Here is a 53,807-nt window from a genome sequence, read left to right as displayed (position 1 = left end):
AAGATGCTGCATCTCAAGGGCATCTATGGCCGCGAAATGTTCGAGACCTGGTACAAGATGATCGCGCTGGTGCAGGGGCCGCTCGATGTCAGTGGGCTGATCACCCACCGCATCGGCGTGGACGACTTCCAGACCGGCTTCGAGGCGATGAAGAGCGGCAATTCCGGCAAGGTGGTGATGGACTGGTGAGTGTTGGCCGGGTGCCGTTCCGGAAACGTTGGAGGGGTGGGAAGGATCGCTGCGTAGCAGTTTCATAGCTGCGTCGTTGATCTATCCAATGCCCCCTTAAGTGCCGCCATTCCTTCCGTGACCGCCGCTCGCTCGCTCGCGTTCAGCCTTCCCAGCAAGTCCCGCTCGAACGCTTTTGCCAACGGCACCATCTCGCGATAGGCGGCTAGGCCCGCGTTGGTCAGCGTCAGGTGCTCGACACGGCGGTCTTTTTCATCAGGTTTTCGCGTCAGCCAGCGGCGCCGTTCGAGCTCGGCGACGGCGCGCGAAACCTTGGTCTTGTGCATGGCCGATTGTTCGCCGAGCGCTGTTGCCGTCATCGTGCCGTGCTGGCCGAGACCGGCCAGCGTGCGCCATTCGGGCCGCGTCAGGCCGTGGCGGTCCTTGTAAACCCTGGAAAATTCGCGGCTGACAGCATCGGCAAGGCGATAGAGCCGGTAGGGCAGGAAGCTTTCAAGTTCGAGGGTGTCAGCCTCCATGGTCTGCTCCATCACGATTGATAGTTACATTTTCGATGGTTACAAATGAAACCAATTTGGTCAATCCAGGGAGGATGCCATGGCCTTTTCCTACATGCCGGGGTTCGGCAACGACTTCGAAACCGAGACTTTGCCCGGTTCGCTGCCGCAAGGGCGGAATTCGCCGCAGCGGCCGGCCTACGGCCTTTATGCCGAGCAGCTTTCGGGCTCGCCCTTCACCGCGCCACGCGGCACCAATGAGCGTTCCTGGCTTTATCGCATCAGGCCGAGCGTCAGGCACACCGGCCGCTTCAAGGTGGCGGATTATCCGCTGTGGAAAAGCGCGCCGAATGTCGGCGATCACGAACTGGCGCTTGGCCAGTACCGCTGGAACCCGGTGCCGATGCCGAAGGAACCCACCGACTTCATTGCCGGCATGCGCTCGATCACCACCGCCGGCGACGTGCTCGGCCAGACCGGCATGGCCGCCCATGTCTATGTCGCCAACCGATCGATGGCCGACGACCATTTCTTCAACGCCGACGGCGAGTTGCTTATCGTGCCGCAAGTGGGCGCGCTGCGCTTCGTCACCGAGATGGGCGTCATCGAATTGCGACCGGGCGAGATCGCCGTGCTGCCGCGCGGCCTCGTGTTCAAGGTCGAACTGGTCGATGAAACAGTGCGCGGCTATGTCTGCGAGAACTACGGCGCCAAGCTGACGCTGCCGGATCGTGGCCCGATCGGCGCCAATTGCCTGGCCAATCCGCGCGATTTCAAGACGCCTTGCGCCTGGTTCGAGGACAAGGAGACGCCGTGCCGGCTGATCGTGAAATGGTGCGGCCAGTTTCATGTCACCGAACTCGATCATTCGCCGCTGGATGTGGTGGCGTGGCACGGCAACTACTCGCCCTACAAATATGATCTGGCAACGTTTTCGCCGGTCGGCGCCATCCTGTTCGACCATCCCGATCCGTCGATCTTCACGGTGCTGACCGCGCCGAGCGGCGAAGAGGGCACCGCCAACATCGACTTCGTCATCTTCCCGCCGCGCTGGCTGGTGGCCGAAAACACGTTTCGCCCGCCCTGGTATCACCGCAACATCATGAGCGAGTTCATGGGCCTGATCCACGGCCAGTACGACGCCAAGGAAGAGGGTTTCGTTCCCGGTGGCATCAGCCTGCACAATCTGATGCTGGCCCACGGGCCTGACGCAACAGGTTTTGAAAAAGCCTTCCACGCGGATCTGAAACCGGTCAAGCTCGACAACACCATGGCCTTCATGTTCGAGACGCGATTCCCACAGATGCTGACCCGCTACGCCGCCGAGGTTGAAACCCGGCAGGACAATTACATCGACTGCTGGGCCGATCTGAAGAAGCGCTTCAACGGCACGCCCGAGGGCGACTGGTCTTGAGCGCTGATCCAATGCGGGATCGGCTGGTGCTGCTGGGCTCGAAGGGCGGCCCGGCGCTCCGGCCGGGCGGTCGGTGGCCGAGTTCGTCGCTGCTGATATTCGGCGGACGTACCATTGTCGTGGATTGCGGGCTTGGCGTGACGCACGGGCTGGCCGAGACCGGCATCAGCCTGAAGTCGCTCGACCTGGTCTTCATCACGCATCTGCATTCCGACCATGTGCTGGAACTCGGTCCGCTGATCCACACCGCCTGGACGGCGGGTCTGGCGACACCGGTCACCGTGTTCGGCCCGCCCGGCACCGGCCATTACTGGCAGCGCTTTTGCCAGGCGATGGAATTCGACATCGAGATACGCATAGTCGACGAAGGCCGGCCTGATATCGCAGATTTGGTTTCGATCATCGAGTTCGGCGAAGGCCGGGTGATGGAGGAGCGCGGCCTGAAGGTTTTGGCGCTACGCGTCGACCATCCGCCGGTGAACGACTGCTTTGCGCTGCGCTTCGAGCATGCCGGACAGAGCGTGGTGTTTTCCGCCGATACGGCGTTCTTTCCGCCATTGGCGGATTTCGCCAAAGGCGCCGACATTCTCGTCCATGAAGCCATGCTGGAAGACGGCATCGAGCGGCTCGTCGCGAAAACCGGCAATGGCGCGCGGCTGAGGGAGCATCTGCTCGCCAGCCATAGTTTTGCTGAGGAAGCGGGGCGCATCGCCAGTGACGCAGGAGCCAAAAGACTGGTGCTCAACCACCTCATCCCGGCCGATGATCCCGAGATCGGCGAGGCCGACTGGATCGCCGCCGTCAGGAAAACATGGGCCGGAGACTTGACGATTGCCCACGACGGCCTTGTTGTGGGACTGGAGCATGATCCCGAACCGAAGGACCGCGTTAGCGAAAAGTGAGAACCGGTTTTCGGAAGAGATCATAAGAACAAAATTCAAAGCGGCACCAAAGCCGCATCAGGAGAGGAAACCGCATGAAGCTTGCCACATTGAAGGACGGGACGCGCGACGGAAAGCTGGTCGTCGTCTCGCGCGACCTGACGCGGTTCACCGATGCCTCGTTTCTGGTGCCGACGCTGCAGTCGGCGCTCGACGACTGGAACCGGATCGCGCCGCATCTGGCGACAATAGCGGAATCGCTGGAGAACAATGCGGTGCCGTCAGCGCGCTTTCACGAGCATGATGCCCATTCGCCGTTGCCGCGCGCCTACCAGTGGGCCGATGGCTCTGCCTATGTGAATCATGTCGAACTGGTGCGGAAGGCGCGCGGCGCCGAGATGCCGGCAAGCTTCTGGACCGATCCGCTGATCTACCAGGGTGGTTCGGACAGTTTCATCGCGCCGCGTGATCCGATCCGCACGGTCGACGAGGCTCTTGGCGTCGACATGGAAGGGGAAGTCGCTGTCGTCGTCGACGATGTGCCGATAGGCGCAAGCCTCGATGCGGCAAGAGCCGCGATCCGGCTGGTCATGCTGGTCAATGACGTCACGCTGCGCTCCCTCACCGCGCCAGAGCTTGCCAAGGGCTTCGGCTTCTTCCAATCAAAGCCGTCCTCGGCGTTTTCGCCCGTCGCGGTGACGCCGGACGAACTTGGCGAGGCCTGGGATGGCGGCAAGGTCAACCTGCCGCTGCTGGTCGATCTCAACGGCAAGCCGTTCGGCCGCGCCAACGCCGGCGTGGACATGACATTCGATTTTCCGGCGCTGATTGTGCATGCCGCGAAAACCCGGCCGCTGGCCGCCGGCACCATCATCGGTTCGGGCACGGTCTCCAACAAGCTCGACGGCGGGCCTGGCAAGCCTGCCTCGGCGGGCGGCGCCGGCTATTCCTGCATAGCCGAGTTGCGCATGATCGAGACCATCGAGGCTGGCGAACCGACAACCCCGTTCCTGGGCCTTGGCGACATTGTGCGCATCGAGATGAAGGACAGGATCGGACATTCGATTTTTGGTGCGATCGAGCAGAAGGTCGAGAAATACATCAGGTAAGATTGCACTGGGAGGACGTCTGAAACGATGAACCTGCTGGACCATTTCAGCCGCATGGCGCGCAACAATCTCTGGTCGAACGACCGGCTCTATCGCGCCGTGCTGCAGCTTGAGCCCGGCGAATTCGAAGCCGAGCGAACCAGCTTCTTCCCGTCGATCATGGCAACGCTCAACCACATCCTGGCGGTCGATCATCTCTATCTCGATTTTCTCGAAGAGGGCGACCTTGGCGCCGCGGCCCATGACGATTTCGTGCCGTTCGATGAACCACAAGCGCTGTTTGACGCCCAGGGCGCATCCGACCGGCGACTGATCGCCTTTTGCGATCATTTGTCGGCGGCCGATCTCGACCGCCGTGTCATCACCGACCGGCGCGAGGACGGAAAAATACCGGAGCGCATCAGCGGTCTGCTCGCCCACCTCTTCATCCACGACATCCATCATCGCGGCCAGGTGCACGCCATGCTGTCCGGCACCTCGGTAAAGCCGCCGCAGCTCGACGAATTCTTCCTCGACTATGATCTGAAGCTGAGGAGAGCGGAGGTCGAGCGGTTGGCGATTGATGGCGGCAATTAATTGTAGTTACGAAAATTCTTGACTTAATTATTGTAGGTACATAAATTTCGGATGAAGATCGTCTGGGACGAACCGAAACGGTTGGCCAACATCGAAAAGCACGGGTTGGATTTTGCCACACTGGATGAGGAATTTTTCCTTACGTCAACGATCCGTGCGGCCAAAGCTGATCGTCTCATGGCAATTGGTCGGATGATTGACGGGATCGTTGCCGTGATCTTTGCCCGGCTCGGCTCCGAGGGCATCTCGATCATTTCGATGCGCCCGGCCAACCCGGCTGAAAGAAGATTGTACAATGACAAAACCTAAGCTGCAGACAAAATTCGAACCGGGGCGCGGCTACAGCAAGGAAGATTGGGATGCCGTTTCGGACAATCCGGAATGGACAGAGGAGGATTTTCGAAACGCTCGTCCCTTCGCTGAAGTATTTCCGGACCTCGCCGAAAGCATTCGCCGTTCGCGCGGGCGGCCGGCGCTCGACAATCCCAAGAAACAGGTGACGCTGCGCCTCGACAGCGATGTGGTCGCTCGCTTTCGCGCCGGCGGTCCCGGCTGGCAGAGCCGGATTAACGACATTCTGCGCAAGGCCGCCGGCTTGCCCAAATAGGCGTCGCCTCACTCCGCCGCCTGCACCTTCAGCACGCCGCGCTTGATCTGGTCCTGCTCGATCGATTCGAACAGCGCGCGGAAATTGCCCTCGCCAAAACCCTCGTCGCCCTTCCTCTGGATGAATTCGAAGAAGATCGGCCCGATTACGGTTTTCGAGAAGATCTGCAGCAGGATCTTGGTCGTGCCGCCGTCAACCACGCCTTCGCCGTCGATCAGGATGCCGTGCTTTTTCATCCGCTCGATCGGCTCATCATGGCCGTGCACGCGGGCATGAGACATCTCGTAATAGGTTTCCGGCGGACCGGGCATGAACTTCAGCCCGTTGGCTGCCAGCCTGTCGGTGGCGCCGTAGATCTCGTCCGTGCCGACAGCGATGTGCTGGATGCCTTCGCCATTATACTTCTTCAGATATTCGGCTATCTGGCTGGTGTCGTCCTTGGACTCGTTGAGCGGGATGCGGATCTTGCCGCAGGGCGAGGTGATCGCGCGGCTGACCAGGCCGGTGATCTTGCCGTCGATGTCGAAGAAATGGATCTGCTTGAAGCCGAACAGGTCACGATAGAAATCCCACCATTTGTCCATATTGCCGCGATAGACATTGTGGGTGAGGTGGTCGAGATAATAGAAGCCGACGCCTTCCGGCTTCGGGTCGGGCTCGCCCAGCCAGTCGAATTCGGCTTCGTAGGCCGAGCCTTTGTCGCCGTAGACCTCGATGAAATAAAGCAGCGAGCCGCCAATGCCTGATATCGCCGGCACATCGAGCGCCTTGTCGGCGCCTTCATAGGGTGTGGCGCCTTTGGCGACAGCATGGTCGAACGCGTGCTTGGCATCGACCACCCGCCAGGCCATCGAGGAAGCGCAGGGGCCGTGCTTGTCGACGAATTTCATCGCATGCGAGCCGGGTTCGGCATTGACGACATAGTTGATGTCGCCCTGCCGCCAGACGGTGATGTTCTTGGTGCGGTGCTTGGCTACCGGTACATAGCCCATGCGGGTAAAAAGCTCGGCGAGCTTTTCCGGTTCGGGATGCGCGAACTCGACGAATTCGAAGCCGTCGGTGCCGGCGGGATTGGCCTTGCTGATCGTTGCGGGCGGTGCATCGTGCGGGAAGGGACCCATGGTGTTGTCCTCCTAAGCTGCTTGGCCGCAAAGGGCCATTTTGACGCTACTATAGCGCGGAGCAGGCGCATGGTGCTTGCATTCAAACGCTTTAAACGAATAAATCATGCGGGAATTGTGCATGGTGGATGAAAAAATCATGGATGAGGCGCGCATAGACCAGTTTGACCGCAAGATAATGGCTCTCTTGCAGGGCGACGCACGGCTGACCAACAACGATTTGTCGGAACGGGTGAACCTGTCGGCGTCGCAATGTTCGCGCCGCCGCCAGAGGCTGGAGGAGGACGGCTATATCAGGGGCTATCGCGCGGTGCTCGACCGCGACAAGCTCGGCTTCTCACTGGTCAACGTCATCTCGGTGACGCTCGCCACCCACAACCGTGACAATGCGCGGCGCTTCGGCGAGTTGGTGGCGCGGTTGCCGCAGGTGCAGGAGGCGCACGCGCTGACCGGCGAGATGGATTACATCCTGAAAGTGGTGACGCCCGACCTGAAATCGCTGTCGGAATTCGTCAACGGCGTGCTCCTGCCGCACGAATCCGTGCAGCATGTGAAGACGGCGATCGTGCTGGAAACGCTGAAGGAAACCGGCGCGCTGCCGATTTAGCCCTTCGACTGCTGGATCAGCCCAAAAAGGTTGGTGCAGCGTGCGCCGGAACGGCAATAAGCGAACACCGGGCCTTCGAGCTCATCGAGCGCCTCAGCCTGGTCCTCGACATTTTGGGCGGTGATCTGGCCGCTGACGACCGGGATGTAGCGAAAGGTAAGCCCGGCGGCTTCGACTGCCGCTTTGACGGTGTCCGCCGAAGGCTGGCCGGGCTGCTCGTCATCAGGCCGGTTGCAGATGACGCTCTTGAAGCCGGCGGCCTTGATGGCGGCGACTTCTTCGGGCTGGATCTGGCCGGAGACCGAATAGTCCTCGGTGATCTGACGATATTCCATATTTCCTCGCAAAACTGGTTTGGCCGCAGTCTTTAAGACTCCCCGACGAGATCGGCAATCCGCGCAGAATGAAATCCCACTGCGCAGATAGTTATTTTCGACGGAGAATCCAACAGAGCCGGCGCGGCCCGGCTGGCCAGGAAGGCATCAGCTTCCGAGGATCGCGCCTTTGATCTGGGCGATGTTGTTGTGCATCAGGTCGATATAGGTCGATGCCGGGCCGTCGGGTTGCGACAGCGCATCCGAATAAAGCGTGCCGCCAACCTTGGTGCCGGTCTCGCTGGCGATCTGCTCGATCAGCCGCGCGTTGGTGATGTTCTCGATGAAGACCGCCGCCGCCTTGTCCTGCTTCACCTGGCTGACCAGCTTGGCGACGTCGGCAGCGGACGGCTCCGACTCGGTCGACACCCCTTCGGGCGCCAGGAAGGTGAGGCCATAGGCCTTCTCGAAATAGCCGAAGGCGTCATGCGAGGTGATGACGACGCGCTTCTCTTCCGGGATCGACTGGATCGCCGCCTGCACTTCGCCCTCAAGCACGTCGAGTTTCTCGGTATAGGCGGCGGCATTGGCCTTGTAGCTGTCGCAACCCCCAGCGTCGGCGGTGCAGAAGGCATCGGCGATGTTCTTCACATAGATCTTGGCGTTGGCGATCGACTGGAAGGCATGCGGATCGGTCTCGCCATTAGTATGGGCGCCTTCAGCGGCGTCGGCATCGGCGAATTCGGGTTTGAAGTTGATCGGCGTGACGCCCCTGGTCAAAACGGCGATCGTCGCCTTGGAGGCACTGGCGTCGACCAGGCGCTGCAAAAAGCCTTCGAAATGCAGGCCGTTGACCAGCACCACATCCGCACCCGCCATCGCCACCGCGTCAGCCGGGCTCGGCTCGTAGACATGGGCATCGCCATCCGGCCCGACGATGGTGGTCAGATTGATCCGGTCGCCGCCGACATTTTTGGCGAAATCGGCAATGATCGTGAAGCTGGCGACCACTTTCAACGGCTCCGCGAGGGCCGACGACGCGCCAAAGGCTGACAATGTCATAACGCCCACTGCCAGGGCGGCGCGGATCGATTTCAGCATGGACAGCACTCCTTTGGGATCAGGCGGTTCTGTGGCGGTGATGGATAATGCGGGCGCGCAGGATGCCGCGCGTGCCGAACAGGATCGAGGCAAAATAGACAACGCCGGCCGACAGGATGATGGCCGGGCCGGAAGGCAGCGACACGTGGTAGGACAAAAGCAGCCCGGCGACGCAAGAGGCAAAGCCGATCAGCACCGCCAGCACGCACATCGGCTCGACGCGCATGGTCCAGAAGCGGGCGGCAGCCGCAGGCAGCATCATCAGCCCGACCGATAGCAGCGTGCCGAGCGCCTGGAAGCCGCCGACCAGGTTGAGCACAACGAGGCCGAGGAAGATGAAATGCACCGGGCTGCCCAGCCGGCTGACCGAACGCAGGAACAGCGGGTCGAGACATTCGGCGACGAGCGCCCGCCAGAAGATGGCGAGGCTGACCAGCGTGACCAGCACGATGCCGCCGATCAGTGTCAGCGCTTCATTGTTGAGCGCAAGCACGGTGCCGAACAGCACATGCATGAGATCGACGCTGGAGCCGCGGATCGACACCATCAGCACGCCGATCGCCAGCGAAATCAGGTAGAAGGCCGCCATCGAAGCGTCCTCGCGCTGGATGGTGAAGCGCGAGACGGCGCCGGCGCCGAGCGCGACGATGATGCCGGCAATCAGCCCGCCGATGGTCATCGGCAGGATTTCCAGCCCATAAAACAGGAAACCGGCGGCAGCACCCGGCAGGATGGCGTGGGCCATGGCGTCGCCGGAAAGGCTCATGCGCCGCAACATCAGGAACACGCCGACCGGGCAGGCGCCGAGCGACAGCATCAGCGAGCCGGCAAGCGCCCGCTGCATGAAGGCGAATTCGGCGAACGGAGCAACGAGAAGACCGTAGAGCGTGTCCATCATGCTGCCCGCGGCCCGGAGCCGTGATGATGGTCGTGCGCATGGTTGTGCCCAGGGTCGTGCCCGGGGCCGTGACCGTGATCACCGTGTTTGTCCGGCTCGCACCAGGGCGCGTTCTCCTCCCAGGCTTCGTGGAAGCGGCGCGCGCGCAACAGGTTTTCCGGCCGCAGTGTTTCCCTGGTTTCGCCCCAGGCGATTGGCTGGCGCGCCAGCAGCAGCGTCTCGGGGAAGTTCTGGCGCACCAGTTCCAGATCGTGGACGACAACCAGGATCGTGCGTTCCTCGCCATGCCAGCGCTTGATTAGTGCGATCAGATCGCCGACGGTCTTGGTATCGACGGCGTTGAACGGTTCGTCGAGCAGAATGAGATCGGCGTCCTGCAGCAGCACGCGAGCGAACAGCGTGCGCTGCAGCTGGCCGCCCGACAGCGTGTCGATCGGGCGCTTCTCGAAGCCGCCGAGGCCGACGGCCATCAGCGCCTGGCTGACCGATTCGCGATCTTCCCTAGTGTAGCGGCCGAGCAGCCCGCGCCGTGGCCACAGGCCGAGCGAAACCAGATCAACGACCCGGGCGGGAAAGGAGCGGTCGAGTTCCGACTGTTGCGGCAGATAGGCGGCGCGCACGCCGGGCGCCCGGACAACCGTGCCGGCCATCGGCTTCAACACGCCGACGATACCCTTCATCAGGGTCGACTTGCCCGATCCATTGGCGCCGACGACTGCTGTCAGCGACCCGCGGCGGATTGTGCCATCGAGATGATGGATCGCCGGATGGCTGTTGTAGCCCAGCGTCAGGTCGCGGAATGTCAGGCAGGTTTTGGTCATGTGACGATCCGTGGGACACCACTAGTACGGCAGCGGGGTGGATATGTGATGTTATTACATTAGTCAACAAGTCAATCCGGCGGAATTGCGGCGACCGGAGCAATTTGCGTGTGCCTATTTTCGCCCCACGCCTGCTGGCTCAAGAGGATTCGCTCATGCAACCTTGCCGCCAGCGAACCGTGACTCTAAAGAGGCGCGACCCACAAAGGAAGGAAACGTCCAATGAGCATTCGTCGCATCGATGTTGGCCCACGCATGAGCCAGATCGTCATCCATGGCAACACCGTCTATCTGGCTGGTCAGGTCGGCGAACCAGGCGGAAACGTCGGCACCCAGACCAGGGACATCCTGGCGGCCATCGACGAATTGCTGGCCAAGGCCGGCACCGACAAGACCAAGATCCTGCAGGCGATCATCTGGCTGGCCGATATGAGCACCTTTGCCGAGATGAACGCGGCATGGGACAAGTGGGTGCCACAGGGCCATACCCCGGCCCGCGCCACCGGCGAGGCCAAGCTTGCCGGGCCGGAATACCTGGTCGAGATCATCGTTACCGCCGCCATTTGAGATGCGGCTCTTTACTCTCCCCCTCGAGGGCCCTCGAGGGGGAGGGTTACCCCTGCGACGGTGTGAACCGCGCGACCAGCGTGTGGCTGTCGGCCGCATAGGTGAAACGGACATGGGTGACCGGGTGCTCGGCGCTCCATGTCCGTCGCTCGACCACCAGGCAGGGGGCGCCGGACTCGATTTCGAGTGCGGTCGCAATGTGTCTGTCGGCGGCGACGGCGCGGATGCGGTGCTCGGCGGCACTCCATGGCACGCGGGCGATCAGCCACGGCCCAGGCGCGACGGCAAAAAATTCCTCGTTGGCGGCCTCGGCCACAGCGGCCAGGTTGATCAGCCGCTGTTCGTGGGCGAACGGCCGCTTGCCGGCGAAATGCCGGCATTCCAGCGCCAGCACCGGCCCGTTGCAGTCGAGTTCCAGCAAGGCGCGATCCTCGGCGCTGCTGCGTCTTTTATGTCGTGCCACACGCTCGTAGCGATAGGGCAGGCCGAGCGCCTCGACCTCGATCCTGATGTCATGGATTTCCAACACCGCGGCTTGCGACTGCGGCCGCCGGACAAAGCTGCCAGAGCGGCGGCGGCGCTCTATCAGCCCCGCCTTGGCAAGCTGCGACAGCGCCTTGTTCACCGTCATGCGCGAACATCTGTACTCGGCCGTCAGTTCGTGCTCGAACGGGATGCGGTGGCCGGGCGCCCAGGCGCCGGACAGGATTCGTTCGCTGATGTCGGACAGGATGCGTTGATGCAGCGAGAGGGGCTCGCCGCCGTCCGCATCCATTGTCTGGATCATGCTCATGCCGAAAGCGCCGTCATCACCGTGCGAAAACGCTCGGCAATAAAATCGCGCCTTGCATGCCTGCCACTGCTGACCAGTTTCTTGCCATGCACCCAGACACAATCGACCTTGGAACCGTTGGCGAAGATCCAGGTGTCGAGCACTGCATCGCCCGTCTTGCCGGCAAGCGAGGGGTGCTTGCCATCGAGCGAGATGAAATCGGCTGGGGCGCCGGCGGCGATCCGCGAGGGGCTTGCGCCGAGCGCTGCGCTGCCGCCGTCGAGCGCGGCATCGAACAGTGCGCGCCCGGTCGAACCGCCGGCGACCGCCAGCAGGTTGCGGGCACGGTGGGCGAGGCGCTGCGAATATTCGAGCTGCCGCAATTCGTCCGGCAGGCCGATCAGCACGTTGGAATCGGAGCCGACGCCGAAGCGGCCGCCATGTTGCTTGAACAAAGGTGCTGCAAAGGTGCCGTCGCCGAGATTGGCCTCGGTGATCGGGCAGAGGCCGGCGATTGCTCCGCTTTTCGCCATGGCCGCCGTTTCGGACTCGGTCATGTGGGTGGCGTGGATCAGGCACCAGCGACCATCGACCCTGGCATTGACGAGCAGCCATTCGACCGGCCGCGCCCCGGACCAGGCAAGGCAGTCCTCGACCTCCTTCACTTGCTCGGCGATGTGGATGTGGATCGGTCCGCCGGGTGCCATTGTCGCGATGTTTTCCAACTGCTCCGGTGTCACGGCGCGCAGACTGTGCGGGGCGATGCCGACGACCGCGTGATTCAAGGTGCGAACGGTTTCGTGACATTTCTCAACAAGCCGCGAGAACCGATTCATATCGTTGATGAATCGCCGCTGGCCTTCATTCGGCTCTGCGCCGCCGAAAGAGGAATGTGCATAGAAGACCGGCAGCAGCGTCAGCCCGATGCCGGTGTCGGCAGCCGCGGCGGTGATGCGGTCGGCCATTTCGGCGACGTTGGCGTAGGGCTGGCCGTCGCGGTCGTGATGCAGATAGTGAAACTCGCCGACGCGTGAGAACCCAGCCTCCAGCATCTCGACATAGAGCTGCGCGGCGACCGCCTCGACCTGATCCGGCGTCATCGACAGCGCGAAGCGATACATCACCTCGCGCCAGCTCCAGAAACTGTCGGATGAAGGGCCGCGCAGCTCGGCTAGACCGGCCATGCCGCGCTGGAAGGCGTGGCTGTGCAGGTTCGGCATGCCTGGCAGCAGAATGGCATGGCGTTCGTCGCCGGGCTGGGATGCGGTGTTGGGCTCGACCGTGGCGATGTGGCCATCACTGACGACGATCCGGGCATTGGAATGCCAGCCGTCGGGCAGAAGCGCCTGTTCCGCAAAGATCGCAGTCACGTTTTCTCTCCGATTCCCTTGTCCCGTGCAATGATACCGCTTGCAGTGCGTTTCAATATGTATATACATAATCACCGCCGATTGAAACGGAAAAGATGATGGCTGGAGAGAGCAAAAGCCGGACAGGGGAGATCCGCCTCTGGCGCAATGCGCGTCTGGCGACCATGGCCGACAGCGCCGCCGGACTGGGTATCGTCGAAGACGGCGCGATCGCCGCGCGCGATGGCCTGATCGTCTATGCCGGCCCGGGAGCCGGCATGCCGGCAGCCTTCAGCCAGAACGCCGAGAATGTCGATTGCGAAGGCCGCTGGATCACACCCGGCCTGATCGACTGCCATACTCATCTGATCCACGCCGGCAATCGCGCCAACGAATTCGAGATGCGGCTGGCCGGCGCCACCTATGAAGAGGTCACCAGGGCCGGCGGCGGCATCGTCTCGTCGGTCAAGGCGCTGCGCGCTGCCAGCCAGCAGGAATTGGTTGCGCAGTCGCTGCCGCGCCTCGACGCGCTGATCGCTGAAGGCCTCACCACCATCGAGGTCAAGTCGGGCTACGGACTCGATCTCGAAAACGAGAAGAAATCGCTGCGCGCCGCGCGGCTCTTGGGCGAAAACCGTCCAGTAACGGTTACAACGAGCTTCCTCGGCGCGCATGCTCTGCCGCCTGAAGCGAAAGGCGACAAGGACTCGTTTATCGATCTGGTCGCAAACGAGATTTTGCCGGCCGTCACCGCCGAGGGCCTGGCCGACGCGGTCGATGGTTTTTGCGAGGGCCTCGCCTTTTCGCCAGAGCAGATTTCTCGCGTGTTCGACGCGGCGAAAGCAGCAGGCCTGCCGGTAAAACTCCACGCCGACCAATTGTCCAACCTGCACGGCGCAGAACTTGCGGCGCGCTATGGCGCCCTGTCGGCCGACCATCTCGAATACACTGACGAGGCGGGTGCGGCGGCGATTGCGAGGGCCGGGACCGTGGCGACGATCCTGCCCGGCGCATACTATTTCATCCGTGAGACTAAGAAGCCGCCGATCGGCCTGTTTCGCCAGCACGGCGTCAGAATGGCGGTCGCCACCGACTGCAATCCCGGCACCTCGCCGCTGACCTCGCTGCTGCTGACCATGAACATGGCGGCGACTTTGTTTGGTCTGACTGTTGACGAATGCCTTGCCGGTGTCACCCGCGAGGCCGCCCGCGCGCTCGGACTGCTCGGACGAACCGGCACGCTGGAGGCTGGGAAATCGGCCGACCTGGCGATCTGGGACATCGAGCGCCCGGCCGAGCTCGTCTACCGCATGGGCTTCAACCCGCTGCATGCCCGCATCTGGAGGGGACAATGAGTGAACTCAAACTCAAGCCGGGCAACACGACGCTGGCCGACTGGCGCGAAATCTATCGTGGCGCGATGCCGAAGCTGGACGCGGCCTGCTGGCCAAAGATCAAGGCCAGCGCCGAGGCCGTTGCCCGCATCGTCGCCAAGGGTGAGCCGGTCTATGGCATCAACACCGGTTTCGGCAAATTGGCCAGCGTCCGTATCCCCGCCGCCGATCTCGAGACGCTGCAACGCAACATCGTGCTGTCGCATGCCGCCGGCGTCGGCGAACCGATGCCGGTCGCTGTTTGCCGGCTGATGATGGCACTGAAGCTGGCCAGCTTGGCGCAGGGCGCCTCCGGCGTGCGGCCGCAGACCATTGAGCTGCTCGAAGCGATGCTCGCCAACGACGTCATTCCGGTGGTGCCGGCGCAAGGCTCGGTCGGCGCATCCGGCGACCTCGCGCCACTGTCGCACATGACAGCGGTGATGATCGGCGTCGGCGAATGTTTTACCCCGCATGGCCGGTTCCCGGCCAAGGTCGCCTTTGTCTCGCACGGGCTGGAGCCGGTCACGCTTGGCGCCAAGGAAGGGTTGGCGCTGCTCAACGGCACGCAGTTCTCGACCGCCTATGCGTTGGCCGCCTTGTTCGACGCCGAAGTGCTCTACCAGTCGGCGCTGGTCGCCGGTGCGCTCTCGACCGATGCCGCCAAGGGTTCCGACGCCCCCTTCGATCCGCGCATCCACCTGCTCAGGAGGCATCCTGGCCAGATCGAGACGGCAGAGGCGCTGCGCAACCTGATGGCCGGCAGTGCCATCCGTGAATCGCACCGGGTCGGAGACGAACGCGTGCAGGACCCGTACTGCTTGCGCTGCCAGCCGCAGGTGATGGGTGCAGCGCTCAGCGTGCTGCGCCAGGCCGCCGGCACGCTGGGCACCGAGGCCAACGGCGTCACCGACAATCCGCTGATCTTCGCCGAGGACGACACAGCACTTTCCGGCGGCAATTTCCACGCCGAGCCGGTCGCCTTCGCCGCCGACATGATCGCGCTCGCCGTCTGCGAGATCGGCTCGCTGTCGGAACGGCGCATCGCCATGCTGGTCGATCCGGCGCTGTCGGGCATGCCGGCCTTCCTGACGCCGAAGCCAGGCTTGAATTCCGGCTTCATGATCCCGCAAGTGACGGCGGCGGCACTCGTCTCGGAAAACAAGCAAAAGGCCTATCCGGCCAGTGTCGATTCGATCCCGACCTCGGCCAATCAGGAAGACCACGTCTCGATGGCGGCACATGGCGCGCGCCGGCTGATCGGCATGATCGAGAATGCGACGGCCGTCATCGGTATCGAATTGCTGGCCGCCACGCAGGGCTGCGATTTCCATGCGCCGCTGGCATCGAGTGCGCCGCTCGAAGCGGTACGCAGGCTGGTCAGGGCCGAAGTGCCGCATCTCGACAATGACCGGCATTTCCACCCGGACATGGAAAAGGCCATCGCCATGGTGCGCAGCGGCGCTGCCGTGAAGGCAGCGGGCGCGGTGGCGCTGCCGGGAATCGCGTCGTGAGGGCGCACACCTCGATAGGTCGCGATCCTTCGCGCCGTAGAGCGCCGGCGCAGGGAGACCATTCATGACTTTACCCTCCTGGCTCACTGTAACGCCCGGCACCGCCCCGCTGCTGGTCTCGATCCCGCACACCGGCATCGATCTCGTCGGCCTTGAGAACCGGCTGGTGTCGCCTTGGCTCGGCCGCCGCGACGCCGACTGGTGGATCGACAAGCTGTATGACTTTGCCGAAGACCTCGGCGCGACGGTGGTGCATACCGCGATCTCGCGCACCGTCATCGACGTCAATCGCGATCCGTCTGGAGTCTCGCTCTATCCCGGCCAGGCAACCACCGGCCTGTGCCCGACCGAGACCTTCGACGGCGATCCGCTCTATCGTGTCGGGGAAGAGCCTGATGCCTCGGAGGTCGACGAGCGCCGCGAAAAGTACTTTGTGCCTTACCATGCCGCCATGCAGGCCGAGATCGACACGCTGCGCGCCGTGCACCGGAAGATCGTCCTCTATGACTGCCATTCGATCCGCTCGATGCTGCCGCGGCTGTTCGAAGGCACGCTGCCGGTGTTCAACCTCGGCACCAATGACGGCAAAAGCGCCGACCCGGGCTTGCAGGCAATGGTTGGCCAGATCCTCGCCGAGACCGGCGAGAGTTTTGTCGTCAACGGCCGCTTCAAAGGCGGCTGGATCACGCGCCATTTCGGCCAGCCGCACAACAACGTCCATGCGCTGCAGATGGAACTGTCCAACCGCGGCTATATGCGCGAGCCCGAGGGCAAAGGTACGCCCGACAATTGGCCGGTGCCTTACGACCCGGCATTCGCCGCGCCGATCCGCGCCACACTGAAGCGGATCCTGGAAAGCGCGATTGCCTGGGCCGGGCGCTGACGCATCGTCGCGCAGCTCATTCGAAAGGAAAAGTGACGCCATGACCGATCCTCGCCACAACCTCCGCGAAGTCCGCAGCCCGCGCGGCAGCGAGCTCAACGCCCGCACATGGCTGACTGAAGCGCCGTTGCGCATGCTGATGAACAATCTCGATCCCGACGTCGCCGAAAACCCCAACGAACTGGTCGTCTATGGCGGCATCGGCCGCGCGGCGCGCACCTGGAACGACTTTGATCGCATCGTCGCCTCTCTGAAGACGCTTGGAGACGACGAGACGCTGCTGGTGCAGTCGGGCAAGCCGGTCGGCGTGTTTCGTACCCACACCGATGCGCCGCGCGTGCTGATCGCCAATTCCAACCTCGTGCCGCACTGGGCGACATGGGAGAAATTCAACGAGCTCGATAAGAAGGGCCTGATGATGTACGGCCAGATGACGGCCGGCTCGTGGATCTACATCGGCACCCAAGGCATCGTGCAGGGCACCTACGAGACCTTCGTCGAGGCTGGCCGCCAGCATTACGACGGCAATCTCAGGGGCAAATGGCTCCTGACCGGCGGCCTCGGCGGCATGGGCGGCGCCCAGCCGTTGGCCGCGGTGATGGCCGGCGCCTGCTGCCTGGCGATCGAATGCGATCCCGACCGCATCGATTTCCGGCTGCGCACTCGCTATGTCGACGAACGCGCCGACACGCTCGACGAGGCACTGGAAAGGATCGAGCGCTGGACCAGGGCCGGCGAGGCGAAATCGGTCGGCCTGGTCGGCAACACCGCAGACATCGTGCCGGAACTGGTGCGGCGTGGCGTGCGCCCCGACCTGGTCACCGACCAGACATCGGCGCATGATCCGCTCAACGGCTATCTTCCCAAGGGCTGGTCGCTCGCCGAATGGCGCGAGAAGCGCACCAGCGACCCGAAGGCGGTCGAAAAGGCGGCGCGCGCGTCGATGCGCGAACATGTCGAGGCGATGGTGGCGTTCTGGAATGCCGGCGTGCCGACGCTCGACTATGGCAACAACATCCGCCAGGTGGCGAAGGAGGAAGGGCTCGACAATGCCTTTGCCTTCCCGGGTTTCGTGCCGGCCTATATCCGGCCACTGTTTTGTCGCGGGATCGGTCCGTTTCGCTGGGCAGCCCTCTCCGGCGATGCCGAGGACATCTACAAGACCGACGCCAAGGTGCGCGAGCTGACACCCGGCAACACCCACCTGCACAACTGGCTCGACATGGCGCGTGAGCGCATCGCCTTCCAGGGTCTGCCGGCGCGCATCTGCTGGGTTGGTCTCGGCGACCGCCACCGGCTCGGCCTCGCCTTCAACGAGATGGTGGCGAAAGGCGAGCTCAAGGCGCCGGTGGTCATCGGCCGCGATCATCTCGATTCAGGCTCGGTTGCCTCGCCGAACCGCGAGACGGAATCGATGAAGGACGGCTCGGACGCCGTGTCCGACTGGCCGCTGCTCAATGCGCTGCTCAACACCGCCTCCGGCGCAACCTGGGTATCGCTGCATCATGGCGGTGGCGTCGGCATGGGCTTTTCGCAACATGCCGGCATGGTCATCGTTGCCGACGGCACACGCGAAGCGGCCAAACGCCTGGAGCGGGTGCTATGGAATGACCCCGCAACCGGCGTCATGCGCCACGCCGATGCCGGCTATGACCTCGCCATCGACTGCGCCAGGGAGCACCAGCTCAACCTGCCAGGCATCCTCGGCTGAACCGCGCCTTGCGCATCCTCCGGGCAGCCGAATACCGGTCCATGCCGTGGAAGAACGGCGGCGGGGTGACGACGGAAATCGCCGTCTCGCCCGCAGGTGCTGCGCTCGACGATTTCGACTGGCGCGTCTCCATGGCGCGCGTCGAAAGCGGTGGGTCATTCTCCGAATTTGCCGGAGTCGACCGGAGCTTGGCCGTGCTGGAAGGCGAAGGGATCATCCTTGATTTGGCCGGCCGCCCGGCAGCTACGGTGACCAAAACGTCCGCCCCGCTTTCCTTTCCGGCCGATGTGCCGACGGAAGCGGCGCTGATCGCCGGTCCGATCGCCGATCTCAACGTCATGACACGGCGTGGACGGATGACCCATGCCGTCGAACGCCTGGTGATTTCAGCCGCGACGGACATCCAGTCAGCCGCCGATGCGACCCTCATCCTGTGTGTTGACGGCGAGATCTCGGTGGCCGGCGCGGCGCCTGTCCACATCGGACCGCGCGACGCGCTGTTGCTCGGGCCGGACGACGCTCTGTCACAGCGCCTGGAGCCTGCGCGACCAGCGACGCTGTTCGTGATCCGCATCGATCGCGTTTCGGCAAACGATTAACGCCTGTTTCGAAACATGATCACAACACCGGCGAAATATGCCGTAAGCTCAAGCCCAGATCACGAAAAAGCCTGAATCCTTCCGTCGATCAACTCCCGGCGGGAGGGAGGTGGTTCGTCTGCAGGTCTTGGTGCGAAAATAAACTTTCGGCCCTTGTTTCGATGCAACTAATTCCATTTCAATCGGTTCTAGGGACATTGCCGTGGCGGTGACGCCGGTAACGCGTCCCCCATGCGGAATTTTCAATGAATATCCAGACAGACCCCACCCAAATGGAAAAGACAAGCGCGAGCTTTCCGGCCATCACGGAAGAGCCGATACGCTCCAATTTCCTGCCGGAAGAGCGCCTGCGCACGCTGGGTGCAAGCCTCGCCAAGGGTGACGTCAAGGATCTGTTCGGCCTGGAGCCGTTCGATTTCCAGCCACGCGTCCGCGACAGCGCCAGCAAGATTCTCGAAGTCTACCGTTCGACCAATGCCGCGCAGGCGAGAGGCGAGACGATCACGCCGGCGGCGCAATGGCTGCTCGACAACAATTATCTGGTCGAAGAAACCATCTTCCAGGTCAAGCGCGACCTGCCACGCCGCTTCTATCGTCAGTTGCCGACCCTGAAACTGTCCGACGGCGCCAGCGTGCCGCGCGCCCTTGCGCTGGCCTGGACCTATGTCGCCCATTCGGACAGTTCGGTCTCGGCGACCATGTTCAAGGCGATCGTCGAAGGCTTTCAGGCCGTCGAGCCGCTGAAGATCGGCGAACTCTGGGCGCTGCCATCGCTGCTGCGCTTCGTTTTGATCGAAAATCTTCGCCGGATCGCGGTTCGGGTCAGTCGTACCCGGCAGATGCGCCAGATTGCCAACGAGGTCGCAGACCGCGTGCTGGCACTCGATGAAACCGCCGACCGTCAGGCGATCCTGTCGAACTACGTCGCCCATGCACAAGACACCACCTTTGCCACCCAATTGCTCTACCGCCTGCGCGACGGGTCGCAAAATGCCGGCAGGGCGCTGGAATGGCTGGAGGGCGAGCTTGAAAGGTCCGGCTCCGATGCCGAGGAAATCATCATCAGCGAGCATCGCACGTTGTCCAGCGGCAACGTAACCACCGGCAACATCATCCGCGGCCTCAGGCTCATCAACGATATCGACTGGACGGTTTGGTTCGAAGACGTCAGCCGCATCGACACCTTGCTGCGCGAGCGCACCGATTTTGCCGCGCTCGATTTCTTCTCGCGCGACCAGTACCGGACCGCGATCGAGGAAATGGCGCGCCGCTCCGATCGTTCCGAATTCCGCGTTGCTGAAAAGGCGATCGAACTCGCCGGCCATGCCGCTGTCGCCGATACCACCGTCACCGGTCCGACCGCTCACACCGACGTCGGGTTCTTTCTGGTCGGTCCGCGCCGGCTGGAACTGGAAAAGGCGATCGGCTATCGGCCGACGGTCAGCGTCACGATCAAACGGGCGTTCCACAAGACCGGATGGCTGGGCATTGTCGTGCCGGTGTTCGCGCTGACGGTCCTGCTTCTTGTCCTCTCCGGCAACGCCCTTGCCAGTCTCGGCCTGTCCATACCGTCGATCGTCCTGATGCTGGCGCTGTTTGCCGTGCCGGCCAGCGAAGGCGCGCTTGCCTTCTTCAACACCGTCGTATCGTTGTTCCTGAAGCCGACGCGCCTCGTCGGCTACGACTATAAACGCGGCATGCCGCCCGAGGCGCGCACGCTGGTGGTGGTGCCGTCGCTGATCGGCTCGCGCGACGACGTCGAGGAGAACATCCGCAACATCGAAGTGCACCACCTGGCCAACACGGCGGACGAAATCCATTTCGCTCTGCTTTCGGACTGGCCGGACAGCAAAACCGAAATCGATGCGGCGGATATCGAGATCCTCCAATATGCTCGCGACGAGATCGCGCGGCTGAACGCCCGATATCCCAGCGAAGGCGCGCCGCGTTTCTATGTCCTGCACCGCCGGCGGCTCTACAATGAATCCCAGGGCGCCTGGATGGGCTGGGAACGCAAGCGCGGCAAGCTCCACGAACTGAATCTTCTGCTGCGTGGCGACAGCGACACCACCTTTCTGCCGCTGGACGTGCCGTTGCCGGAAAAGGTCATCCATGTGATGACGCTGGATGCCGATACGCGCACCACCCGCGATGCCGTCGCCAGTTTGGCTGGAAAGCTTTGCCATCCGCTCAACCGCCCGCATTACGATGCGGCAAAGCGCGTCGTCACCGCCGGCTACACCATCCTGCAGCCGCGCATCACCGCTCCGCTGACCAGCGGCGACGACGCATCCTTCTTTCAGCGGGTCTTTTCTGCCAATCGCGGCCTCGATCCCTACGTATTTGCCGTCTCGGACATCTACCAGGACGTCTTCGGCGACGGCTCCTTCACCGGCAAGGGGCTCTATCACGTCGACGCCTTTGAGGCGGCGCTGAAGGGCCGCATCGAAGAAAACACCGTGCTCAGCCACGATCTGCTCGAAGGCGCGTTGGCGCGCGCGGCACTGGTCACCGACGTCGAACTGGTCGAGGACTATCCGACCCGCTATTCGGTCGACGCGTCGCGCCACCATCGCTGGGCGCGCGGCGACTGGCAGCTTCTGGGCTTCATTCTCAATCCGCGTTCCGGCGTGCCGGCGCTGTCGCGCTGGAAGATGGTCGACAATCTGCGCCGGTCGCTGACGCCGATCTTCTGGGTGATGGCCGCGATCGCCGGCTGGACGCTGCTGCCCTTCACCCAGGCGGCGCAATGGCAGGCGCTGCTGATCCTCACACTTTTCATGGCGCCCACATTCGACATCGTCCACGCCATCCTGCCGAAAAGCGGCGACCAGACGCCGCGCGGTCATTTCTCGGCGCTGGCGCGCGACGTCGTCTTCGGCACCGCCCTGGTGGCTCTGAAGATCGTGCTGATGGCGCATCTGGCCTGGATGATGGGCGATGCCATCATTCGCACGCTCTACCGCCTGTTCGTCAGCCGGAAGAACATGCTCGAATGGCGCACTGCCTCGCAGGCTCACAAGATCGGCGACAACGATCTCGGCTCCTATTACGGCATGATGTACGGCGCTGTGATCGTCGGCGTCGTCGGCCTCGCCATCCCTGTTGTGGCCGATTCCACCGGAGCTTTCGTCGCCTTCTTCTTCGCGCTGTTCTGGATCGGCTCGCCGGCCTTCGCCTTCTTTATCAGCCGCTCGGCCGAAACCGAGGACCGTTTGCGCATATCGGCGGCGGACATCCATGTGCTGCGCACGATTGCGCGGCGCACATGGCATTATTTCGAGACCTTCGTGACGGCCGAGCATCACAATCTGCCGCCCGACAATTTCCAGGAAAGCCCGGCGCCTGTCGTGGCCCCCCGCACCTCACCGACCAATATCGGCGTCTATCTCCTGTCAGTTGTTTCGGCGCGCGATTTCGGCTGGATCAGCCTGTCCGACGCCACCACCCGCATCGACGCGACGATGTCGACTATCGAGAGCATGCCGCGTGAGCGCGGCCATCTCTTCAACTGGTATGACACGACGACGCTGAAGCCGCTCTATCCGCTGTATATTTCCGCTGTCGATAGCGGCAATCTCGCCGGCCATCTGGTGGCGGTGGCGGCAGCCTGTGCCGAATGGGCGGAAGCGCCTGCAGTCCACCTTCAGGGCGACTTCGAGGGTATCCTCGATACGGTGACGATCCTCGACGAAAGCCTGGCGGAGTTGCCTGACGACCGCCGTCAGTTGCGGCCGTTGCGCCAGCGACTTGCCGATCGCCTCGATGGCATGCGACGCGCGGTCGAATCGATCAAGGCACAGCCCGAGATGGCTTCGATCCGCACCATCAATCTGGCCGTTCTGGCCGGCGAGATCCGCAAGCTCGCCATCGCCATCCATACTGAGGCCGCATCGACGCAGAGCGACACCATCGCCGACTGGGCGGCGAGACTGGAAGCCACCTGCGAAGCGCATGTCCATGACGCGCATAGCGACGACACTGCCGTCGAGGCGCTGCGGGCCAAGCTTCTGTCGTTGCGCGAGCGTACGCGCCGCTTTGCCTTCGAGATGGATTTCTCCTTCCTCATGCGCAAGGAACGCAAGCTTCTGTCGATCGGCTACCGGGTCGAGGAGCATCAGCTCGACGAAAGCTGCTACGACCTGCTGGCTTCCGAGGCGCGGCTGACCAGCCTGTTCGCCATAGCTAAGGGCGATCTGCCGACGGAGCACTGGTTCCACCTCGGCCGGCCGATCGTCGAGATCGGGTTCAAGGGCGCGCTGATGTCCTGGTCCGGCTCGATGTTCGAGTATTTGATGCCGCCGCTGGTGATGAAGGAGCCGCAAGGCAGCATCCTTAACCAGACCAGCAAGCTCATCATCAAGCGCCAGATCCAGTACGGCCGCTCGAAGGACGTGCCTTGGGGGATTTCGGAAGCGGCCTACAACGCCCGCGATCGCGAACTGACCTACCAGTACACCAATTTCGGCGTGCCCGGGCTGGGCCTGAAGCGAGGTCTCGGCCAGAACACGGTGATTGCCCCTTATGCGACCGTGCTGGCGGCGCAGTTCACCCCGCGTGAATCGGTGCAGAACCTGGCCAGGCTGCGGCGGCTCGGCGCCCTTGGCCGGCACGGCTTCTACGATGCGGTCGATTTCACGCCGCAACGCGTGCCGGAGGGCACCGACCATGTCGTCGTGCTGAACTACATGGCCCACCATTCCGGCATGTCGATCGCCGCCGTCGCCGACGCCATCTTCGAAGGACGCCTGCGCGACCGCTTCCACAGCGATCCGGTGATCGAGTCGGCCGAGTTGCTGCTGCAGGAAAGAGCGCCGCGCGACATCCCGACCGCCACCGTCAGGACCGAGGCCGACGAACGGTCGAAGGACGAAACGGAAGCCGAAAGCCCCGATACGCGCATCGTGCTCAACCCGCTCAAGGCGCTGCGTTCGACCAGCGTCATGTCCAATGGCCGCTACTCGGTCATGGTTACCGCGACCGGCTCCGGCTATAGTCGCTGGGGCGAGCTTGCCGTCACGCGCTGGCAGCCGGACCCGACCGAGGATCGGCTTGGCTCCTACATCTTCCTGCGCGACTCCGGCACCGGCGACTGGTGGTCGGCCACCGCCGAGCCGAAGCGTGCCACCCACGAAGAGGTGCGGACGCTGTTCTCCGACGACAAGGCGAGCTTCGTCAAGTCAGTGGGATCACTGCGTTCGGAGGTCGAATGCATCGTCATTTCGGAAGGAAATGGCGAAGGCCGGCGGGTGACGCTCTACAATGACGGCCCGGTCGACCGGCATATCGAAGTGACCTCGTTCGCTGAACTGGTGCTGGGCTCCGAAGCATCCGACAACGCGCATCCGGCGTTCTCGAAAATGTTCGTGGAAACCGAAATCGCTGCGAATAACGCAGCGATCTTCGCCACCAGACGTAAGCGGGAAACGGACGAGCCTGATGTCGCCATGGTGCATTTCGTCACCGACCCGTCTGGGTCGACGCGCGACGCCGAGGCCGAAACCGACCGGCGCGCCTTCATAGGCCGCGGCCGCACCATTACCGAGGCCGCCGCCTTCGATCCCGGCGCCAAGCTTGGCGGCCATTCCGGCTTCACGCTGGATCCGGTCGCGGCACTTCGCCGACAGGTGCGCGTGCCGGCCAACAAGAAGATAGCGCTGACCTTCTGGACTGCCGTCGGCGCCAACCGTGCCGAACTCGAAGAAGCCATTGCGCGGCTTGATCATCCGGAAGCCTTCGCGCGCCAGGCGATGCTCGCCTGGACCCGCTCACAGGTGCAGACCCGGCATCTCGGTCTCAGCCTTGCCGATGCCGCCAATGTGCAGAATCTGGCGCGCTACCTGATCTATCCGGATCCGTTCCTGCGGCTTCCGGCCGAATCGATCGCTTCCGGGCTCGGTAGGCAATCGGGCCTATGGCCGACCAGCATATCCGGCGACTTTCCGATTTTCCTGGTCAGGATCGGCGATGTCGCCGATCTCGAAATCGTTGCTCAGGCGCTCCGCTTCCAGGAATACATGCGCGCCCGAGGCATGATGATCGACTTTGTCGTCATCAACGAGCAGGCTTCGTCCTACGTGCAGGACCTGCAACGGGCGGTCGAGACGCTGTGCGAAAACAGCCGCCTGCGCGGCAAGGAGCTAGGACCCCGCCAGCACATCTTCGCGGTGCGCCGCGACCTCATGGACGAGGCGACCTACAAGACGCTGCTGGCCACTGCTCGCGTCGTTCTGCACACGCGCAACGGCACTATCTTCGATCAGATCGAGCGCGCCGAGGCCGCTGCGCTGCAAGCGCGGGACGCCTTGCAGCCGGCGGGTGCAGCAGCGCTTCGTGAACCGTCTCCGCCGGCGCCACAGACGTGGGCCCAAGCCTCGTTCGACGGCAGTGCCGACGGCAGCGGGCTTAACCAGTGGAACGGTTTTGGCGGTTTCGAGGGCGACGGACGCCACTATGTCGTGCGCCTTGCTGGCCGCCGCACGACGCCGCAGCCCTGGATCAACGTCGTCTCCAACGCCTCGTTCGGTTTCCACGTTTCGGCTGAGGGCGCTGCCTTCAGCTGGAGCCGAAACAGCCGCGACTATCAACTGACGCCGTGGGCGAACGACCCGGTCACCAACCGGCCAGGCGAGGGCATCTATATCTACGATCATGCCAGCGGCCGGGCGTTCTCGCCGCTGGCCGCCGTGGTCCGCGATCCCGCCATGACCTACGAAACATGGCACGGGCAGGGGTTTTCGACCTTCCGTTCGAAGCGCGGGCCGCTGTCGATGGACCTTACCCATGTGGTGGATTCCGTCGATCCGGTGAAAATCTCCCGGTTGCGCATCCAGAATTCCGGTTCGGGGCCGGCGCGCCTGCGCGTCTATGCCTATGCGGAATGGGTTCTTGGCAGCCATCGTTCGCGCACGGCGGCGACCATCGTTCCCTCGAGGGATGCTGCGACGGGCGCGTTGCTGGCGCAAAATCCCTACGGGCTCGATTTCAGCGAGCGGGTCGCCTTCCTGGCCGCCGACGGCGCGGCACACTCGGTGACGGCCGACCGCGGCGAGTTCATCGGCCGAAACGGTACCAGCGAACTCCCGCAAGCCGTGCTCAGCGGCGCAAGCCTGTCGGGCCGCGTCGAGGCGGGCGACGATCCTTGTGCGGCAATTGCACGCGACGTCGACATCCCTGCCGGCGGCGACGTGACGCTGCTCTGGCTGCTCGGCGATGCAGCCTCTGCCGAGGAAGCCAGCGCGCTGGTACAGCATCATGGCAGCAAGGATTTCGATCAGCGGCTGACTGACAACGAACGCACCTGGCGAGGGTTTCTCGACACCATCCAGGTCGAGACGCCGGACAGGGCGCTCAACGCGATGGTCAACCACTGGCTGCCCTATCAGAGCCTTGCCTGCCGCATCCGCGCCCGCTCGGCGTTTTACCAGGCGAGCGGCGCCTTTGGCTTCCGCGACCAGTTGCAGGACACGCTGGCCCTGCTTCTCCATGATCCGAAACTGGCGCGCGACCAGATCCTCAACGCGGCGCGGCGGCAATTCCCCGAAGGCGACGTGCAGCATTGGTGGCTGCCGCGAACCGAGGCAGGCGTCCGCACCATGATTTCCGACGACGTGGTCTGGCTCGCCCACGCCACGGCACACTACTTGCTGGTGACCGGCGATACCGCGATCCTCAGGGAACAATTGCCCTTCATCGAAGGGCCGTCGCTGGAAGAAGGTGAGCACGACGCCTTTTTCACGCCGGAGATATCGAAGAAGACCGCTTCACTCTATGATCATTGTGCGCGCGCACTTGACCTTGCCATCAAGCGCAGCAGCCCCGCCGGACTGCCGCTGATCCTCGGCGGTGACTGGAACGACGGCATGAACCGTGTCGGCGAGCACGGTAAGGGCGAGAGCGTCTGGCTGGGTTGGTTCCTGCTGAAAACGCTGGGCGACTTTGCAGCTGTCGCCAAGGCGGAAGGCGACGCCAAGCATGCGCAAGCCTGGACAAAACACGCCGGCGTGCTGAAGCGGGCGCTGGAAAGCACGGCCTGGGACGGTGAATGGTACCGTCGCGGCAGCTTCGACGACGGCACGCCGCTGGGGTCGCGCGGCTCGCAGGAATGCAAGATCGACTCGATTGCCCAGTCGTGGAGCGTGCTGTCGGGCGAGGGCGATCCGGCGCGATCGACGACGGCGATGCAGCAGGCGATGAAAATGCTCGTCGACGACGAGCTCAACATCGTAAAGCTTTTCACCCCTCCCTTTTCCAGGACGGAACAGAACCCAGGCTACATCAAGAGCTACCCGCCGGGTGTCCGTGAAAACGGCGGCCAGTACACCCACGCAGCGACATGGTTCGTCATTGCGCTCGCCGAAATGGGGCGCGTCGACGACGCCTACCGCTGCTTCTCGATGCTCAACCCGGTCAACCATGCGCTCGACGAGGCCGCTGCCGAGCACTACCGCGTCGAGCCTTACGTCGTCGCGGCGGACGTCTACGCCGGGCAAGGCAAGGGCGGCCGCGGCGGCTGGACCTGGTATACCGGCTCGGCCGGGTGGCTTTATCGCGCGGCGGTCGAAGGCATCCTCGGCATCGAGCGCAGGGGCGAGCGCATCCAGTTCAGGCCGAAACTGCCCAGCCATTGGGATGGCTATGCGGCAACGCTCAAGGTGCTGGGGGCCGAGCTCAGGGTTCAGGTTGTCCGCGACAAGAAGGCCAAAGCCGTCTCGCTCGAGGTAAATGGTAAAAAGACGAAGGCTTCGTCTTTCGAACCGAAAGCCGGCGACAAGGCCGATCTGGTCGTCAGGATACCGGCGTAGCTTCAAGGATTTGGAGCGTCTTTGTACATCTTGAGGATGTGCGTTATTTAAAGTTGCTCGAGCAATTCTATTGCGCATGAGATGTCCCAAAAGCCGATGCAGGCTTTTGGGATTCGTACATGCCAAGTTGCTGATTAAAATTTCGGCAGTGCTTCCGGCCTGCCACGATTTTGCCGCAAGGCTGACATTTTACCTTTTTTCTCAAACCGTTAGGTGATCACGACAGATTTCGCAGCGTCGCCATCTTTTGTTCGCGAATTGGGAACTGAAGGGGTACGAGGGCATTGTTTCGCGACACGTCAACGAGTACGAGTCAGAAAATGATGCAGTGCACAATAACAATTTGCCGGAGTAGCTGAAGTGTCCCTTCTGCAAATCTACTGGAGAGCGCTCGGTTATCTCGCTGCCGACAGAAAACGCGTCGCGTTTATCTGTGGGGCGAATGTCGCGCTTGCGATTATCGCCATCCTTGAGCCGATCATGTTCGGACGGGTGATCGATGCCATTTCCGATAGCGGCTCGGTCTTTTCGACGCTCGGACTATGGGCCGGTATCGGCGTCTTCAACGTCATCGCCTTCGTTCTGGTGGCGCGCGGCGCGGACCGTTTTGCCCATGCGCGGCGCAGCGAGGTTCTTTGCCAATCATTCGAGCGCGTAATCACCATGCCGCTTGCCTGGCATCATCAGCGCGGCACCTCCAATTCCCTGCATACGCTGCTGCGCGCGGTCGAGACCTTGTTCAGCCTCTGGCTCGAGTTCATGAGGCAGCATTTGTCCACGGTTGTCGCGCTGGTTCTGCTGGTGCCGACGGCGCTCAGCATGGACATTCGCATGTCGATGGTCCTGCTGGCGCTGGGCGCGCTTTACGTCGGAATTGGCCGGCTGGTGATGCGTCGCACCAGGGAAGGCCAGGCGTCCGTGGAGCGGCATTTTCACCAGGTGTTCGCGCATGTGAGCGACTCGGTCAGCAATGTCGCCGTGCTGCAGAGCTACAATCGCATCGGCCACGAGACCGACGCCTTGAAGCGCTATGTCAAGAACCTGCTTGATGCCCAGTATCCGGTGCTCGACTGGTGGGCGTTGGCCAACGCCCTGCACCGTCTGTCGTCGACCATTTCGATGATGGTCGTGCTGTTGATCGGCTCCTATCTGGTCATGCATGGCCAATTGCGGATCGGTGACGTCATCGCGTTTACCGGCTTTGCCACGCTGCTGATCGCCCGGCTCGACCAGATGTCGGCCTTCGCCAACCAGATTTCGGAAGCCAGGGCCAAGCTCGAGGAATTTTATCGCCTTGAGGACTCCGCGGCCGAGGCCGCCGAGCCGGACGGGTTGCGTGACCTGGTCAACGTCACTGGTCATGTGCGTTTCGAAAACGTCAACTTCGAATTCGCCAATTCGGGGCAGGGCGTGAACGACGTGTCGTTCGAGGTCCATGCCGGCCGGACCGTGGCCATCGTCGGCCCGACCGGCGCAGGCAAGACCACGCTGATCAATCTCCTGCAGCGGGTCTTTTCGCCGTCCAGCGGCCGGATCCTAATCGATGGCATCGATACCCGCACGGTGACCCGCAAGTCGCTGCGCCACTCGATCGCCACCGTGTTCCAGGATGCGGGCCTGCTCAACCGCTCGATCGAGGACAATATCCGCGTCGGGCGCGCCGAGGCGACCTATGATGAGGTCCACGCCGCCGCGAACGCCGCTGCCGCGCAGGATTTCATCCTGTCGAAGAGCAACGGCTACGATACGGTCGTCGGCGAACGCGGTGGACAGCTTTCGGGCGGCGAGCGCCAGCGTATCGCAATCGCGCGCGCCGTGCTGAAGGATTCACCCATCCTGGTGCTCGACGAAGCGACCAGCGCGCTTGACGTCGAGACGGAAGACCGCGTCAAGGAAGCGATCGACGAATTGCGGCGCGGCCGCACCACCTTCATCATCGCGCACCGCCTGACCACTGTTCGCGATGCCGATCTGGTCGTCTTCATGGACAAGGGCAAGGTGGTCGAAATGGGTGGCTTTGCAGAATTGTCGATGCGCAATGGCCGCTTCGCCAGCCTGCTGCGCGCCGGCGGCCTGCTAAACGACGAGGAAGTCCGCCGCCTCAGCCGAACCATCACGGACGCGGCCGCCTGAGTTCTTCCCTTCTCCCCTTGTGGGAGAACGTGTCGCCGAAGGCGACGGATGAGGGGTGCTCCAGCTTGGCGCCGGCCTCCCTCAGGCCAGCACCCCTGATCGGACCGAGCTTCGCTCGGCCACCTTCTCCCACGGGGGGGGGAGAAGGCAAGACCCCGCCTGCGACACGGTGCTGTAGTTGCCCCAAGCCTGTCACCGGTTTATGTAAAGCTGCATGAGTGACATGACTTCGCGCCTCAGCGGCTGGATGGATTTCGCCAACCCGACGCGGTTTGTCGGGTTGGCCGACAAGGTGGTGCCGTGGCTGGCAACCATCGCCACACTCCTCCTGGCCGCCGGGCTCTACATGAGCTTCACGGCGCCGGAGGATTTCCAGCAAGGCATCACCGTACGTATCATGTACATCCATGTGCCCTTCGCCTGGCTGGCCATGATGTGTTTCACGCTGATGGCGGTTTCCGCGTTGGGCACGCTGGTGTGGCGCCATCCGCTGGCCGACGTCGCGCTCAAATCGGCGGCACCCATCGGCGCCGTCTTTACAGCGCTCGCGCTGATCACCGGTTCGATCTGGGGCAAGCCGATGTGGGGCACCTGGTGGGTGTGGGATGCGCGGCTGACCTCGGTGTTCGTGCTGTTCCTGATGTATCTCGGCATCATTGCGCTGACGCGGGCCCTCGATGATGCCGCGCGCGCCGCCTGGGCCGCTGCAGTCATCACCCTGGTTGGATTCATCAACATCCCGATCATCAAATTCTCCGTCGACTGGTGGAACACGCTGCATCAGCCGGCTTCGGTGATCCGGCTCGGGGGGCCGACCATCGATCCCAGCCTGTTGCGGCCGTTGCTGGTGATGGCTTTGGGCTTTACCGTGCTGTTCTTCGCGCTGCATCTGATGGCGATGCGCACGGAAATCCTGCGTCGCCGGGTCATTGCCATGCGCCGCGTCGCGGCACGGCAGGCCGAACGGCAATCAGCCTGACTCACTTCAGCTTTGCCCCTCGCAGGCTCAGGGGGTCAAAGCTCGAAAGCCAAGCAATTGGCTTTCCGTCCGCTCCGCGGACCGCTTCTCATCCCATGCGGCCGCGCGCCGCCACCGGCAGCGTCTCCAGCACCTGTTCTCCGGCGATCAAGTGAACTTCGTCGAACAGATTGGTGACGACGCAGCAATGGTCGGGCACGATGCGCACGCGCTCGCCGATACGCAGCCTGGCGTCGCCGGAAAGCGTGACGTTGCCGTGCTCCTCACTGAGGCTGGTGACGGTGGCGCCGGGAGTACCCAGCAATTCGCCGAAATCGGGCAGCCCCAGCGTATCGCTGGACAAGGCCTTGCTGCCGGCATCGAGGATGGCCCGTGTCGGCGTCGGATGGCTGACCACCGTCGACAGCACCGTCAGCGCGCAATCGTCGAGGCTGCCGACGCCCTTGGCGACCTGGTAGCGGTCGAGATAGATGTAGGTGCCAGGGCGGTACTCGGTGACGACGGAAGCCTCGCTTGCGCGCCACAAATCCGGCGTGCCGCCGCTGGAGATGCGTTCGCAGGCGAGGCCGGATGCGGCGAGCGCCTGGCGCGCATCGGCGAGCCAAGTCTCGGCCTCGGCGGCGCGGCCTGCCGCCGGATAGGTCATCAGCCCGCCGAAGGCGAGCCCCCTGGCCTTGTCGATCTCCCTGGCCAGCGCGACAGCCTCGCTGGCCGACTGGACGCCGCAGCGGCCCATGCCGGTATCGCACTCCACCAGCACCTGTAGCGGCCGGCCTGGATCGGTGAAGGTGGCGGCGAGACCCGCAAACGTCTCCATGCTGTCTGACGTCACCGACAGCGTCACGCGGTCGTGCAGCGCCTTGAGGCGCTCCAGCTTGGCCCTGCCCAGAATGTTGTAAGGCAGAAAAATGTCGGTGAGCCCAGCATCGGCCATCACCTCGGCTTCACCGATCTTTTGGCAGGTGATACCGACCGCACCCGCTGCGATCTGCTTCTTTGCCCAGTAAGGCAGTTTGTGGGTCTTGATGTGCGGCCTGAGCTTCAGCCCTTGGCGGTCGGCGTGGGCCTGCGCCCGCGCGATGTTGGCTTCGGCGCGGTCGACGTCGATCAGGATCGCCGGCGTATCGAGTTCGTCTATGCTCAGCATGGAATGCCACCATCAGGAAACTGGTTGCCGTTATGACCTTGATCGGACCGGATGTCATGAGGCCAGCTCATGCAGTTTACGTCGACACCGTACCGGCGTTCGGCTATTCGGTTTGGAGATCGCCTAGGCCGACTGGAAGGAACCACGACCATGAAACGCTCCGCTATCAACGACATCATCCGCGACGCCGATGCCTTCATCCGTTCGTTCGGCTACATCATGCCGCCCTTCGCCTATTGGTCGCCGGAAGAGATGAAGGCTCGCCGGCAGGATTCGTCGGCCATCTTCTCCTCCCGGCTCGGCTGGGACATCACCGACTACGGCCAGGGCAAGTTCGACGAGCTCGGCCTCTTCCTGTTCACCGTTCGCAACGGTCGCTACGAGGACATGAAGAAGGGCATGGGCATGCTCTATGCCGAAAAGATCATGATCTCGCGCAAGGATCAGCTGTCGCCAATGCATCGCCACAATATCAAGGCCGAGGACATCATCAACCGTGGTGGCGGCAAGCTGGTGCTGGAACTGTTCATGCACGATCGCGATGGCGGCATCGATCCGAAGGCCGAGGTGTCGGTGCCTGTCGACGGAACCATCCACAGGCTGCCGGCGGGCGGGCTGCTGAAGCTCGATCCGGGCGAGAGCGTCACGCTTTTGCCAGGCGTCTGGCATGCGTTCTGGGCCGAGGGCAAGGATGTGCTGATCGGCGAGGTGTCGACCGTCAACGACGATCTCACCGATAATGTCTTCCGCGAACCGATCGGCCGCTTCGCGGACATCAACGAGGATGTAGCGCCGCTGCACCTGCTCGTGTCCGACTATGAGAAGTGGGTGGGCTAGGAGGCAGCCTTGCTGCTCTAATTTGCTCGATTGAGGAGCGCGCGCAGTCTGCGCACTTCGGCGATCAGGCGAGGAACATCCTGGCGCGCGGCTGCCATGAAATCCTGGTCCGCGACCGTCGCGCCGGTCATTTCGATGTCTTCGCCGCGATCCGCCCCTTGGCCGGTCTGGATGAAATTTGAGCCGCCTAGAAAGTCCCGGCCCTCGACCCATGATTTCCACGGGCCAGCTTGGGCCGCGGCAGCTCGGGCTTCCATCCCTTGAAGTTCAAGCTCGGATAGAGATGTGTTCATGGCAGCCTCGTTGGTCCAGCGTTGCTACCGCGCGCGTGCTTGTCGGCCTTGCGGGTGCCGAGAAGAAGCTTGCGTTCGAGATGCGCCCTGAGATCCGCGTAATACGCGGTCAGGAACGGACGGGCGTCATGCGCCTGCGGCGTTGAGCCGATCTTGCGTCCGATCGTCTCAGCCACCGCCCGCAGCGCGAAATAGTCGTCGCGGCGCAGCACCTCCTCCAGCTTGTGCAGTTCGGCGATGCCATAGGCATCGAGCTGGGCGTGGCTGAACTGAAAAGTCCTGGCGACCGGATCTTTTCGTGCCGACAGATCCTCCATCAGCGTGCGCTTAGGCGCCTCGACGACCCAGGTTCCCGCCAGGAGGTCGCCAATCCGCAACCGGTCGCGATTGAAGAGCGGGAACAAGGCGAACAGCAGCGCCCATATCAGTCCGAAGACTGTCGTCAGCGTATCGGCGACGCCCATTCCACTCCGTCCGGCGATAATCGACAGCGGCAGAAAGACTTCGATCTCGCGCATCAGATTGCGGGCGATGACCTGATCGACCGACAGGCCGGCTCCGTTGCGTGATGCCACCCTGATGCCGATGATCCGCTTGCCGGGCGTGGACGCACGCCGGCCCGCCTCGAAGGCGATGAAGTAGACGTTTCGCAGAAAAAAGATCACGATGATCCAGACGATGAAAAGCGGCTGCAATTTATCGGTGCCGAAACCTGTTACTCCGAACAGCGCAACTATCGTGACCGCGATTGCAGCCGTGGCGATAAACACGACATCGAGCAGGAAAGCGGCAGCGCGGGTGCCGGCGTCGGCCAGCTTTATCTGGAGATCGACACCTTCAGGCGTGATCAGCGAGCGCATCGTCGCCAGCGCAGCGCGCCTAGCGGTCGCCATTGCGCACCACCTGGAACAGGTAGAAGTAGCCGATCCACAGTGCGAGCATGCCGGTGCCAATGGCATAGCGGGTGACGTCGCTGGTGATCGTCTGCCTGCCGATGCCCTCGAGCAGTCCGGCAAACAGCAGCATGACCGAAACGCCAACCATCGCGGTCGCCGCTATGCGTCCGGCATGGGCGGCTGCCGTCATGCGGGTCAACTCGCCGGGAAAGGCGATGCGCGTGCCGATCCGCATGCCGGCAGCGCCAGCCAGTGCGATGGCGAACAATTCGGTGGTGCCGTGAATGGCCAGCCAGCCGCCAAGCTCCATGCCAAGCCCCTTTGCCCAATAGACCTGGAACAGCGCACCCAGCATGCAGCCGTTGAACAGCATCAGCAGCACCGTCGGCACGGCGAAAGCAAATCCAAGCGCGAAGGCGAGGATTGCGACCTGGACGTTATGGGTGAAAAGATAAGCGGCAAAGCCTGAGAGAAAGCCATTGTCGCCATCATAAAGCATGCTGCGCAGTATCTCGGCCGAAGCGTCGGGACCGCGGCCGGCAGCCAGGCCTGACGGGATGATCGCGTCGAACCAGCCCTTGTCGGACGCTACCAGCCAGGCGCCGGCGCCGATGCCGACAATCATCAGCGCCACCGACACCAGCGTCTCGCGCCACAAATCGCGGATGGCACCCGGCCAGTCGTGCAGGAAAAAATCGGCGATGCGCTGGCGCAGCCCGCGGCGTGCCCCGTAGAGATAAAAATAACCCCGCAGCGACAGGGATTCGAGATAGGCGATCAGTGCGCTGTCGAGGGATGTCGCTCTCGCCACCGAAAGCGAAGATAATGCCGACCGGTAGAGCAGCGGCAGCGACAGCAGCTCTTCTTCCGACAGTGTTCGCGGCGCGCGTTTCTCGACGCGGGCGAGTAGCGCCTCGAACGCCTTCCAGTCGGCCTCGCGCTCCCGACGGAAGCTGGCCAGCGACTGGCGTACGGCATCACCGCGTCCAGCATCGCCGGGAACTGGCGCAGTCACAACAAATCCTCGCGCTTGAACTGCAGGTAGCGCTCGACCAGCGCCGGCCCCAGCCTGTGATGGTCGGCTTCGATCACATGCGCGCCGAGCAGCCGCAACCGGCCGATGACGACCTGCCTTTCGCGCAAAAGCCCGCCGGCGACGACGGCGCGGGCGACATCCTCGCCTGATGAAGGCGGCATGTCGGCCAAGCTCTCCAATTCGACATCTCTGATCATCATGAACAACACCAGATGCCGCTCGGTGAGCCGGCCGACGGTACGCAGCATCAATTCCGCGCTGATCGGATCGACGAAGTCGGTGAAGATGATCACCAGAGAGCGCCGGTCGAGCCGTGCCGCAAGCGTGGTCAGCGCCAGGGTGAAATTGGTCTCCTCGTTGGAATAGTCGATCTCAACCGCCCGCTTCTGGATCATTGCAAAGCTGGCCGAGCCGCGCACCGCGCCGCTGGCGACGCGCGGCCGCGCATCGAAGCTGAACAGGCTGACCATGTCGCCGCCCTTGAGCGCAATGAACGCCGACAGCAAGGCGGCAGCCACCGCCCGGTCCACCTTCGGGAGGCCGTCGACCGGCTCGCACATCAGGCGTCCGCTGTCGATGGCCAGCACGATGTTGTTGTTCTCCTCGATACGGAACTCGCGCGCCAGAAGCCTGCCGTGGCGGGCGCTGCGCTTCCAGTCGATCATCCGCCGGCCCATGCCGGGCTGATAATCCTTGAGCGCCTCGAATTCCCGGCCGTGGCCGGCCCGGCGCTGCGCATGCCCGTCGGGCAGGGCGTTGCGCTGCAGCAGCGTGATCGCCTGGTCGCGGGCGCTGCGGACGTCGGGCAACACTGCCACCTTGCTTTCCATCGGCAGGACGACCTTGTTCCAGACCAATCCGAACGGCCCGCGCCAGCGCAGCCACAGACGATCGAAGCTGGCGATGCCGCGCCGCAGCGCCTGGAACCGCAGGTCGAGAGATCCGCCATCTCCGGTGGCAGCCAGGGGACCGCCGGTACCGCCGATCGGCGCCAGGCGCGCATCATGACCGACGCGCGCCTCCAGGGTTGGCATCCGGCCTGAAAAACGGGCGGCGACGTGGACGGTGAACTGGCCGCCGACGCCGACCTGCGGCGGCGCGTGGAGGCTGGCGGCCAGCGATTTCCGCCCGCGTCCCGCCGCGGTGTCCACCGCCAGGAAGGCCAGCAGCAGGCAGATCCACAGCAATCCGAGATACCACAGCGACGGCAGCGCCAGCGCGACCAGGAAGGCCGGCACCGCGCCCGCCGCTGCCGCCCACACCGCTCGGCCGCTGGGATAGATCAACGCGGCGCTTCCGTCTGGTCGACCAGGTCGGAGACGATCTGCTCGACCAGCCGGCCATCGATCTGCGCGGCCGGCGACAGGATGACGCGATGGCGCAGCGCCGGCACCGCCAGCGCCTTGACGTCGTCTGGGATCACATAGGCGCGCCCGTCGAGCGCTGCCCGCGCCCGCGCCGCCCTGGCCAGCATGGCGCCCGCGCGTGGACTGGCGCCAACCTCCAAATCGGCGGTGTCGCGTGTGGCGCGCACCAGCGCCGCGATGTAGCCGACGACGTCGTCGACGAGGGTGACGGAGCCGACGGTTTCGAGTGCCTTCTCCAGCGTCTTGCGATCCGTCTGGGCCTTGATGCCGTATTGCGCGATGTCGTGCGAGGCGGAGCCGCCGCCGTGATGGATGATGATGGCCCGTTCCTCCTCGGGACCGGGATAGCTGACCCGATGCTTGAACAGGAAGCGGTCGAGCTGTGCTTCGGGCAGGGGATAGACACCCTGATGCTCGATCGGGTTCTGGGTCGCGACCACCATGAAGTTGCGGCCCAGCGAATGCGTGGTGCCGTCGAAAGTGACCGCATGCTCCTGCATCGCCTCCAGAAGTGCTGCCTGTGTCTTGGGCGGCGTGCGGTTGATCTCGTCGGCAAGCAAAAGATCGCAGAAGATCGGACCGCGCGTCAGCGTGAACTGTCCAGTCTGGAAATTGTAGATGTTCGATCCGACGATATCGCCAGGCATCAGGTCCGGCGTGAACTGGATGCGCCCGTAGGCGACACCCAGAGCCTGCGCGAAGCAGCGAGCGGTCATTGTCTTGGCCGTGCCCGGAGGGCCTTCCAGCAGGATATGCCCGCCGGCGAACAGGGCGGTCAGCATCAGGTCGACCGTGTCGTGCTGTCCGGTGATCGCCTTGGCCACTTCTTCCCTGATCCGTGTCGCCAGGGCCTTCACATCACCGACGTTCACCGAGCCTCCTTGCCGTCCAATCGTGCAGCCGCTCGGCTGCCTCGTGCATTTGTGTCAGGTTTTTCGCCTCGCCGGCGGCTTGCGCCCGCGCGGTGAATCCGCTGACTTCGTCCTTATCGCGAGAATCGAGCCAGCGGTCGAGCGCTTCGCCTTGCAGCCCCTGCGGCGCTCCCAGCAGTGCGCCGGCGCGCACCCGCATCAAGGCCGCGTAACGGCCTCCCAGTTCCTCGAGCCGCCCGGCGCGCCGCAACAGCATGGCCGTCGTATCCACCAGCGCACGCTTGCCGAAGGCAATGGCGCGCTGCTCGGCGCGCGGCGGGCCGAAACGGCCGAGGCCGCGCAGGAAAGCCAGCGCCGCCGCGGCCAGGATCGTCAGCGTCAGCGCCAGAAACGGCGGTTCGACCAGGAGCTTGGCAAGGTCGTATTTTCGCCCCGCGCCATGCAGCGTGAGATCGAACATGACCTGGCCCTTCTCGGGTTGCAGCAATGCAATCAGGTCGAGCGCGGCTGCCGCCTTGTCGGGATTCCCAATCGCGGCGTTGTTGATCAGGTCGGGGTCAGTCAGGACATAAAAGGGCTTGCCGTCCACTTCGGTGAGCACAGCCTTGTTGTTGCCGGCTACTATGATTGGATGCTCGTCCGCCACCCACTGCAATTCATCGGGGGCGGCAACAAGCTGGCCCTCGATGTCGAGTTGCTGCACCGTGCTTTGGCCGACGCCGATCTTTGCATTGGCGATCCGGCCGAGCCATTGGTTCACCACGGGATCGGGCAATCGCCCGAATTTCATCTTCCAACCTTCGTGCTCTTCCAGCGGCAGGGTTTGCCATTTCGGCAGCACGAAGAGGGTATTCAGGTCCTGCCGAAGTTCGAGGATGTGGTCGAGCGCGGCGGGATCGCTCTCTGGCGAAATGGTGACGATCAGCAGCATGTCGGTGCCGAGATCCTGATCGGTCCGCGCCATGGCTGGCGTCTCGCCGGTGAGCCGCAACCATTCCGCCAGGCCGGCATAGCCGACGCCGCTTTTCGACAGCGGCGTGGCGCTGCCATTGCCGGGTTGCCGGAAGTCGGGCGCATAGGTGGACAGCAGGAAGAAACCCGCTGCCGCAAGCAGGCTGGCGAAAATGCCCCAAAACAGCGTTCTTCGATTGAACGGTTCCTGTGCCGCTGGTTCGACCGTCGCAGCGCTCATATCCAGGCATCCCGGAAGACGAACCGCTCATAGGCGCCGCGTGCTTGCCGCCAGCCTTCGGCGCCGACCGGCCGGCGCGCGAACAATGCGGCTTCAACGATGCGTGCGATCTCGGCAAACGCCGCGCGGGCCTTGGCGGGAACCGAAGCAGCAGCGGCGATGTCGCGCGCCGTGAGCGACGGGCGCAAAAAATCCGGCAGCCGGCCGGCAATATCGGCGACACTGCGGCGAAGCAGGAGATGAACCGCTTCGTCATAGTCGCCTCGCGCGGCCAGCGCGTCGGCTTCCGACAGCAGGATCTGCGCGGCGCCGGCGTCGGGACGCCATGCTTCCTCCGCGTCGGTTTCGCGCCGTGCGCGCTGCCAAGGCAGGCGCCAGGCGATACCTTTCATCTCGAGGAAGACCAGGAGCAGGATAATCGCGACACCTGATAGCACCGCGCCCCAGAACAGATAGATCATATAGGGACCGAGCGACGACAACAGGTCCAGCAGCGGCTTCAGCCAGTCAGGCGGCTGAGGCGGTACATAGGCCGGCAGGTCGAACTGGATCGACTTATCCGAGATCAACTGCTCATGCGCTCTTGCCAGCCATTCGGCTTCCGCTGTGCCTGGCTGTGCCACTGCCAACTGTCCCCTGCAACCTGTGGTCCCCAGTCGACACTGGCAATGCACAACGGCAATTGCAAGTGGGCTAGACGTCGATCTCCAATGTTGGCACATTTGATGCGGGGATCACCAGCCGATATGCGGTGATTAAGCGGGGGACGCATCATGGTTTCAACGACATTGGAACGGCCGGACAAGTTTCGCATCGGCAGGGTTTTCAACGACAGCTTTGCTGTCATCAGCCGCAATATCGGTCTGTACCTTGGACTCGCGCTGCTGTTCTCAGGTCTGCCGGCGACAGTTCTCCGACTCTGGACCGAATCGACCTTGAGCGGGACTGCACTGGGCGACCCGACCGCGGTGGCCGATCCTAGTATGATGTTTTGGAATTCTTCCGTCGGCATTGCCGGCGGATTAGTATCCTTTATCCTGTCGCTGCTGCTCCAGTCGGCACTCGTGCGGGCGACGATCGAGGATTTGAACGGCAAACGGCCGTCCTTTGGCGACTGCATCCAGATAGCCATCCGCTATTTGCTCCCAACCCTGGGGATCGGCCTGCTCGTAGTGCTGGGGGCGGGCCTTGCTTCATTAGCTCTGCTGGTCCCCGGAATCATATTGTGGCTTGGTTGGTCGGTGGCTATTCCAGTTCTGATACAGGAGCGCCTAGGTGTGCTCGGCAGCATGTCGCGCAGCCGCGTCCTGACCAAGGGCAGCCGCTGGGCGCTATTTGGTCTTTTCCTTATCCTTATGATCATCACGATGGTCATTCAGTCGGTGATGGCGGCTATCGTTCTCCTGCTAGACGGAATTGTCGCCGATGTGGCGGCAACCATGCTGTCGACCGTGGTTTCTATGGTGCTGTCGGTAGCCACGGCGGTCAGCTATGTCGAACTGCGTCAGGTCCAGGAAGGCACCAGCGTCGACGAACTGGCGGAAATCTTCTCATAGCGGCAAGGCCGCGTTCATCGCATCAGGATCCGCCTGGACTGGACGGGTTACATCATGTCTTCAACGACACTGGAACGACCGGACAAGTTTCGCATCGGCAGGGTTTTCAACGACAGCTTGCCGTCATCGGCCGTAACGCCGTTCAGGCGTCACTGGTGCGCGCCACCATCGAGGACCTGAACGGCAAGCAGCCTTCGTTCGGTGACTGCATCGCGAGAGCAGTCTCCTTCCTCCTGCCGACGTTCGCCATTGCCCTGTTGGTTGGTTTAGGCGTGGGCCTCGGTTTTATCCTGCTGATTGTGCCTGGCATCATGTTGGCGCTCCGTTGGTCGGTCGCGGTGCCGGCACTGGTGCAAGAGCGGCTCGGCGTATTCGGCTCGATGGCCCGCAGCCACGATCTGACCAAGGGAAGCCGCTGGGCGCTGTTCGGCCTGTTCATTATCCTGATCATTATCGCCATTGCCATCGAGTTGGCGCTCGGCACTGCAACCGCGCTGTTTGGAGGGGGGATAGTGGGTGCGGTGGTGGATGCATTGGTGACGAGTGTAACGTCTATGGTGATGTCGATCGCCACCGCAGTCAGCTATGTCGAGCTGCGGCAGGTTAGGGAAGGCACCAGCGTCGACGAACTGGCGGAGATCTTCTCCTGACGCGAGAGGTCGCCTACCACATCATGAACGAACCGATCCGCGTCGGAGACCTTGCCGGCGCTCACGTCGGCGATTGCCTGATCGACGATGGCCGCGCCCTCTCTCCCGGATGTCCACAACGATTACCCGGTGCTGCTGTCGGAAATGACCCCGACGAGCCGAGCGACCTGTTCGGGATGCTGCTCAGGGCGGCATCGGCGAAGACTGCGCAGCCGGCGTTGTAGTGCCGGCGGGTAGCATTCCCGGCGGCAGGGGTGACAGCAGCAGACAAATCCCGTATATTCACATAAAGATGTCTTTATGTCGCTTAAGCGCGACCGTCGCCCTGAGGACGAAATATGTCGCAAAACCCATCGTCGTTGGACGACCTGTTCGGCCCCGTCGCGGCCAAGCCCGACGGTTCGGAAGTGCTTGCTGCGCTGACGGCGGCGGCGCGCGAACGCATCCTCATCCTCGATGGCGCCATGGGCACGCAGATCCAGGGCCTGGGCTTCGACGAGAACCATTTCCGTGGCGACAAATTCGCCGAGTGCGCCTGCCACCAGCAGGGCAACAACGACCTGCTGATCCTGACGCAGCCCAAGGCGATCGAGGAGATTCACTATCAATACGCCATCGCCGGGGCGGACATTCTTGAAACCAACACCTTCTCCTCGACCTCCATCGCCCAGGCGGATTATGGCATGGAGGACGCGGTCTACGCTCTGAACCGCGACGGTGCACGGCTGGTGCGCAGGGCAGCGGCAAGGGCCGAGCAGGAGGACGGCAAGCGTCGTTTCGTCGCCGGTGCGCTGGGACCGACCAACCGCACCGCCTCGATGTCGCCCGACGTCAACAATCCCGGCTACCGCGCCGTGACATTCGACGACTTGCGCCTTGCCTATGGCGAGCAGCTGCGCGGTCTCATTGACGGCGGTGCCGACATCATTCTGATCGAGACCATTTTTGATACGCTGAATGCCAAGGCGGCAATCTTCGCCTGCAACGAGATCTTCATCGAGAAGGGCGTGCATCTGCCGGTGATGATGTCCGGCACGATCACCGACCTGTCCGGCCGCACGCTGTCGGGCCAGACGCCGACGGCTTTCTGGCATTCGGTCCGCCACGCCAACCCGTTCACGATAGGCCTCAATTGCGCGCTGGGCGCCAAAGCCATGCGCGCGCATCTGGACGAAATATCCGGCGTCGCCGACACCTTTGTTTGCGCCTATCCGAATGCCGGCCTGCCCAACGAATTCGGCCAATATGACGAAAGCCCGGAGTTCATGGCTGCGCAGATCGAGGATTTCGCGTGCGACGGCCTGGTCAATATCGTCGGTGGCTGCTGCGGCTCGACGCCCGACCACATCCGCGCCATCGCACAGGCCGTGAAGAAATATCCGCCGCGCGCTGTTCCCGACATCGAGCCGCAGATGCGCCTTTCGGGGCTCGAGCCGTTCACGCTGACCGACGAGATTCCGTTCGTCAATGTCGGCGAGCGCACCAATGTCACCGGCTCGGCGAAATTCAGGAAGCTGATCACCGCGGGCGACTATGCCGCGGCGCTCGAAATCGCCCGCGACCAGGTCGCCAACGGCGCGCAGATCATCGACATCAACATGGACGAAGGCCTGATCGATTCGAAGCAGGCAATGGTCTGTTATCTCAACCTGATCGCCGCCGAGCCGGACATCGCCCGCGTTCCCGTAATGATCGACAGTTCCAAATGGGAGATCATCGAAGCCGGCCTGAAATGCGTGCAGGGCAAGCCGCTGGTCAATTCCATCTCGATGAAGGAGGGCGAGGAGGCTTTTCTGCATCATGCGAAGCTCGTCCGCGCGTATGGCGCGGCGGTGGTCGTCATGGCCTTCGATGAGGACGGCCAGGCCGACACCCAGGCGCGCAAGGTCGAAATCTGCACCCGCGCCTACAGACTTTTGACCGAGCAGGCCGGATTCCCGCCCGAGGACATCGTTTTCGATCCGAACATCTTCGCCATCGCCACCGGCATCGACGAGCATAACAATTACGGCGTCGACTTCATCGAAGCCGCTAGGCAGATCACCGCGACGCTTCCGCATGTCCACATATCGGGCGGCGTGTCGAACCTCTCCTTCTCGTTTCGCGGCAACGAGCCGGTGCGCGAGGCCATGCATGCCGTGTTCCTCTACCATGCCATCCAGGCCGGCATGGACATGGGCATCGTCAACGCCGGACAGCTTGCCGTCTATGACACCATCGATCCCGAACTGCGCGAAGTCTGCGAGGACGTCGTCAACAATCGTCAGCCGAAGGGCGGCGGCAGCGCGACCGAACGCCTGCTGGAACTCGCCGAACGTTTTAGGGGCACGGCGGGCAAGGAAGCGCAGGAACGCGATCTCGCCTGGCGCGACTGGCCGGTCGAGCAGCGCATTTCGCACGCACTGGTCAACGGCATCACCGAATTCATCGACCAGGACACGGACGAGGCGCGGCGCGCCGCCGAGCGTCCGCTGCATGTCATCGAAGGTCCTCTGATGGACGGCATGAATGTCGTCGGCGATCTGTTCGGCGCGGGAAAGATGTTCCTGCCGCAAGTGGTGAAATCCGCTCGCGTCATGAAACAGGCCGTCGCCGGCCTGCTGCCGCACATGGAGGCGGAGAAGCTGGCGAATGCCGCCAAAGGCGTCGACACCGGTGAACGCCAGACCGCCGGCAAGATACTGATGGCGACGGTGAAGGGCGATGTCCACGACATCGGCAAGAACATCGTCGGCGTGGTTCTGGCCTGCAACAATTACGAGATCATCGACCTCGGCGTCATGGTGCCGGCGGCAAAGATCCTGCAGACGGCGCGCGAGCAAAAGGTCGACATCATCGGCCTGTCCGGCCTGATCACGCCCTCGCTCGACGAGATGGCGCACATGGCCGCCGAGATGGAGCGCGAGGGTTTTGACATTCCGCTGTTGATCGGCGGTGCTACGACCAGCCGCGTGCATACCGCAGTAAAGATCCATCCGCGCTATATCAGTGGCCAGACCGTCTATGTCGCCGATGCCAGCCGCGCGGTCGGCGTGGTGTCGGCACTTCTGTCGAACGAGACCAGGGGCGGTTATGTCGACAACGTTCGCGCCGAATACAAGAAGGTCGCCGATGCGCACGCGCGCAGCGAAGCCGACAAGCAGCGCCTGCCGCTGGCCAAGGCGCGGGCCAACGCCCACAGGATCGACTGGTCGGCCTACGCGCCGCCAAAACCGTCCTTCCTCGGCCTGAAAACCTTCGAAGCCTGGGATCTGGCCGAGCTCGCGCGCTATATCGACTGGACGCCGTTCTTCCAGACCTGGGAGCTGAAGGGTCGCTATCCCAAAATCCTAGACGACGAGGCGCAAGGGCCGGCGGCACGCCAGCTCTTCGACGACGCCCAGGCGATGCTGGCCAAGATCATTGCGGAAAAATGGTTCGCGCCAAAGGGCGTCATCGGCTTCTGGCCGGCAAATACCGTCGGCGACGACATCAGGCTGTTCACCGACGATGCTAGGTCGCAGGAGCTGGCGACCTTCTTCACGCTGCGCCAGCAGCTGACCAAGCGCGACGGCAAGGCGAACGTCGCGCTGTCGGATTTCGTCGCGCCGTTGGACAGCGGCAAGGCCGACTATCTCGGCGGCTTCATCGTCACCGCCGGCATCGAGGAAGCGGCGATCGCCGAGCGCTTCGAACGTGCCAATGACGACTACTCGTCGATCATGGTCAAGGCGCTGGCCGACCGTTTCGCCGAAGCCTTCGCCGAACGCCTGCACGAGAAGGTGCGCAAGGAGTTCTGGGCCTATGCGCCGGATGAGGATCTGGCGCCGGACGAGCTGATCGGCGAACCCTATCGCGGTATTCGCCCGGCGCCCGGTTATCCGGCGCAGCCCGACCACACCGAGAAAGCGACGCTTTTTCGACTGCTCGACGGCGAGCGCAACGCCGGCGTCAGCCTGACCGAGAGCTTTGCGATGTGGCCGGGCTCCTCCGTGTCGGGTATCTACCTGTCGCACCCCGAAAGCTATTACTTCGGCGTGGCCAAGGTCGAGCGCGACCAGGTCGAGGACTATGCGCGCCGCAAGGCCATGCCGCTAGCCGAGGTCGAGCGCTGGCTCGGCCCTATACTCAACTATGTGCCGACCCCCTTCGCCGAAGCCGCGCAGTAAGGCAGCAGCTTTGACCTGACATCGCGGTCGATGACCAGGTGAATCGCTTCGAGAGCAACGGCCTGGCCCACTCATCATGCGATGAAAGGAGAGGCTTGCCGAATTCGCTGACCAATCGATCAGCCCCGGTGGTGCATCGTACCGCCACGGATTGACGCGCGACACTTTAGCTGCAAGGTATATTAACGTCCTGTTTACCATATATATTGGTCTCGGCAGGGACTTGAGGGGGCAATTTGGAACCGTTTCTGGGCGCGAACCGCCTTAATTGGGATGATCGAGCCGAGCTGCATTCGACCGACACAACGGGCAGCTACCACATAGAAAATGTACTGGCTGGCGGATCCAATCTCTATGAGCTGGAAACGCGCGAGGTCGGTGACATTGTCGGCAAGGATATCGTCCATCTGCAATGCCATATCGGGCTCGACACAATCAGCTTGAAGAATCTGGGCGCGGGCAGCGTGACCGGCCTCGACTTTTCACCGACGGCGATCGCAGCGGCGCGGGATTTCGCTGCAAAGGCAGGCACTGACGTGCGCTTCGTGGAGGCGCCACTGTTCGAGGCAGTCGAAGCGCTTGGCCGGACCTTTGACATCGCTTACGTTACCTGGGGTTCGGTAAACTGGCTTGACGACGTGTTCCGCTGGGCGCGGGTGGTTGCCGATCTCCTGCGGCCCGGCGGCCGGCTCTATCTCGCCGAGGGCCATCCGTTGATGTTCCAGTGTGACCGCAAGGCTGCGGCGCTGGAGTTCAAGCATGACTGGCGAACGCCAATAGCTCGACCACTCGCATGGAACGAAGAACTCACCTATACCGGCGACGACCGCATCTTGAAACATCCGCGCTACTATGAGTGGATTCATCCGGTCAGCGACGTGGTGAACGCGCTGATTTCAGCTGGGCTGACGCTGGATTTTCTCAATGAGCATGACACGGTTTCGTGGCAGCACTTTTCATTTGCCGTGAGGGCCGGCAAGGATATGTACGGCTTGCCAGAGAACTCTCCCAAGATTCCAATGGCCTATTCCATTGGCGCGACGAAGCGTAGCGTCGGCAAGATACCCTACCTGGTTACCGCCAAGGCGATTGAGGGCCACTAATGCATGTCGCGCAAAAGCATGCCATCGGGCTTGAACCGAGGGTGTGCGGCGGTTTTGCAGTAACGACATGCATAAAACAAAACTTGAAGCGCGCATGAATCCATTCAGCCGCGACGCGCTTTAAGTCGTCAGCCGGAGCCGCAGGTCCGTGTCAGCCACTCCGGCCACCTCAGGCGGTTGGAGGGTGCAAAATTTTTTAGGACCCGTGAAGGTCAAAATTAAACATTGATAGCTAATATACCTTGGTCGGGTTGGCCCAGAACCTGAATAGTATCTGAGGAATCGCCTATTGGCTCCTTTCCGCGCTAGGTTCGGCGGTATCAAGAAGGCCGTTTTCTCGTCGGCAAATATCCCGGCGGCAATGGCGGTGATCGTTATTGCCGTTGGCACAGCGTTCGCGGACCACCAGAACAAAGTCGTCTCGGATCAAGCCGCCCGAGCGGATGTCCTGGCCAAGGTCAATCTTATCCGCGCCAAGCTTGAAGGCAACATCAACGGAAACCTTCAACTGGTGCAGGGACTGGTCGCGGCGGTCGTGACTGAGCCCTATATGGGACAGCAACGCTTCGCCTCGCTGGCGAGCAACCTGTTTGGCAGGGGCTCGCAATTGAAGAATATTGCCGGCGCGCCCGATCTGGTCATTTCTCTGATGTACCCGATGAATGGCAACGACAAGGCGATAGGCCTCGATTACCGCAAGGACGAGCGGCAGCGTCTGGCCGCGCTCAGGGCGCGAGACAAGCGCGAGCTAATTCTTGCCGGTCCCGTCGACTTGAGGCAGGGAGGGCAAGGCTTCGTCGGCCGTATTCCCGTCTTTGTACGCAGTGCGGGCAACACCGAAAGGTTCTGGGGCATCATTTCGGCCGTCGTCGACGTTCAGCGCCTCTATAAGGCGAGCGGCCTGCTTGACGATGATCTCGGGATTGACATAGCGCTGATCGGTAAGGACGCTCTCGGTCCAACCGGAGAGCAATTCTTCGGCAATGAGCGCGTCGCCAAAAGCAATCCGGTGACAGCCGACGTTCTGCTCCCGTCCGGTTCGTGGCGGATCGCAGCCATTCCCAAAAACGGCTGGCCTTCGACGCCCGACAACGCGTGGTTCTTGCGCGCCATCATGGCGGTGGCCGGGGCATTGGTTGTGATCCCATTCCTGGTGACCGGTCGCCTGATTGGCGAGAGACAGCGCAACTATGCGGAACTGAGTCGATTGTCGAGACGCCTGGAACTCGCTCTGGAAGCGTCGGCTATTGGCGTTTGGGAACACGATCTCGCGACCAACGAACTGACGTGGGACGACCGCGTCAATGAAATATACGGCAAACCAGCTGGGGAGGGCCGCGGCTACCTGGACTGGGCGGGAGCAATCCACCCGGATGATTTGGCTGGCGCCAACGCCGATTTCGACCGCGCGATGGTCGACGGCGGGCCATATTTGTCGGAATACCGGATTATTCGGCCGGATGGCGAGATACGCCATGTCCGATCCAAGGCGATAATTTACCGGGCCGCAGACGACACCCCAAAAATGATTGGCGCCGAATGGGATGTGACAGCCGATGTCCTGTTGAACAAGGACCTGGTACGCGCAAAACAGCTTTCCGAGTCGAAAAATGCAGAACTCGAGTCGGCCAAGGCGCGCATAGAGCACATTGCGCTCCACGATTCGCTGACCGGTTTGCCCAACCGGCGTTACCTCGACCAGGTGCTGGAAGACTACGCGGCAAACGCCAGGCGGACCGGCGGGTATGCCGCACTGCTCCACATAGATCTCGATCGGTTCAAGCACATTAACGATACGCTTGGCCACGCCGCAGGCGACGCAATGCTTGTTCACGCCTCGACCGTGCTCCGATCCAAGGTCGATGGCGAGGGATTCGTCGCTCGGATCGGAGGAGACGAATTCATCGTCCTGTGCGCGGTGCATGACGATATCGAGCAACTGGCGCTGCTCGCTGACCGCGTCATCAGCCAGATGCGGGAACCGGTCTACTATCAGGGCCATCGATGCCGTTTTGGCGTGAGCGTGGGAATTGCAGTCGATAACGGAAAAGATGTCGAAGCCAAACACCTGCTGGTCAACGCTGACATCGCGCTTTACCGGGCAAAGAGTCGTGGGCGCAATCGATACGAGTTCTTCACCGAGGCGATGCAAAGCGAGATCGTCGAGACAAAACGGATTGCCGACGAAATTCTCGGCGGCCTTGAGCGCAACGAGTTCATTCCCTTCTACCAGCCGCAATTTGACGCAAAAACCCTTGAAATTGTTGGGGTTGAGGCGCTGGCGCGATGGCGGCATCCGGAGAAGGGCATTTTGGCGCCCGACGTCTTCCTAAGGATTGCGGAAGAATTGAATGTCGTCTCGATCATCGATCGAAACATATTAGAGCAATCGCTTTTGGATCTCGAAGGGTGGTCTGCTGCGAATCTCCATATTCCGCGGGTGTCAGTCAATGTTTCGGCACGCCGCCTTCAGGATGAGGAACTCATAAAGAGTCTTAGGGAACTAAATATCAAGAAGGGAACAGTTGCCTTCGAGCTCGTTGAGTCAATTTTCCTTGACGAAAATGATGATTTTGTTACCTGGAATCTTGAGCAGATAAAAGAGCTCGGCATTGACATAGAAATAGACGATTTTGGCACGGGCTACGCCTCTATAGTCAGCTTGCTCAAGCTGCAGCCTCGCCGGTTGAAGATAGATCGCCAATTGGTCATTCCTATTGTCAAATCGCCGCAACGAAGGCAGGTCGTCTCATCGATCATTGAAATCGGCAAATCCCTGGGTATCGAGGTCGTAGCCGAGGGTGTCGAGACGATGGAGCACGCACAGACACTCAAGAGCTTGGGCTGCGACATATTGCAGGGTTATGCCTTCGGGCATGCGTTGGATGCCGACGGACTAAAGGCATTTGTTCGATCTCGGCGTCTGCGCCCGAAACGGGTTTTGGATGAACCGCTCCGGTTGGGGAGAGTATAAGCGCATAAGCCTCACGTCACAGAGTAGCGCTTCGCTTGAGTCTTGGGATTTGGAGATTGGCCGATCACGGCAGCGAAGTTCTGGGGGCCTATGCACCCGATGAGACCTGGCCCCGGACAGCTGATCGGCGACCCCTATCTCGGCATCGGCCCGGCAACGGAGGCAGGACCAAACGCACAATGGCAGCCTTGGCGGTTGTCCAGGCAATGGCGCGGATATGTCGGCAGACGATCGATGATCTACCGGATTAACTGGTGAAACGTCCGGCTCTTCTGCAGGACGTCGTTGCCGATCGCCCGGCAATCGCAGCGGCCGGCGAAGCAGGCCGAAGTGCACTTGTCACTGACCAGGGAACGATATCGGCCCCCATGTGTTAGAAATCCATGGACACTTTGGAACCCCAGGGCCACGGGACGGTGGCCGACATTTTGACATCGGAAGTTGCCAATGCCAGGCAGCGCATCCACCGGACCGAGCTCGCGCTTCAACGTACTGAAGAAATGCTGGCCGAGAACCTCGCGTTGCGCAACAGGATACGAACTGCGGTCGAGGCCGCAGACCGCTTGGTGAAGATCGATCCCCCCAGCTTTGAAGGACGTCGCGCGGGTTGAACTGGGCCGGCGTTTCATTCGTCGCGCCCTTCAGGCCACCGGCGCCACCACTCTCGCTCCAGAACTTTGCCAACCACATCTACGTCTGGGCTGCACGCTCGCGAACAGCCGGAACCAACGGCGACCACAAGCGGTTTACCAATCGAAGGGACCGCAATGGATTCGGAATAATGGAACTTTTAGATATGGAACTGGCGCGAGCCCGACAGCGGCTTAATCGGGCCGAGCGCTCCCTTGAGCGTGCGAACGAGATGCTGGATGATGACTGCGGTGTCGGCATCAATATCGCGCTGTGCAGCAGGATACGGGCTGCGCAACAGCGCGTAATTGAGGCCAGATCGCGGTTGACGAAGATCGATCCCACTAGCGCTGACGGAGTTCGCACGGGTTGATCCGGCCCGTCGACGTGCCGCCTCGGGCATATAGGACGATCGGTTCGGCACTCCGGCGGTCGCGCACCAAGCAAGCCAACGCACTGCTTGAGGCGACGCGTTCGGTCCTAAGGCCAACCATTTTGCTTGGCGATCTCAACGAATGGCGGGTGCACAGCAGATCCTCGTTGCTGGCGCTACTGCCGCATTTTGGTCCAATTCACACCGTGCTGTCCAGTTTCCCTTCGCGATTCCCTTTGCTTGCGCTCGATTGGATCCTGGCCAAACCACCAAGTCTGATTTCCAGCCTCGAAGTGCACCATACATCGCTATCTCGGATCGCCTCCGATCATCTACCGATCATGGCACGATTAAGTCTCCAGGGGATTCGACAGCTACATTTGCAACCAGATTACCTTTGAAGGGTTCTTGCTACGATTTTGAGCGAGGCCGGGTTTCTATCGCTGAAGGGTAGAAAATTTTATGGAAGTATCCATTACGCGGATTGCACACGACAACATCAAAGCAGGCAAGAGCGGCTTGCTGCTGGTCCCGGACAATTATGACGCCTTCGCCGGGCGCGTTCTGGCGGCAAGGAGTGCCGTTCGCAGTCTCGATCTCATGTACTACCTTTGGCACGATGACCACACTGGCCGCTTGCTCTTGCAGGAAGTTTTCCGGGCCGCTGAGCGCGGTGTGCGAGTTCGCATGCTCCTTGATGACGCCAATCCGCGAAAGAACGATGCGGCCTATCTGGCCTTGAGCAATCATCCAAACATCGAGTTGAAGTTGTTTAATCCGAGCGGCGTCAGGCAACGCAGCGTCATGCGCGCTGTGGAAATTGTATTGCGACTATTTGCGTTGACCCGGAGGATGCACAACAAGGCATGGATCGCTGACGACAACGTTGCTATCGTAGGCGGGCGCAACGTTGGCGATGCCTATTTCGACGCAGCAGAAACCAATTTTCGCGACTTAGACGTGCTGCTCCTCGGTCCTGCCGTGCAGCAAACCGCCGAAATATTTGAGGCATTCTGGGCTTGCGAGGACGCGAAATCAATCAGTGTCCTGGGTCCAGCCGCGGAGAACGAGCATTCCGATTTGTTTTCGGGAAGCGATCTCGAAACCGAATCAATGCTTTTGAACGGGATCGGTGACCGAGGGTCCATCGCAGAGTTCATCGCGGCCAGCAACGACGTGCATTGGGTGGATCGAGTTCGGGTGATTTCCGATCCTCCAGAGAAGGTGAGAGGTTGGAGACGTCGCAGCTGGCTTACCAAGGAGTTGCTTCCCCTCATAAAGTCGGCGCGCAACAATCTGGAAATTGTATCTCCCTATTTCATCCCTGGCAAAAGGGGCTCCGCGGTCCTGATGGACCTCGTCAGCAATGGGGTTGACGTTTCCGTTTTGACCAATTCCTTGGCCGCTACAGACGTCGCCGCGGTTCATGGGGCTTATGCAAACTATCGCAAGCGATTGCTGAGGAATGGCGTAAGACTGTTCGAGCTCCAGCCCTTCACTCGCGGTCAGGGAATTTCGGTGTTTGGCTCCAAGGGTGCCAGTCTGCACACCAAATCGTTCACGGTTGACGACAGGGCTGGGTTCGTCGGTTCCTTCAATTTTGATCCCCGGTCAGTGTCTTTGAACTCGGAGATGGGCGTGCTCTTTGAGGATGCCGAATTAGTCGGTGAACTTCGGCGCTTTTTTCAAGCGGAGATATCACTAGAAACCAGCTATCGGCTGGAACTAAAGAACAATGTGCTGCACTGGCATGGATGCGAAGAAGGCAAAATCCAAGAATACACACACGAACCAGAGGCCGGAATTTTTCGCCGGGTTCTGGCGGCCTTGGTCCGCCACCTTCCGGTTGAGTCTCAGCTTTAGCCAGACCCACGGCGGGATCGACGCGGCGTTCTTGCCGCGAGCCGGGTACGGCATACCTGAAGAACGGCGACGTGAATGTGCCAAGCACAGCGCCCCGGGGCCGCGGTGGAAAGGCCGGGAGCATGCAGCATCCGCCCTCTGGCAATTGTCAGCTTGCTGCCGCCGATCGCGTGAAGACGATGGTGACCTTCGTCCCTTCGCTGGCGCTCGAGGCGACGTTGAACTTTGCCTTGGCGTTCTCTGTCAGCGAGCGCGCGATCAGCGCGCCGAGCTTGCCGGGCTTGGGCCATGTCTCCCCTTCCGGCAGGCCGATACCGTCGTCCGCAACTATCACCAGGCAGCCGTCGCCATCGGCGATGCTGTGCAGCTTTATCGTCCCGCCTTCACGCCCTTGGAATGCATGCTTGAGTGCATTTGTGAGCAATTCGTTCACGACCAGTCCCGTTGGCATGGCGACGTTGATCGATACCGGATAGGTATCCACCTTCATGTCGAGGCGGATCCCCTCAACTGCATGCGACCCCATCACCGCGGAGGCGATCTGGCTAAGATAAACGCCGAGATCGACCTCATCCTTCTGCTCGTCTGCCGATAGCGTCTGGTAGAGGATCGCCAGAGCGTCGACGCGGCCGGCGAGCCTCTCAAATCTTTTCTGGTCGGGCTCGGTCGCGTTACGGGTTTCTAGACGGATCAATGCGGTGATCATCTGTAAGTTGTTCTTCACCCGGTGCTGCAGTTCGCGCAACAGGGTGTCCTTCTCACGGACGCGCTCCTCCACCAAGCGCGCTTCTTCAGATTCGCCATGGGATGAGACGTCGACCAGAGCCACCAGTCGGAAGCAGTTCGTGCCGTTATCGTCCACGATGATGTTTGAATAAACGTCGACAAGAGCCGGGTTGGCCCCGACGGGCTCCAGCCGGAAAGTGCCGACGAAATCGGTTTCCTCGACCAAGGCCTCGGGCAGAGGCCGGCCCTTCTGCTGGTGGATGCCAATGCCGGAAAGTGCTCCCCAGTTTTGCCGGGTAAGCTCGGCTGCCTTCAGGCCTGACACTTTTTCGAATTCTGGATTAGCATAGACGACGCGCTCCTTCGCGCCTAAGTCCGACACGGCGATAGCGATCGGCACCTGGTCAAGAAATTTTTTGAACTGCTCGCTTTCCAGCGCGGTGGCAAGGTCCGGTGTATCGAGCAATTGCTCAACTGCCTCAGCCTTGTCTGAATCTGATGTCATCTTGGTCGCCTGTGCTTTGCGTGGGAGCCTCAGTCTCAGTCATGCACTTTGCTCGACACCGACAACGCTGGAAGCGGCTGCGCGATGTCAGGAGTAGGACGAGCCCGCGTCACGGAGCGGCAGAGCCATGGGCAACACAGGCCGTCTTGCTGAGAGTTCAGTCAACCTTGCGTCACTTTGCACGGCCACGACCTTTTTTCCAACAGCGTTGTGCCAAAATCCCGTGTCTGCCAATCGAAATTGACGATCTGCACGTCGCCGGAACTGCCGACGGAATATTTCCGCCATTTGCAATGGGCTCACCTGGCAGCGGCGGCGCCGGTGGCGGCATGCGGTGGCCAAACCGCACCCCGCATGTGCTCATCCAGGTCTGGCTGCTTCGCCGCGACACGATCGGGCGAAACGGTATGCTGCGCCGGTTCCGGCCGCTTTGGAGTTGCCCGGGTTGGCTCGCGGGACCTATCGGGTCATCGCCTGGGATACCGCGGCCGGCAGGCAAACGGGGGAATGGCAAGCGAATTCCGACATGGCTGAAACTTGATGTGCCGCCGTTCTCTGCCAATGTGGCGCTTGCCATTCGCCGAACCTGAGCAGGATGGAGACTGCGCCTGAAGGTATTCATTTGCTCGCTGATCTGACTTGTCATTGCCCAAGGTCTTTGCAACTTCGTCGCCAATGCCGATGTCAGTGATCTGCGCCAAGCGAAGTTGCGCGGAGATCTCACGAGATCTGCGCATTAGGTGTTGCGCTCGCCCGAACGCGACTGCTGGTTTGTGGCATCGGCCGATCCGCCCAGCGTGTCGGCGACCGTGGCACCTCG

At 62.3% G+C, this 53,807-nt stretch carries 44 protein-coding genes and 1 pseudogene; 27 read left to right on the top strand and 18 right to left on the bottom strand.

The window, feature by feature from the left end; translation table 11 throughout:
• A pseudogene (gene tdh, locus AC0L2M_RS32530) lies at positions 1-189 on the top strand (L-threonine 3-dehydrogenase); the annotation flags it as partial.
• A 62-nt stretch (positions 190-251) separates the two neighbouring features.
• On the opposite strand, the gene AC0L2M_RS32525 reads toward tdh, so the two are convergent.
• Entirely contained in the window at positions 252-707 is a 456-nt protein-coding gene (locus AC0L2M_RS32525; protein ID WP_287070675.1) for a MarR family winged helix-turn-helix transcriptional regulator, read from the bottom strand.
• 79 nt (positions 708-786) lie between these two features.
• Between AC0L2M_RS32525 and hmgA the strand changes: the two genes are divergently transcribed.
• The 6 genes from hmgA to AC0L2M_RS32495 all read left to right on the top strand — a co-directional run bounded on the left by hmgA (position 787) and on the right by AC0L2M_RS32495 (position 5,273).
• Positions 787-2,100, top strand: a complete 1,314-nt coding sequence (gene hmgA / locus AC0L2M_RS32520) for a homogentisate 1,2-dioxygenase (protein ID WP_128176899.1) — start codon at positions 787-789, stop codon at positions 2,098-2,100.
• 11 nt (positions 2,101-2,111) lie between these two features.
• Complete coding sequence (locus tag AC0L2M_RS32515) at positions 2,112-3,002, top strand: MBL fold metallo-hydrolase (RefSeq protein WP_473525089.1); 891 nt, start codon at positions 2,112-2,114, stop codon at positions 3,000-3,002.
• A 74-nt stretch (positions 3,003-3,076) separates the two neighbouring features.
• Positions 3,077-4,090 carry a fumarylacetoacetate hydrolase family protein gene (locus AC0L2M_RS32510; RefSeq protein ID WP_287174344.1) on the top strand — a complete coding sequence of 338 codons (1,014 nt, stop codon included), beginning with the start codon at positions 3,077-3,079 and terminating at the stop codon, positions 4,088-4,090.
• Positions 4,091-4,117: 27 nt separating this feature from the next.
• Complete coding sequence (locus tag AC0L2M_RS32505; RefSeq protein WP_473536988.1) at positions 4,118-4,666, top strand: DinB family protein; 549 nt, start codon at positions 4,118-4,120, stop codon at positions 4,664-4,666.
• A gap of 51 nt (positions 4,667-4,717) precedes the next feature.
• Positions 4,718-4,975, top strand: a complete 258-nt coding sequence (locus tag AC0L2M_RS32500; RefSeq protein ID WP_128170246.1) for a BrnT family toxin — start codon at positions 4,718-4,720, stop codon at positions 4,973-4,975.
• Positions 4,962-5,273 (top strand): BrnA antitoxin family protein, encoded by a 312-nt coding sequence (locus AC0L2M_RS32495; RefSeq protein WP_027153896.1) that lies wholly within the window; start codon positions 4,962-4,964, stop codon positions 5,271-5,273. The genes AC0L2M_RS32500 and AC0L2M_RS32495 overlap by 14 nt, the downstream gene beginning before the upstream one ends.
• An 8-nt stretch (positions 5,274-5,281) precedes the next feature.
• On the opposite strand, the gene hppD is transcribed toward AC0L2M_RS32495, so the two are convergent.
• Positions 5,282-6,394 (bottom strand): 4-hydroxyphenylpyruvate dioxygenase, encoded by a 1,113-nt coding sequence (gene hppD / locus AC0L2M_RS32490; RefSeq protein WP_128170248.1) that lies wholly within the window; start codon positions 6,392-6,394, stop codon positions 5,282-5,284.
• A gap of 139 nt (positions 6,395-6,533) precedes the next feature.
• Here hppD and AC0L2M_RS32485 point away from each other — a divergent pair, with 139 nt between their 5' ends.
• On the top strand, positions 6,534-7,001 hold the full coding sequence (locus AC0L2M_RS32485; RefSeq protein ID WP_023803215.1) for an Lrp/AsnC family transcriptional regulator: 468 nt from the start codon (positions 6,534-6,536) through the stop codon (positions 6,999-7,001).
• Here the strand turns inward: AC0L2M_RS32485 and AC0L2M_RS32480 are convergent.
• The 4 genes from AC0L2M_RS32480 to aztA all read right to left on the bottom strand — a co-directional run bounded on the left by AC0L2M_RS32480 (position 6,998) and on the right by aztA (position 10,135).
• Positions 6,998-7,336: a protein tyrosine phosphatase family protein gene (locus AC0L2M_RS32480; protein ID WP_287257746.1), complete on the bottom strand. Its 339-nt coding sequence runs from the start codon at positions 7,334-7,336 to the stop codon at positions 6,998-7,000. The genes AC0L2M_RS32485 and AC0L2M_RS32480 overlap by 4 nt on opposite strands.
• Before the next feature lie 147 nt (positions 7,337-7,483).
• The gene (gene aztC, locus AC0L2M_RS32475) at positions 7,484-8,416 is read right to left on the bottom strand and encodes a zinc ABC transporter substrate-binding protein AztC (protein WP_128170250.1); all 933 of its coding nucleotides are present in this window, start codon (positions 8,414-8,416) and stop codon (positions 7,484-7,486) included.
• A 19-nt stretch (positions 8,417-8,435) separates the two neighbouring features.
• A complete protein-coding gene (gene aztB, locus AC0L2M_RS32470; protein ID WP_023803212.1) occupies positions 8,436-9,311 on the bottom strand; it encodes a zinc ABC transporter permease AztB in 876 nt (291 codons plus the stop codon).
• Positions 9,311-10,135: a zinc ABC transporter ATP-binding protein AztA gene (gene aztA / locus AC0L2M_RS32465; RefSeq protein ID WP_023803211.1), complete on the bottom strand. Its 825-nt coding sequence runs from the start codon at positions 10,133-10,135 to the stop codon at positions 9,311-9,313. Before aztA ends, aztB begins: the two co-directional genes overlap by 1 nt.
• A gap of 222 nt (positions 10,136-10,357) precedes the next feature.
• Between aztA and AC0L2M_RS32460 the strand changes: the two genes are divergently transcribed.
• Positions 10,358-10,702: a RidA family protein gene (locus tag AC0L2M_RS32460; RefSeq protein WP_023803210.1), complete on the top strand. Its 345-nt coding sequence runs from the start codon at positions 10,358-10,360 to the stop codon at positions 10,700-10,702.
• Positions 10,703-10,748: 46 nt separating this feature from the next.
• On the opposite strand, the gene hutC is transcribed toward AC0L2M_RS32460, so the two are convergent.
• The gene (hutC, locus tag AC0L2M_RS32455) at positions 10,749-11,495 is read right to left on the bottom strand and encodes a histidine utilization repressor (protein ID WP_473536987.1); all 747 of its coding nucleotides are present in this window, start codon (positions 11,493-11,495) and stop codon (positions 10,749-10,751) included.
• Entirely contained in the window at positions 11,492-12,844 is a 1,353-nt protein-coding gene (locus AC0L2M_RS32450; protein ID WP_023803208.1) for a formimidoylglutamate deiminase, read from the bottom strand. The genes hutC and AC0L2M_RS32450 overlap by 4 nt, the downstream gene beginning before the upstream one ends.
• A gap of 98 nt (positions 12,845-12,942) precedes the next feature.
• Here AC0L2M_RS32450 and hutI point away from each other — a divergent pair, with 98 nt between their 5' ends.
• The 8 genes from hutI to AC0L2M_RS32410 all read left to right on the top strand — a co-directional run bounded on the left by hutI (position 12,943) and on the right by AC0L2M_RS32410 (position 30,819).
• Positions 12,943-14,178, top strand: a complete 1,236-nt coding sequence (gene hutI, locus AC0L2M_RS32445) for an imidazolonepropionase (protein WP_473536986.1) — start codon at positions 12,943-12,945, stop codon at positions 14,176-14,178.
• Positions 14,175-15,710: a histidine ammonia-lyase gene (gene hutH, locus AC0L2M_RS32440; protein ID WP_036262624.1), complete on the top strand. Its 1,536-nt coding sequence runs from the start codon at positions 14,175-14,177 to the stop codon at positions 15,708-15,710. Before hutI ends, hutH begins: the two co-directional genes overlap by 4 nt.
• A 64-nt stretch (positions 15,711-15,774) precedes the next feature.
• Complete coding sequence (hutG, locus tag AC0L2M_RS32435; RefSeq protein ID WP_473536985.1) at positions 15,775-16,593, top strand: N-formylglutamate deformylase; 819 nt, start codon at positions 15,775-15,777, stop codon at positions 16,591-16,593.
• 40 nt (positions 16,594-16,633) lie between these two features.
• Positions 16,634-18,304, top strand: a complete 1,671-nt coding sequence (gene hutU / locus AC0L2M_RS32430) for a urocanate hydratase (RefSeq protein WP_128247823.1) — start codon at positions 16,634-16,636, stop codon at positions 18,302-18,304.
• A gap of 8 nt (positions 18,305-18,312) precedes the next feature.
• On the top strand, positions 18,313-18,903 hold the full coding sequence (locus AC0L2M_RS32425) for a HutD/Ves family protein (RefSeq protein WP_128247822.1): 591 nt from the start codon (positions 18,313-18,315) through the stop codon (positions 18,901-18,903).
• A gap of 245 nt (positions 18,904-19,148) precedes the next feature.
• The gene (locus tag AC0L2M_RS32420) at positions 19,149-27,707 is read left to right on the top strand and encodes a glycoside hydrolase family 94 protein (protein ID WP_473536983.1); all 8,559 of its coding nucleotides are present in this window, start codon (positions 19,149-19,151) and stop codon (positions 27,705-27,707) included.
• Positions 27,708-28,067: 360 nt separating this feature from the next.
• Positions 28,068-29,840 (top strand): glucan ABC transporter ATP-binding protein/ permease, encoded by a 1,773-nt coding sequence (locus AC0L2M_RS32415; RefSeq protein ID WP_473536982.1) that lies wholly within the window; start codon positions 28,068-28,070, stop codon positions 29,838-29,840.
• Between the two features lie 214 nt (positions 29,841-30,054).
• The gene (locus AC0L2M_RS32410) at positions 30,055-30,819 is read left to right on the top strand and encodes a heme ABC transporter permease (protein WP_023803199.1); all 765 of its coding nucleotides are present in this window, start codon (positions 30,055-30,057) and stop codon (positions 30,817-30,819) included.
• Between the two features lie 88 nt (positions 30,820-30,907).
• On the opposite strand, the gene AC0L2M_RS32405 is transcribed toward AC0L2M_RS32410, so the two are convergent.
• Positions 30,908-31,966, bottom strand: a complete 1,059-nt coding sequence (locus tag AC0L2M_RS32405; RefSeq protein WP_128170260.1) for a D-TA family PLP-dependent enzyme — start codon at positions 31,964-31,966, stop codon at positions 30,908-30,910.
• 150 nt (positions 31,967-32,116) lie between these two features.
• On the opposite strand from AC0L2M_RS32405, the gene AC0L2M_RS32400 reads away from it, so the two are divergent.
• Positions 32,117-32,803 carry a D-lyxose/D-mannose family sugar isomerase gene (locus AC0L2M_RS32400; RefSeq protein ID WP_128170261.1) on the top strand — a complete coding sequence of 229 codons (687 nt, stop codon included), beginning with the start codon at positions 32,117-32,119 and terminating at the stop codon, positions 32,801-32,803.
• 17 nt (positions 32,804-32,820) lie between these two features.
• Here AC0L2M_RS32400 and AC0L2M_RS32395 read toward each other — a convergent pair whose 3' ends face one another.
• Genes AC0L2M_RS32395 through AC0L2M_RS32365 form a run of 7 tightly spaced genes read right to left on the bottom strand, consistent with a single transcriptional unit; the run spans position 32,821 to position 39,082 of the window.
• Positions 32,821-33,096: a hypothetical protein gene (locus AC0L2M_RS32395; RefSeq protein WP_287257741.1), complete on the bottom strand. Its 276-nt coding sequence runs from the start codon at positions 33,094-33,096 to the stop codon at positions 32,821-32,823.
• Complete coding sequence (locus AC0L2M_RS32390) at positions 33,093-33,989, bottom strand: RDD family protein (RefSeq protein ID WP_128170262.1); 897 nt, start codon at positions 33,987-33,989, stop codon at positions 33,093-33,095. The genes AC0L2M_RS32395 and AC0L2M_RS32390 overlap by 4 nt, the downstream gene beginning before the upstream one ends.
• Positions 33,976-35,007: a stage II sporulation protein M gene (locus AC0L2M_RS32385; RefSeq protein WP_128176938.1), complete on the bottom strand. Its 1,032-nt coding sequence runs from the start codon at positions 35,005-35,007 to the stop codon at positions 33,976-33,978. The genes AC0L2M_RS32390 and AC0L2M_RS32385 overlap by 14 nt, the downstream gene beginning before the upstream one ends.
• Positions 35,004-36,314: a DUF58 domain-containing protein gene (locus AC0L2M_RS32380; protein WP_473536980.1), complete on the bottom strand. Its 1,311-nt coding sequence runs from the start codon at positions 36,312-36,314 to the stop codon at positions 35,004-35,006. The genes AC0L2M_RS32385 and AC0L2M_RS32380 overlap by 4 nt, the downstream gene beginning before the upstream one ends.
• Positions 36,311-37,267 (bottom strand): AAA family ATPase, encoded by a 957-nt coding sequence (locus tag AC0L2M_RS32375; RefSeq protein ID WP_023803193.1) that lies wholly within the window; start codon positions 37,265-37,267, stop codon positions 36,311-36,313. Before AC0L2M_RS32375 ends, AC0L2M_RS32380 begins: the two co-directional genes overlap by 4 nt.
• On the bottom strand, positions 37,254-38,459 hold the full coding sequence (locus AC0L2M_RS32370; protein WP_287239464.1) for a DUF4350 domain-containing protein: 1,206 nt from the start codon (positions 38,457-38,459) through the stop codon (positions 37,254-37,256). Before AC0L2M_RS32370 ends, AC0L2M_RS32375 begins: the two co-directional genes overlap by 14 nt.
• A complete protein-coding gene (locus tag AC0L2M_RS32365) occupies positions 38,456-39,082 on the bottom strand; it encodes a DUF4129 domain-containing protein (RefSeq protein ID WP_287174317.1) in 627 nt (208 codons plus the stop codon). The genes AC0L2M_RS32370 and AC0L2M_RS32365 overlap by 4 nt, the downstream gene beginning before the upstream one ends.
• Before the next feature lie 150 nt (positions 39,083-39,232).
• Here AC0L2M_RS32365 and AC0L2M_RS32360 point away from each other — a divergent pair, with 150 nt between their 5' ends.
• The 7 genes from AC0L2M_RS32360 (at position 39,233) to AC0L2M_RS32330 (ending at position 49,501) form a co-directional block, all read left to right on the top strand.
• Positions 39,233-40,015 (top strand): hypothetical protein, encoded by a 783-nt coding sequence (locus AC0L2M_RS32360; RefSeq protein WP_473536978.1) that lies wholly within the window; start codon positions 39,233-39,235, stop codon positions 40,013-40,015.
• Between the two features lie 155 nt (positions 40,016-40,170).
• On the top strand, positions 40,171-40,665 hold the full coding sequence (locus AC0L2M_RS32355; protein WP_128170268.1) for a glycerophosphoryl diester phosphodiesterase membrane domain-containing protein: 495 nt from the start codon (positions 40,171-40,173) through the stop codon (positions 40,663-40,665).
• 23 nt (positions 40,666-40,688) lie between these two features.
• Positions 40,689-40,889 (top strand): hypothetical protein, encoded by a 201-nt coding sequence (locus AC0L2M_RS32350; protein ID WP_023803189.1) that lies wholly within the window; start codon positions 40,689-40,691, stop codon positions 40,887-40,889.
• 114 nt (positions 40,890-41,003) lie between these two features.
• Complete coding sequence (gene metH, locus AC0L2M_RS32345) at positions 41,004-44,813, top strand: methionine synthase (RefSeq protein ID WP_473536976.1); 3,810 nt, start codon at positions 41,004-41,006, stop codon at positions 44,811-44,813.
• A 236-nt stretch (positions 44,814-45,049) separates the two neighbouring features.
• Positions 45,050-45,916: a class I SAM-dependent methyltransferase gene (locus AC0L2M_RS32340; protein WP_023803186.1), complete on the top strand. Its 867-nt coding sequence runs from the start codon at positions 45,050-45,052 to the stop codon at positions 45,914-45,916.
• 361 nt (positions 45,917-46,277) lie between these two features.
• Positions 46,278-48,890 carry a bifunctional diguanylate cyclase/phosphodiesterase gene (locus tag AC0L2M_RS32335; RefSeq protein ID WP_287239645.1) on the top strand — a complete coding sequence of 871 codons (2,613 nt, stop codon included), beginning with the start codon at positions 46,278-46,280 and terminating at the stop codon, positions 48,888-48,890.
• A 416-nt stretch (positions 48,891-49,306) separates the two neighbouring features.
• On the top strand, positions 49,307-49,501 hold the full coding sequence (locus AC0L2M_RS32330; RefSeq protein ID WP_031256726.1) for a hypothetical protein: 195 nt from the start codon (positions 49,307-49,309) through the stop codon (positions 49,499-49,501).
• A 179-nt stretch (positions 49,502-49,680) separates the two neighbouring features.
• Here AC0L2M_RS32330 and AC0L2M_RS32325 read toward each other — a convergent pair whose 3' ends face one another.
• A complete protein-coding gene (locus AC0L2M_RS32325) occupies positions 49,681-49,923 on the bottom strand; it encodes a hypothetical protein (RefSeq protein WP_287174308.1) in 243 nt (80 codons plus the stop codon).
• Between AC0L2M_RS32325 and AC0L2M_RS32320 the strand changes: the two genes are divergently transcribed.
• Positions 49,908-50,294, top strand: a complete 387-nt coding sequence (locus AC0L2M_RS32320) for an endonuclease/exonuclease/phosphatase family protein (protein WP_473536990.1) — start codon at positions 49,908-49,910, stop codon at positions 50,292-50,294. The genes AC0L2M_RS32325 and AC0L2M_RS32320 overlap by 16 nt on opposite strands.
• A 61-nt stretch (positions 50,295-50,355) precedes the next feature.
• On the top strand, positions 50,356-51,756 hold the full coding sequence (locus AC0L2M_RS32315; RefSeq protein ID WP_473536974.1) for a phospholipase D family protein: 1,401 nt from the start codon (positions 50,356-50,358) through the stop codon (positions 51,754-51,756).
• Positions 51,757-51,904: 148 nt separating this feature from the next.
• Here AC0L2M_RS32315 and AC0L2M_RS32310 read toward each other — a convergent pair whose 3' ends face one another.
• Positions 51,905-52,987, bottom strand: a complete 1,083-nt coding sequence (locus tag AC0L2M_RS32310; protein WP_128170275.1) for a sensor histidine kinase — start codon at positions 52,985-52,987, stop codon at positions 51,905-51,907.
• Positions 52,988-53,807 lie beyond the last annotated feature (820 nt).

Source organism: Mesorhizobium sp. WSM4806 (assembly GCF_055811635.1).
The sequence above is the reverse complement of the archived record's forward strand: the minus strand, read 5'-3'. Positions and strand labels throughout refer to the sequence as shown.

Bases quoted from the DNA above. Each gene is read 5' to 3' on its own strand.
- AC0L2M_RS32500 (WP_128170246.1), top strand. From the start codon at position 4,718: ATGAAGATCGTCTGGGACGAACCGAAACGGTTGGCCAACATCGAAAAG.
- AC0L2M_RS32390 (WP_128170262.1), bottom strand. From the start codon at position 33,989: ATGGCGACCGCTAGGCGCGCTGCGCTGGCGACGATGCGCTCGCTGATC.
- AC0L2M_RS32480 (WP_287257746.1), bottom strand. From the start codon at position 7,336: ATGGAATATCGTCAGATCACCGAGGACTATTCGGTCTCCGGCCAGATC.
- AC0L2M_RS32505 (WP_473536988.1), top strand. From the start codon at position 4,118: ATGAACCTGCTGGACCATTTCAGCCGCATGGCGCGCAACAATCTCTGG.
- AC0L2M_RS32395 (WP_287257741.1), bottom strand. From the start codon at position 33,096: ATGAACACATCTCTATCCGAGCTTGAACTTCAAGGGATGGAAGCCCGA.
- AC0L2M_RS32315 (WP_473536974.1), top strand. From the start codon at position 50,356: ATGGAAGTATCCATTACGCGGATTGCACACGACAACATCAAAGCAGGC.
- AC0L2M_RS32350 (WP_023803189.1), top strand. From the start codon at position 40,689: ATGAACGAACCGATCCGCGTCGGAGACCTTGCCGGCGCTCACGTCGGC.
- AC0L2M_RS32400 (WP_128170261.1), top strand. From the start codon at position 32,117: ATGAAACGCTCCGCTATCAACGACATCATCCGCGACGCCGATGCCTTC.
- metH (WP_473536976.1), top strand. From the start codon at position 41,004: ATGTCGCAAAACCCATCGTCGTTGGACGACCTGTTCGGCCCCGTCGCG.
- aztA (WP_023803211.1), bottom strand. From the start codon at position 10,135: ATGACCAAAACCTGCCTGACATTCCGCGACCTGACGCTGGGCTACAAC.
- hutI (WP_473536986.1), top strand. From the start codon at position 12,943: ATGGCTGGAGAGAGCAAAAGCCGGACAGGGGAGATCCGCCTCTGGCGC.
- hutU (WP_128247823.1), top strand. From the start codon at position 16,634: ATGACCGATCCTCGCCACAACCTCCGCGAAGTCCGCAGCCCGCGCGGC.
- AC0L2M_RS32485 (WP_023803215.1), top strand. From the start codon at position 6,534: ATGGATGAGGCGCGCATAGACCAGTTTGACCGCAAGATAATGGCTCTC.
- AC0L2M_RS32335 (WP_287239645.1), top strand. From the start codon at position 46,278: ATGGCGGTGATCGTTATTGCCGTTGGCACAGCGTTCGCGGACCACCAG.
- hutH (WP_036262624.1), top strand. From the start codon at position 14,175: ATGAGTGAACTCAAACTCAAGCCGGGCAACACGACGCTGGCCGACTGG.
- hutG (WP_473536985.1), top strand. From the start codon at position 15,775: ATGACTTTACCCTCCTGGCTCACTGTAACGCCCGGCACCGCCCCGCTG.
- hutC (WP_473536987.1), bottom strand. From the start codon at position 11,495: ATGAGCATGATCCAGACAATGGATGCGGACGGCGGCGAGCCCCTCTCG.
- aztC (WP_128170250.1), bottom strand. From the start codon at position 8,416: ATGCTGAAATCGATCCGCGCCGCCCTGGCAGTGGGCGTTATGACATTG.
- hmgA (WP_128176899.1), top strand. From the start codon at position 787: ATGGCCTTTTCCTACATGCCGGGGTTCGGCAACGACTTCGAAACCGAG.
- AC0L2M_RS32515 (WP_473525089.1), top strand. From the start codon at position 2,112: ATGCGGGATCGGCTGGTGCTGCTGGGCTCGAAGGGCGGCCCGGCGCTC.
- AC0L2M_RS32420 (WP_473536983.1), top strand. From the start codon at position 19,149: ATGAATATCCAGACAGACCCCACCCAAATGGAAAAGACAAGCGCGAGC.
- AC0L2M_RS32310 (WP_128170275.1), bottom strand. From the start codon at position 52,987: ATGACATCAGATTCAGACAAGGCTGAGGCAGTTGAGCAATTGCTCGAT.
- AC0L2M_RS32410 (WP_023803199.1), top strand. From the start codon at position 30,055: ATGAGTGACATGACTTCGCGCCTCAGCGGCTGGATGGATTTCGCCAAC.
- AC0L2M_RS32325 (WP_287174308.1), bottom strand. From the start codon at position 49,923: ATGCCCGAGGCGGCACGTCGACGGGCCGGATCAACCCGTGCGAACTCC.
- hppD (WP_128170248.1), bottom strand. From the start codon at position 6,394: ATGGGTCCCTTCCCGCACGATGCACCGCCCGCAACGATCAGCAAGGCC.
- aztB (WP_023803212.1), bottom strand. From the start codon at position 9,311: ATGGACACGCTCTACGGTCTTCTCGTTGCTCCGTTCGCCGAATTCGCC.
- AC0L2M_RS32405 (WP_128170260.1), bottom strand. From the start codon at position 31,966: ATGCTGAGCATAGACGAACTCGATACGCCGGCGATCCTGATCGACGTC.
- AC0L2M_RS32525 (WP_287070675.1), bottom strand. From the start codon at position 707: ATGGAGGCTGACACCCTCGAACTTGAAAGCTTCCTGCCCTACCGGCTC.
- AC0L2M_RS32495 (WP_027153896.1), top strand. From the start codon at position 4,962: ATGACAAAACCTAAGCTGCAGACAAAATTCGAACCGGGGCGCGGCTAC.
- AC0L2M_RS32510 (WP_287174344.1), top strand. From the start codon at position 3,077: ATGAAGCTTGCCACATTGAAGGACGGGACGCGCGACGGAAAGCTGGTC.
- AC0L2M_RS32360 (WP_473536978.1), top strand. From the start codon at position 39,233: ATGGTTTCAACGACATTGGAACGGCCGGACAAGTTTCGCATCGGCAGG.
- AC0L2M_RS32370 (WP_287239464.1), bottom strand. From the start codon at position 38,459: ATGAGCGCTGCGACGGTCGAACCAGCGGCACAGGAACCGTTCAATCGA.
- AC0L2M_RS32460 (WP_023803210.1), top strand. From the start codon at position 10,358: ATGAGCATTCGTCGCATCGATGTTGGCCCACGCATGAGCCAGATCGTC.